51 protein-coding genes and 1 pseudogene (2 of these 52 cut by a window edge) are annotated in these 56,822 nt (G+C 60.8%); 16 read left to right on the top strand and 36 right to left on the bottom strand.

Features of this window, described 5'->3' with window-relative positions; translation table 11 throughout:
* Positions 1-451, bottom strand: partial view of a chemotaxis protein CheB gene (locus ACNJX8_RS18675; RefSeq protein ID WP_128941282.1) — the start only. Its footprint begins 557 nt before the window's first position; the window shows 451 of its 1,008 coding nt (coding positions 1-451); its start codon is at positions 449-451; the stop codon falls past the left edge of the window.
* 87 nt (positions 452-538) lie between these two features.
* Between ACNJX8_RS18675 and ACNJX8_RS18670 the strand changes: the two genes are divergently transcribed.
* The gene (locus tag ACNJX8_RS18670) at positions 539-943 is read left to right on the top strand and encodes a response regulator (RefSeq protein ID WP_439361635.1); all 405 of its coding nucleotides are present in this window, start codon (positions 539-541) and stop codon (positions 941-943) included.
* Positions 944-997: 54 nt separating this feature from the next.
* Positions 998-1,282: a hypothetical protein gene (locus tag ACNJX8_RS18665; protein WP_128955648.1), complete on the top strand. Its 285-nt coding sequence runs from the start codon at positions 998-1,000 to the stop codon at positions 1,280-1,282.
* A 229-nt stretch (positions 1,283-1,511) separates the two neighbouring features.
* Here the strand turns inward: ACNJX8_RS18665 and ACNJX8_RS18660 are convergent, their stop codons facing one another.
* Positions 1,512-2,120: a cysteine hydrolase family protein gene (locus tag ACNJX8_RS18660; protein WP_439361634.1), complete on the bottom strand. Its 609-nt coding sequence runs from the start codon at positions 2,118-2,120 to the stop codon at positions 1,512-1,514.
* Between the two features lie 475 nt (positions 2,121-2,595).
* Between ACNJX8_RS18660 and ACNJX8_RS18655 the strand changes: the two are divergent.
* A pseudogene (locus ACNJX8_RS18655) lies at positions 2,596-2,880 on the top strand (chromate transporter); the annotation flags it as partial.
* A 13-nt stretch (positions 2,881-2,893) separates the two neighbouring features.
* Here the strand turns inward: ACNJX8_RS18655 and ACNJX8_RS18650 are convergent.
* From ACNJX8_RS18650 to ACNJX8_RS18635, 4 genes are all read right to left on the bottom strand, one after another.
* Complete coding sequence (locus ACNJX8_RS18650) at positions 2,894-4,798, bottom strand: sensor domain-containing diguanylate cyclase (RefSeq protein WP_439361633.1); 1,905 nt, start codon at positions 4,796-4,798, stop codon at positions 2,894-2,896.
* A 209-nt stretch (positions 4,799-5,007) separates the two neighbouring features.
* On the bottom strand, positions 5,008-7,149 hold the full coding sequence (locus ACNJX8_RS18645; protein WP_439361935.1) for a glycosyltransferase: 2,142 nt from the start codon (positions 7,147-7,149) through the stop codon (positions 5,008-5,010).
* Between the two features lie 21 nt (positions 7,150-7,170).
* Positions 7,171-8,451: an HlyD family secretion protein gene (locus ACNJX8_RS18640; RefSeq protein WP_439361632.1), complete on the bottom strand. Its 1,281-nt coding sequence runs from the start codon at positions 8,449-8,451 to the stop codon at positions 7,171-7,173.
* 530 nt (positions 8,452-8,981) lie between these two features.
* Positions 8,982-10,349, bottom strand: a complete 1,368-nt coding sequence (locus ACNJX8_RS18635; protein ID WP_439361631.1) for a phenylacetate--CoA ligase family protein — start codon at positions 10,347-10,349, stop codon at positions 8,982-8,984.
* Positions 10,350-11,184: 835 nt separating this feature from the next.
* On the opposite strand from ACNJX8_RS18635, the gene ACNJX8_RS18630 reads away from it, so the two are divergent.
* Complete coding sequence (locus ACNJX8_RS18630) at positions 11,185-11,481, top strand: hypothetical protein (RefSeq protein WP_128943328.1); 297 nt, start codon at positions 11,185-11,187, stop codon at positions 11,479-11,481.
* Positions 11,482-11,687: 206 nt separating this feature from the next.
* Here the strand turns inward: ACNJX8_RS18630 and ACNJX8_RS18625 are convergent, their stop codons facing one another.
* Complete coding sequence (locus tag ACNJX8_RS18625) at positions 11,688-12,788, bottom strand: cytochrome-c peroxidase (RefSeq protein ID WP_439361630.1); 1,101 nt, start codon at positions 12,786-12,788, stop codon at positions 11,688-11,690.
* Between the two features lie 280 nt (positions 12,789-13,068).
* Here ACNJX8_RS18625 and ACNJX8_RS18620 point away from each other — a divergent pair, with 280 nt between their 5' ends.
* The gene (locus ACNJX8_RS18620; protein ID WP_439410347.1) at positions 13,069-14,133 is read left to right on the top strand and encodes a glutamate-cysteine ligase family protein; all 1,065 of its coding nucleotides are present in this window, start codon (positions 13,069-13,071) and stop codon (positions 14,131-14,133) included.
* A 1-nt stretch (position 14,134) separates the two neighbouring features.
* On the opposite strand, the gene ACNJX8_RS18615 is transcribed toward ACNJX8_RS18620, so the two are convergent.
* Both ACNJX8_RS18615 and ACNJX8_RS18610 read right to left on the bottom strand, forming a co-directional pair.
* Positions 14,135-14,941 carry an ABC transporter permease gene (locus tag ACNJX8_RS18615; RefSeq protein WP_128941274.1) on the bottom strand — a complete coding sequence of 269 codons (807 nt, stop codon included), beginning with the start codon at positions 14,939-14,941 and terminating at the stop codon, positions 14,135-14,137.
* Positions 14,938-15,534 carry an ABC transporter ATP-binding protein gene (locus ACNJX8_RS18610; protein WP_128943326.1) on the bottom strand — a complete coding sequence of 199 codons (597 nt, stop codon included), beginning with the start codon at positions 15,532-15,534 and terminating at the stop codon, positions 14,938-14,940. The genes ACNJX8_RS18615 and ACNJX8_RS18610 overlap by 4 nt, the downstream gene beginning before the upstream one ends.
* A 123-nt stretch (positions 15,535-15,657) precedes the next feature.
* On the opposite strand from ACNJX8_RS18610, the gene ACNJX8_RS18605 reads away from it, so the two are divergent.
* Positions 15,658-16,854 (top strand): DUF3182 family protein, encoded by a 1,197-nt coding sequence (locus tag ACNJX8_RS18605; protein WP_439361628.1) that lies wholly within the window; start codon positions 15,658-15,660, stop codon positions 16,852-16,854.
* 88 nt (positions 16,855-16,942) lie between these two features.
* Here ACNJX8_RS18605 and ACNJX8_RS18600 read toward each other — a convergent pair whose 3' ends face one another.
* Positions 16,943-18,220: an APC family permease gene (locus ACNJX8_RS18600; RefSeq protein ID WP_439361627.1), complete on the bottom strand. Its 1,278-nt coding sequence runs from the start codon at positions 18,218-18,220 to the stop codon at positions 16,943-16,945.
* A gap of 353 nt (positions 18,221-18,573) precedes the next feature.
* A complete protein-coding gene (locus ACNJX8_RS18595; RefSeq protein ID WP_128933251.1) occupies positions 18,574-18,831 on the bottom strand; it encodes a hypothetical protein in 258 nt (85 codons plus the stop codon).
* A gap of 698 nt (positions 18,832-19,529) precedes the next feature.
* Between ACNJX8_RS18595 and ACNJX8_RS18590 the strand changes: the two genes are divergently transcribed.
* Positions 19,530-19,670, top strand: coding sequence for a hypothetical protein (locus ACNJX8_RS18590; RefSeq protein ID WP_370985775.1), 141 nt, complete (start codon positions 19,530-19,532; stop codon positions 19,668-19,670).
* An 8-nt stretch (positions 19,671-19,678) separates the two neighbouring features.
* On the opposite strand, the gene ACNJX8_RS18585 is transcribed toward ACNJX8_RS18590, so the two are convergent.
* The 7 genes from ACNJX8_RS18585 to ACNJX8_RS18555 all read right to left on the bottom strand — a co-directional run bounded on the left by ACNJX8_RS18585 (position 19,679) and on the right by ACNJX8_RS18555 (position 28,874).
* Positions 19,679-20,269, bottom strand: coding sequence for a superoxide dismutase (locus ACNJX8_RS18585; protein WP_128933248.1), 591 nt, complete (start codon positions 20,267-20,269; stop codon positions 19,679-19,681).
* Positions 20,270-20,676: 407 nt separating this feature from the next.
* A complete protein-coding gene (locus tag ACNJX8_RS18580; RefSeq protein ID WP_249756454.1) occupies positions 20,677-21,405 on the bottom strand; it encodes a hypothetical protein in 729 nt (242 codons plus the stop codon).
* On the bottom strand, positions 21,402-22,778 hold the full coding sequence (locus ACNJX8_RS18575; RefSeq protein ID WP_439361626.1) for an ABC transporter permease: 1,377 nt from the start codon (positions 22,776-22,778) through the stop codon (positions 21,402-21,404). Before ACNJX8_RS18575 ends, ACNJX8_RS18580 begins: the two co-directional genes overlap by 4 nt.
* Entirely contained in the window at positions 22,765-23,511 is a 747-nt protein-coding gene (locus tag ACNJX8_RS18570; protein WP_439361625.1) for an ABC transporter ATP-binding protein, read from the bottom strand. The genes ACNJX8_RS18575 and ACNJX8_RS18570 overlap by 14 nt, the downstream gene beginning before the upstream one ends.
* Positions 23,512-24,104: 593 nt before the next feature.
* Positions 24,105-27,344, bottom strand: a complete 3,240-nt coding sequence (locus tag ACNJX8_RS18565; protein WP_439361624.1) for an efflux RND transporter permease subunit — start codon at positions 27,342-27,344, stop codon at positions 24,105-24,107.
* 3 nt (positions 27,345-27,347) lie between these two features.
* The gene (locus ACNJX8_RS18560) at positions 27,348-28,556 is read right to left on the bottom strand and encodes an efflux RND transporter periplasmic adaptor subunit (RefSeq protein ID WP_439361623.1); all 1,209 of its coding nucleotides are present in this window, start codon (positions 28,554-28,556) and stop codon (positions 27,348-27,350) included.
* A gap of 36 nt (positions 28,557-28,592) precedes the next feature.
* A complete protein-coding gene (locus tag ACNJX8_RS18555; RefSeq protein WP_091889643.1) occupies positions 28,593-28,874 on the bottom strand; it encodes a metal-sensing transcriptional repressor in 282 nt (93 codons plus the stop codon).
* Positions 28,875-29,072: 198 nt separating this feature from the next.
* On the opposite strand from ACNJX8_RS18555, the gene ACNJX8_RS18550 reads away from it, so the two are divergent.
* From ACNJX8_RS18550 to ACNJX8_RS18540, 3 genes are all read left to right on the top strand, one after another.
* Positions 29,073-29,840, top strand: coding sequence for a sulfite exporter TauE/SafE family protein (locus ACNJX8_RS18550; RefSeq protein ID WP_245473318.1), 768 nt, complete (start codon positions 29,073-29,075; stop codon positions 29,838-29,840).
* Between the two features lie 78 nt (positions 29,841-29,918).
* Entirely contained in the window at positions 29,919-30,956 is a 1,038-nt protein-coding gene (locus ACNJX8_RS18545; protein WP_439361622.1) for a Cj0069 family protein, read from the top strand.
* 564 nt (positions 30,957-31,520) lie between these two features.
* Positions 31,521-33,923: a family 16 glycoside hydrolase gene (locus tag ACNJX8_RS18540; RefSeq protein WP_439361621.1), complete on the top strand. Its 2,403-nt coding sequence runs from the start codon at positions 31,521-31,523 to the stop codon at positions 33,921-33,923.
* Positions 33,924-34,084: 161 nt separating this feature from the next.
* On the opposite strand, the gene ACNJX8_RS18535 is transcribed toward ACNJX8_RS18540, so the two are convergent.
* On the bottom strand, positions 34,085-35,974 hold the full coding sequence (locus ACNJX8_RS18535; protein WP_439361620.1) for an FTR1 family protein: 1,890 nt from the start codon (positions 35,972-35,974) through the stop codon (positions 34,085-34,087).
* Positions 35,975-36,331: 357 nt separating this feature from the next.
* On the opposite strand from ACNJX8_RS18535, the gene ACNJX8_RS18530 reads away from it, so the two are divergent.
* Positions 36,332-36,820, top strand: coding sequence for a Vgb family protein (locus tag ACNJX8_RS18530; protein WP_439361619.1), 489 nt, complete (start codon positions 36,332-36,334; stop codon positions 36,818-36,820).
* 53 nt (positions 36,821-36,873) lie between these two features.
* Here ACNJX8_RS18530 and copD read toward each other — a convergent pair whose 3' ends face one another.
* Together copD and copC are read right to left on the bottom strand one after the other, a co-directional pair.
* A complete protein-coding gene (copD, locus tag ACNJX8_RS18525) occupies positions 36,874-37,806 on the bottom strand; it encodes a copper homeostasis membrane protein CopD (RefSeq protein WP_439361618.1) in 933 nt (310 codons plus the stop codon).
* The gene (copC, locus tag ACNJX8_RS18520; RefSeq protein ID WP_128955636.1) at positions 37,803-38,165 is read right to left on the bottom strand and encodes a copper homeostasis periplasmic binding protein CopC; all 363 of its coding nucleotides are present in this window, start codon (positions 38,163-38,165) and stop codon (positions 37,803-37,805) included. The genes copD and copC overlap by 4 nt, the downstream gene beginning before the upstream one ends.
* Positions 38,166-38,975: 810 nt before the next feature.
* Here copC and ACNJX8_RS18515 point away from each other — a divergent pair.
* Positions 38,976-39,536 (top strand): hypothetical protein, encoded by a 561-nt coding sequence (locus ACNJX8_RS18515; RefSeq protein ID WP_439361617.1) that lies wholly within the window; start codon positions 38,976-38,978, stop codon positions 39,534-39,536.
* A 654-nt stretch (positions 39,537-40,190) separates the two neighbouring features.
* On the opposite strand, the gene ACNJX8_RS18510 is transcribed toward ACNJX8_RS18515, so the two are convergent.
* The 9 genes from ACNJX8_RS18510 to ACNJX8_RS18470 all read right to left on the bottom strand — a co-directional run bounded on the left by ACNJX8_RS18510 (position 40,191) and on the right by ACNJX8_RS18470 (position 45,449).
* Complete coding sequence (locus tag ACNJX8_RS18510) at positions 40,191-40,700, bottom strand: copper chaperone PCu(A)C (protein ID WP_439361616.1); 510 nt, start codon at positions 40,698-40,700, stop codon at positions 40,191-40,193.
* A gap of 8 nt (positions 40,701-40,708) precedes the next feature.
* Positions 40,709-41,158 carry an SCO family protein gene (locus tag ACNJX8_RS18505; RefSeq protein WP_439361615.1) on the bottom strand — a complete coding sequence of 150 codons (450 nt, stop codon included), beginning with the start codon at positions 41,156-41,158 and terminating at the stop codon, positions 40,709-40,711.
* On the bottom strand, positions 41,155-41,325 hold the full coding sequence (locus tag ACNJX8_RS18500) for a hypothetical protein (RefSeq protein WP_439361614.1): 171 nt from the start codon (positions 41,323-41,325) through the stop codon (positions 41,155-41,157). The genes ACNJX8_RS18505 and ACNJX8_RS18500 overlap by 4 nt, the downstream gene beginning before the upstream one ends.
* Positions 41,326-41,331: 6 nt before the next feature.
* Positions 41,332-41,595 carry a hypothetical protein gene (locus ACNJX8_RS18495; RefSeq protein ID WP_439361613.1) on the bottom strand — a complete coding sequence of 88 codons (264 nt, stop codon included), beginning with the start codon at positions 41,593-41,595 and terminating at the stop codon, positions 41,332-41,334.
* A gap of 393 nt (positions 41,596-41,988) precedes the next feature.
* A complete protein-coding gene (locus tag ACNJX8_RS18490) occupies positions 41,989-42,687 on the bottom strand; it encodes a TlpA family protein disulfide reductase (RefSeq protein WP_439361612.1) in 699 nt (232 codons plus the stop codon).
* Positions 42,688-42,802: 115 nt separating this feature from the next.
* On the bottom strand, positions 42,803-43,246 hold the full coding sequence (locus ACNJX8_RS18485) for a DUF411 domain-containing protein (RefSeq protein ID WP_128941254.1): 444 nt from the start codon (positions 43,244-43,246) through the stop codon (positions 42,803-42,805).
* Between the two features lie 29 nt (positions 43,247-43,275).
* Positions 43,276-44,700 carry a multicopper oxidase family protein gene (locus ACNJX8_RS18480; RefSeq protein WP_439410346.1) on the bottom strand — a complete coding sequence of 475 codons (1,425 nt, stop codon included), beginning with the start codon at positions 44,698-44,700 and terminating at the stop codon, positions 43,276-43,278.
* 124 nt (positions 44,701-44,824) lie between these two features.
* The gene (locus tag ACNJX8_RS18475; protein ID WP_128941252.1) at positions 44,825-45,148 is read right to left on the bottom strand and encodes a hypothetical protein; all 324 of its coding nucleotides are present in this window, start codon (positions 45,146-45,148) and stop codon (positions 44,825-44,827) included.
* Positions 45,149-45,323: 175 nt separating this feature from the next.
* Positions 45,324-45,449, bottom strand: a complete 126-nt coding sequence (locus tag ACNJX8_RS18470) for a hypothetical protein (protein ID WP_256477618.1) — start codon at positions 45,447-45,449, stop codon at positions 45,324-45,326.
* An 878-nt stretch (positions 45,450-46,327) separates the two neighbouring features.
* Between ACNJX8_RS18470 and ACNJX8_RS18465 the strand changes: the two genes are divergently transcribed.
* The gene (locus ACNJX8_RS18465) at positions 46,328-46,939 is read left to right on the top strand and encodes a DoxX family protein (RefSeq protein WP_245473306.1); all 612 of its coding nucleotides are present in this window, start codon (positions 46,328-46,330) and stop codon (positions 46,937-46,939) included.
* Positions 46,940-47,015: 76 nt separating this feature from the next.
* A complete protein-coding gene (locus tag ACNJX8_RS18460) occupies positions 47,016-47,774 on the top strand; it encodes a class I SAM-dependent methyltransferase (protein ID WP_128955748.1) in 759 nt (252 codons plus the stop codon).
* Here ACNJX8_RS18460 and ACNJX8_RS18455 read toward each other — a convergent pair whose 3' ends face one another.
* Genes ACNJX8_RS18455 through ACNJX8_RS18440 form a run of 4 tightly spaced genes read right to left on the bottom strand, consistent with a single transcriptional unit; the run spans position 47,775 to position 51,722 of the window.
* Positions 47,775-48,557: a glycosyltransferase family 2 protein gene (locus tag ACNJX8_RS18455; protein ID WP_206734265.1), complete on the bottom strand. Its 783-nt coding sequence runs from the start codon at positions 48,555-48,557 to the stop codon at positions 47,775-47,777.
* Positions 48,521-49,600 (bottom strand): radical SAM/SPASM domain-containing protein, encoded by a 1,080-nt coding sequence (locus ACNJX8_RS18450; RefSeq protein ID WP_091889672.1) that lies wholly within the window; start codon positions 49,598-49,600, stop codon positions 48,521-48,523. Before ACNJX8_RS18450 ends, ACNJX8_RS18455 begins: the two co-directional genes overlap by 37 nt.
* On the bottom strand, positions 49,597-50,970 hold the full coding sequence (locus ACNJX8_RS18445) for a hypothetical protein (RefSeq protein WP_439361611.1): 1,374 nt from the start codon (positions 50,968-50,970) through the stop codon (positions 49,597-49,599). The genes ACNJX8_RS18450 and ACNJX8_RS18445 overlap by 4 nt, the downstream gene beginning before the upstream one ends.
* Complete coding sequence (locus ACNJX8_RS18440) at positions 50,967-51,722, bottom strand: TIGR04282 family arsenosugar biosynthesis glycosyltransferase (protein WP_439361610.1); 756 nt, start codon at positions 51,720-51,722, stop codon at positions 50,967-50,969. Before ACNJX8_RS18440 ends, ACNJX8_RS18445 begins: the two co-directional genes overlap by 4 nt.
* Before the next feature lie 333 nt (positions 51,723-52,055).
* Between ACNJX8_RS18440 and ACNJX8_RS18435 the strand changes: the two genes are divergently transcribed.
* Positions 52,056-53,201 (top strand): acyl-CoA dehydrogenase family protein, encoded by a 1,146-nt coding sequence (locus tag ACNJX8_RS18435; protein WP_439361609.1) that lies wholly within the window; start codon positions 52,056-52,058, stop codon positions 53,199-53,201.
* A gap of 82 nt (positions 53,202-53,283) precedes the next feature.
* Positions 53,284-54,129, top strand: a complete 846-nt coding sequence (locus tag ACNJX8_RS18430) for a phosphate/phosphite/phosphonate ABC transporter substrate-binding protein (protein WP_439361608.1) — start codon at positions 53,284-53,286, stop codon at positions 54,127-54,129.
* 21 nt (positions 54,130-54,150) lie between these two features.
* Here ACNJX8_RS18430 and ACNJX8_RS18425 read toward each other — a convergent pair whose 3' ends face one another.
* Together ACNJX8_RS18425 and ACNJX8_RS18420 are read right to left on the bottom strand one after the other, a co-directional pair.
* Positions 54,151-55,182, bottom strand: a complete 1,032-nt coding sequence (locus tag ACNJX8_RS18425) for an Rv1681 family radical SAM protein (protein WP_439361607.1) — start codon at positions 55,180-55,182, stop codon at positions 54,151-54,153.
* 1,266 nt (positions 55,183-56,448) lie between these two features.
* Positions 56,449-56,822: the end of a Ku protein gene (locus tag ACNJX8_RS18420; protein ID WP_439361606.1), read on the bottom strand. It continues 550 nt past the right edge of the window; the window shows 374 of its 924 coding nt (coding positions 551-924); its start codon lies beyond the right edge, outside the window — the gene reads right to left on this strand; it ends in the stop codon at positions 56,449-56,451.

Genomic DNA, 56,822 nt, shown 5'->3' with positions numbered 1-56,822 from the left:
GGTCCTGCACCACCGTCATCCCGCCGCAGCGCTTGATGGCGTTGAGGCCGGCGGCGCCGTCCGACAAGAGGCCGCTCAGGAGCACGCCGATCACGCGCGGGCCGTGATAGAGGGCGGCGGAGCGGAACAGGGCATCGATCGCCGGCCGCACCAGGTTCTCGCGCGGCCCCCGCCCAAGGAAAATGTGATCCCCGGACAGCAGCAGGTGGTGGTCGGGCGCGGCGAGATAAATCTGGCCGGGCTCGATCTTCATGCCGTTTTTGGCCTGTCGCACCGGAAGCGGGCCGGCATTGCTGGCGACCGTGGATAGGATCCCGATGCCCTGCGCAGGAATGTGCAGGACGACAAAGATCGCGGCCGGCAAGTCTGCCGGCAGGCGGCCCAGAATCTGCTTCAAGGGCTGGGTGGCTCCGGCCGAGCCCCCGATGACAATGATGTCGCGGTTGCTCATGGAACTCGCCTCCGATTGCGTCGTTTGGACCAAGGCGGCCCTTGGCCTTATGTTCCAATCGCATCGATGGGCTCCCGGGAGGGGATCATGTCAGCTTCGCCCGCGTCGTCTCTTGCAGATACGCCGCTGACGGGGCGCCGCATCCTGGTGGTCGAGGACGAATATTTCCTCGCCGACGACATCGGCAATGCCCTGCGCAAGCTCGGCGCAGAGATTGCCGGTCCCGTCGGTCACATCGAGGATGCAGTCGCGATGCTGCACAATGGCGGCGTTCTGGATGCCGCGGTGCTCGACGTAAACATCCGGACCCAGATGATCTTTCCGATCGCCAGGGAGCTCAGGGCGCGCGATGTGCCCTTCGTGTTCACGACGGGGTACGAGAAGATCAGCATCGAGCCGGAATTCCAGGACGTGCCGCTCTGGGAGAAGCCGATCGATATCGTGGCCATGGCACGGAATCTGGCTAGGCTCGTTGGCGACCGGCGAGCATGACACCAGCGCGGCGCGTCTTCCTAACCACTTCTTCGCAACAGAGAGTGACGTTCAATGATCTACGCACCCGATCCCGCCGTCGACAGGCAACTCCTGAGCCATTCGCAGGAGCTGGTGCGCGAGGCCATGGCGCTGCTGCGCAGCAGCGATCATCTCGTGAGCGCTCAGCGCCTGCGCGAGGAGCTGGAGCAAGAGCGCCGCAACCCGCCCCACCGGGACAGGCAGCATCCGGACAAGACCGCTGCCTCGGAAGATCGCAGCCGACAACGATCAGAACAAATGCGCGAAGGCGATCCAGACGGTCACCGCCAGGCACAGGATAACTGCGGCGTAAGGTAGCGCGACGCGCAAGACAGGACCCTTCCCGGCCGTTAGTCCATCATCATCCAGATGATCGCTCCCATCATCACCAGGAAACCCGTAATCGCGGTCGCGACAAAGGCTTGTTCAATGCGATCCATCGTCATCGCAGCCCCCTTTCCAGCCGGCATAGTCTGGCCGCTCCGGATGACCCGTGCATTAGGCTATGTGAATCGGCCGACGCGCTGCGTCGGAATGTCCAGCGAATCTACTCCCGCCAGAATTCCGCCAGCTCCTCCGCGGTGACGAGGTCGACCTGGCCGTGAAAGCGAGTGCGGTACATCGTCATGAGCGCATCGTGCCCGACGTCGGACGAGCTGCACAGCGCGTCCTCGACGATGACGACCCTGAAGCCGAGATCGACGGCGCTCAGGACCGTCGACAGCACGCAAACATCCGTCTCGGCCCCGGTGATCACCAACGTGCCGACGTTCTTTCCGATCAACAGGCTTGCAAGACCGGGATTGCTGAATGCGGAATAGGCCGGCTTGTCGATGACGGCCGCCGGCGGAACGAACCCGGCCAAGGCCGGCACCAGTTCGAGACCGGATGGCGGAAGATGTCTTCGGGTCGCCTGGTGCCAGCGCTGGAAATAGCTCTGCCACTGGCCCGGACGGTCTTCCGGATCCTGCGGCGTGATGAAGCGTGTGAAGATCGTTCTGGCCGGATAGCGCGCCGCAATCGAGGCGATCGTCGGCAGGACGCGGTCCATCCACGGCGTCGCCCAGAGCCCGCCAGGAGCGAAAATGTTCTGCATGTCGATGCAGAGATGAACGCCATCCCTGATCTCGGCAGTCTCCGACGTACTGTCCCTCATCGTCCTCCACCGTCAGGCGCTCGGCCACACGCCGCCAGTCGGGCATTTCCGCGGCGAGTTCAGCGACGGCAATGCGAACGCAAAGGCTTTGGTTCCGCGACTATGCCGCCGTCGACCTTTGTAGGTGATATCGCCGAATAGGCGACGCCTGGCGTCGTCACGAAAGACGACACGACATTTTGCGAGTTAGTGAATCGGTTCAGAGGTGGCGTGACCTCCTCATCCTTCTTTCCTGTAATCGCTTTCCTTCAGCTTCTCGCCGACGCCCTTCATTGGCGGAGGCTCGCTTGGCGAGACCGGCGGGCGCTGCAACGGCCGCCAACGTCCCTCCGAGCAGAAGCAAACGGCGCTTGCTTGGCATGACTGGTCCCAACCACTGCCGATCAGCGTCATGCCTTCTCGTTCTTACAGTGTGCAGCCGGAATCGGATCAAACGTCCGTGACCAATCTGAATTCATCAACCGATACCTCTACCGGCATCTTCCTGCCCGGGATACTAGTGCTGCTCGGAGCCTTGCCGTTCTGGGATTCGTTCCGCAAGCGCGCTGGCGCCCAGGCCATGATGCGGGGTGTCAACGCCGCGGTCGTCGGCGTATTGGGGGCGGCACTCTACGATCCGGTATGGACCGCGACCGTGCATTCGCCACGGGACTTCGGCATCGCGCTCGCTGGCTTCGTCCTGCTGGTCGCCTGGCGCGCTCCTCCGCTCATCGTCGTCGCGTTCAGCGCCGCGGCGGGTGCAGCGATGGCGCAGGTCTGATTGCTGCCCCCTTTCAAGCCCGTATCGAGCCGGGCCACGCGATAATTTGCCCTGACATCACGAGGCCGTTGCGTCCGCTCTCCTTGGCGACATAGAGCGCCTTGTCCGCAGCCGCTATCAGTGACGCGCAATCCGCTTTGTCGGTCAGCGCCACGTGCGTTGCGCCGCCAATGCTCACAGTGACCTGCTTGGACGGCGGGTTGAACGCGTGCAGGATGCCGAGTTCCTGGATCGCTTGCCGAATTTGCTCGCCGACCTGCTCGCACCCTCCTGCATCAGTATTCGGTAACAGCAAGGCGAATTCCTCGCCACCGTAGCGGGCTGCCACGTCTGCCGGACGTCTGGCCTGCTCCGCCAGAACCCTGGCGATTGAGCGAAGACACGCATCACCGGCCTGATGCCCGTACTGATCGTTGAAGCTCTTGAAATGATCGACGTCGATCAGCAACAGCGATAAAGGCGCTCCTTCACGCCTGGCCCGATCCCATTCCGCCGCCAGCCGCTCGTCGAAGTGCCTGCGGTTTGCCAATGACGTCAGGCCATCCGAAATCGCGAGAGCCGACAGCTTATCCTCAAGATCCTTACGTTCGGTCATGTCGCGCGAGATCGCCACCACGCCGTTGATGTCTCCGCTCTGCACACTCCTGGTGACGCGCAGCGCAGTTTCGATCCAGACCTCGTTTTTTTCGCGATGACGGGTGCGATATGCAATTCTCGCCTCTTCGGCTTCGCCGTCCATCAACGCGGAGATGGTTTGCTCGACCCGTGCCAAGTCCGCGGGATTTATCCCGGCGAGAGCTGACGTATTCACCAACTCGTTCGGAGCCCAGCCAAGAATCTGGGCGCTGGACGGCGACGCATAGAGGATCTGCCTATCGATCGCGATGCGCATCACCATATCGCCCGACTGCTCCGCGAGGAGGCGAAAATCCGCCTCCTTGGCGACCAGAGCTGCGGCCATCTTTTGCCGCTGGTGCAGCTGATGCACCAGCAAGAGCCCCGCAACCGCCAGCCCTCCTGCCAGTCCCAGGACTGCAGCCATGCGCCCCAGAGCGGCTCTGCGCCAGGGGGCCAAGACATCGTCTTCCGATTCGGTGGCAACCACGAGAACAGGATAGCGACTGCTCCGTTGATAAAAGCTCAGACGCCGAACCCCGTCGAGAGGCGACGTGAAGTAGTAGGCGCCCGCAACCGGCCGCTCGCGGAGATTCCTAAAAAGCGGGGCGCCAGACAGATCGCGGCCTGTGTATCCGTTGTCCGGGCTACGTGCGAGGACAATGCCGTCTGCGGCCGCCAGCGCAACTGAACCATTCTGGCCAACGTCGAACCCGCTATAAAACTGCAGGAAGTAATCAACGTTGATTGTGGTGAGGGCGACGCCGGCAAAACTGCCGTCAGAATGATTGAAGCGTCTCGACGCTGTGATGATCCATTGCCCGCCTGATCGACTCCTCACCGGATGTCCAATGAAGGTTCCCCGGTCAGCCACGGCACGATGATGCTGAAAATACTCGCGGTCGCTGTTGTTGAGGCCGGCGAACTCCACGGGCTCGCTGGTAGCGAGCCAGCGTCCGGTCTCGTCATAGATGAACACCGCCCGGATTCGATTCGCGGCCTTGCGCCGGGAAAGAAAGGTCTGAATCTTGGCAATTGCCGCAGGGCCAGTTCCCTCCAGTTCGAGCTGGCCGACCAGCACATTGAGAACAGTGTCGGTAAGCTCGAAGGTGTCGTCCGCGTGCTGCGTCAGCGATCGGGCCAGATTGGCCATGTCGGTCTCGGAGCTCTTCAACGTCGCCTGTCGCGACGACCACTCCCGCCAGCCGCTCACTGCGACAATCGCCACGCAGGCGACCGCCACAAATACGGATGCCCAGAACGTCAGACGCCCTTGGCGAAAATCGCTGCGATGATCGGACAAGAGACGTTCCCTCTACCCTGACACCCCAGGACGATTCGGGGTTATGACAGGCTTGACCATTTCCGGTTGAGGTTTGTGGCAGAACATGGAAGTCGGCTGACCGCATCGAGAGCCGGTTTGTGCGATCGACAGCTCGCGGAGGTCGATGAGCACAGGGATCAACATCATCAGCTCAGCCGATGGCTTGGAGTACCGAGCCGCCGACCCGGCTAAGGAAAGGTTCTGGTGAAACTCGTCGGATGCAGGCTTCGAGCTCCGGCGAGATGTGCCAAATCGCCGATCCGCGGTTGAGGCCGGATGACCAGGCTCTCGGCCGGCAGACGCTCAGCCGGCGAAGGCGCCGCGGGTTTCGCGCCACTTGTCTCAAGCTGAGGCAACGGCGCGGCCATTGACCAGATGCTCTTGAGCATCGTTCTGTTCACCGACCATGCGATAACACTGTTCTCCTTCAAGCGGGCGACGGTAAAAAGCTTGCGGATCAACAGGTCTCGTTCGAGCGACTGCGGCAATTTGAACTGCACCCCCACGAGCTGACCTCTTTGCTGCGCGATCATCGCGTCGACCCAGCCCACCTGCATGATGTGTACGCGCAGCGGTTCTCCGCTACGAGGACAGTCGATGCCGGAATCGAGCAGGACGCCGGCGCCGGAAAGAGAGATGTTGCTCATGCGCCCGGAAAGCAGCTCACCGGTCTCAGTATGGATCAAGACTGATTCGTCGACATCGAAGCGTTCCTCGGAACGTCCCATCCGCGCCTGTAGCGAGGTCATGCAGACGAAGAACAGCACGACGATGTTCACGACCGACCAGAAGGCGACCATCGGTAAAGCGGCGGGATGATCGATGATCCGCCATTCCGGGATGGTGTTCAGAACGAGGCCGACAACCGTCAACGCCATCAGGGCCGCCGACGGCCAGAATATCTCCGTGGCATAGCTTGTGCACCGCGCGGCGGCTCCCTTGGGCGTCACCCTGAACGCATGTCCCTTCGGCTTGACGAGAGTCCCGAGCACCGTCGGTAGAATCTTGAAGCTCTGGATGGTCGCCGACACCTGGGCAGCCAGTGGAAAATGCGCGTGCGGCGCGAACCAGGAGATACCACCGTTGAGCGCCAGGATCGCGGGGAACAAGTAATAGAAGACCGACTCAGGGGTGACGTCGACCACAGGCGCGAGGCCGGTCCACATGAACACGATCGGAACCACCACGACCATGAGCGCCCGCAAGCCCAATGAGAGCCAATGCGTCGGAAAGAAGAGGAGCCGATGCATCAAGCTCAGTCCGGGGCCGAGCGGGCCGGCGGCGAGATACAGGGTCTGGATCGCGCCACGCGCCCAGCGTTGCCGTTGCACGAAAAAGGCGCCAAGGCTTTCCGGTGCCAATCCAATTGCCAGCGGTTCGCAAAGATAGCGGGTGACGTATCCTTTGCGCAGCAGGACCAGCGTCAGCAGGATGTCTTCCGTAATGGACTGGGTCGGCAAGGAATCGCCTACCGCGCGGAGCGCTGCACGACGCGTGACGGAGTTGGATCCACAACAAAACGCACCATCCCAACCATCGCGCGCGGGCATGATGCTATCGAAGAAGAACCGTTGTTCGTCCGGCAGTCCCCTGTGCAGGCCGAGATTCGCCTGCATCGGGTCCTCGTTGTAGAAAGCGTGCGGGATCTGAACGATTCCGATCTTTGGATCGGCGAAGAAGCCCATTGTGCGCATCAGGAAATTGCGCTGCGGCACGAAGTCCGCGTCAAAGATCGCGAAGAACTCGCCATGCGTCATCGTCAGCGCATGATTGATATTGCCTGCTTTCGCATTCACATTGTCGGAACGGGTGAGATACCCGGCACCCTTGCGCTCGCAGAGTTCCTTCAGCCAGGGCCTGCGACCATCATCCAGGACCCAGACCTGGAAGTTTGGATAGTCCAGACATAGTGCGCCCGTGATCGTCTTTTCCAGCACCTCGAACGGCTCGTCATAGGTTGGAATGAAGACGTCGACCGAGGCCAACTCATCATCCGGCAGGCAGCGAAGCCGACGTTCGTGCTGATCTGCCTCGCTGCGGCGATCGGTCCTGCGAAGGAAGGTCAGATAGAGAATGAACTGATCCGTGAAGGTCAGGAGCTCGACGAAGAGACAGAGCCAGATCCAGCCGACCTGATACCAGGTCCCGCTTGCCGGCAGCACTGTGGTGAAGATGCGCCATTCGAGATAGCGGGCAACGACAAGCCAAACCGCGACAAAAATCGCGATACGCGCCCAAAGGCGCGTGACTGCAAAGGTTGGCGCCAACAGGTACATCGCCGCAAAGACGCCCAACATCGGCGCGAACAGCTGAGCGAAAGACAGAGTCATGACCTGCACGGAATTTCTCGCTCACAGGGACGACTGGTCGAGATCCAGCCGAGCGGTCAGCCATTTCAGCTTCGAGCTGACCAATCGAAGCAGGCCGTCGGAGCTGCGCTCGAAGCGCACTTCGGCCAACCGTCCGATATCGCAGGAGCCGTTGTGGTCGGCCGCCGTCTCGTTAGGCGGCAACGAGATCTCAACAGTAATGTTACCCGGATCAGGTCGCGGCACCCGAGCCGCGAGCAGTCGATCATCGGCGTACGCGGCCGAGCCGCGAACTTGCCGGATCTGGCCGGTCTTCCACTCGCGACTCCCGATCAGGCGGACAGTAGCAGGATCTCCAGGCTTGATCTTCTCGAAATCGCGCTCGGGCAGTTCAACGACGATGAATCGGCGTTCGCAATCTGCAAAATCAAAGACCGATTGCCCTTCCGTGACCATCGAGCCCGGGCTGGCCGCGACCGACCAGACCACATGGGCTGCAGGCAACGATAGATCGTAGTGTTGAAGGCGATCAAGTCGAGCGCGCTCCTCTGTGATTTCCGCGGCCAGCTGCGCGGAACGTGAGCTGTTTTGCAACAGGTCCGTCTCGAGCTCCTGGCGACGGAGAACAAGTCGCTCGCGCTGTTGCTGAGAATAGGGCACGTCATTGGCATCGCCACGAAGATAAATGCCCTTCTCAGCCGCCGCCAACTCCGTCTTGAACCGCTGCAGGCGTTCATCGGCCATCTGGCACCGCGTTGCGGTTGCCTCCTGGGAAGCCTGGGCTTCGGAAGAACGGATCTGTGAACTGATGCCGAGCTTGACGAGCTTCTCCATCCGGCCCGCGACATCGTTCCGCTGCCGCGCCTCGGCGAGACAGCCGCCTCGTTCGGCCTCCGTTTCTCCGATCTCGTGGCTCAGGCGTGCGACCGCTCCCAAACGATAGTCCTCGCTGCGCTCGCGGAGCTTGCGATCGAGCTCGGCGATTTCCTCAAGTTGCCGACGTGCGAGCTCTGCGCGCTTGCTGGACACGGCAAGCTGCTGATCGAGGTCCATGAGGTGCCGGCGATCCGGCGAACGCGCCTCGACCAGCGACACCACCCGGTTGCGCTGGAAATATTCACCTTTGCGTGGAAGATCAGGCGCGAGCTGACCCGCGATCGGTGCAGTCACGCGCATGAGCTCGGCGTTGACGAAGGCGGACGGAGCGATTCTGTAGGTCACATACGGCAACAGGGCCCATCCGCTCAGAGCGATGATGCCGAGCGCCAGGGATCGTCGGACAGTTCGGCTACGAATGAAGCGTTCGACATGCAAGCGGACCACGACTGGATCTCCAATGGGCTTTGGTCGCTGCGCCTGCCTCAGCAAAGGCAGGCCAATCGACGCGGCCCGCCCAGCATTGTCATGAAGTCTGCGTGTGAGAGGCACTGAGCATTCCGGCAGCATTGCTGCCAGCCGAAGTCAGATTCATCGCAATCGCAGACTCGTCTTCGCAACCAAGAGAAGTGTATCTAGCTTTCACCACACCAGGTTAATTTATGTCAAAACCGGAAGACTACGGCCCGAACCGAAATCAAGATGCGGCTTGAAGTCGGCGCCATTGGCGGCGAGCTCGTTCGCTTGAACGCGCGAAGCTGTCTTGCCGAGATGGGCAAAAGATTAGGTGCAGTTCGGGGCCTATAGGTGCTTTTCAAGCCGGATGCCAGCGCACCGTAATTCCCGGTTCACGCCGGCCTGCCCTGACAAGGCCATCGCCAACCGTTCACCTACAGCGGGCAGTTCGTTGCTTCGCGTCAATGGAAACGCGGGTGTAGGGCAGCAGCAGCGCGATCCGCCCGAAGCTCTCATGATTTTCAAGCGCTCAGAACCAGTGGGATGACGGTGCGGTATTTTCCGGCGGAAGATGCGACTGGTGGTTCGGGGGCCAACTCAACAGACACCTGACCAAGCCCATGCTCGTTCAATAGCTTGGTCAGTTCGGAATGCACCGCCCGCCAAACCCGGTTTGGGTCAGCGTCGGCTGCGGGATGGAGCCGAACGCGCAATTGTGTTGGCGCAGTCTGCACGATCTGAAGCAACTCCACGCCAGGTACATGATCTATCTCAAGCGCGAGCGATGGCACTGCGACTTTCTCGCCGCGTTCGGTCGGAAACGTGAGGATGTCGGCAGCGCGGCCCCGCACGCGGATCGCCGGAAGCGGGTTGCCGCAAGGACAGGGATCAGGTCGTTGCAGGATGCGGTCGCCGAGATCGTAGCGGAGGATCGGCTGCACGCGATTGGCGAGGTTGCTCACGAGGACCGTATGCGACTCCTCACCGGGCGGCACCGGCCGATAGCTCGCATCGACGGGTTCGAGGATCGCCCAATCGCTGTTGACGTGATGCCAACCGTGTTCACAGCCGATCGCCATGAACAGGCATTCCGTCGCGACGTAAATAGTCCGGACCTTGGCGTGGAATGCCCTTGCGATCCGGTCGTATCCGTCCGGCGAAAGCCCTTCCGAAGTCGGAAGAACCAGCGCCGGCCGAATATGTAGGCGACCGGCATCCTGCTCGGCGGCCAAGAGTGCCATGACGCTGGCGTATCCGATGAGCAGAGCCGGGCAGAACCGATTGAGCTCGGCGACCAGATTCTGCAACGGCGCCTGTGCCGGGAGCGCCCGGAATCGTCGGGCCGACGATTTTGTGTGGATTGCAGCAAAGCTGGTTGCGCCGATGTAATGCCCCCCCATCGCAAGCACCGACGCCGCGCGGCCGCCGCCGACGAGGAGACGAAATATCTCGCTGGCGCTAAGCGCGCCGATCATCATGCGCAGCGAAAAAGCGAGTGTGACCGTCCAATTGTGCTCGTCCAACAGGAATATTCCAGGTGTCCCGGTGGTGCCCGAAGTGGTTGCCACTGAATATTTGCCAAGGAGGCGTTGCCCGATCAGCTCGGGGTTATCGACGAACGCTCGCACTGCCGCGAAACTAACCTCACGATCGGTGACCCAGTCGTCAAAATGACGCATCAGCTCTTGCTTATGAGCCACCGGCAGCACGGACGAACTCTCAATCCGCTCCGGTAGACCCTGATAGAGTTCGCGATAATAGGGCGAGTTGGCGCGAGCGAAGGCGACGGCCTCGCCAAGCCGAGCGCGTTGTCGCTGCGCGATGGCATTGAGACCTTGCCTTCTTGCGCGGTGCGCATCGAGCAATACCGATGAGATGATTTCGCTCATGATAGGCTCACATTGGCATGGTGCACGCGGCTCAAGCGCAATCGCGTCGCACCACCGCGCAAGAGGCTCGCGAAGGGTTATAGGATCATCAGACGAAAACGGCCTATCAACCAACCGCGCCCGAGCCGCGGACGCAAGCGCTTGCGCCGCGTGGGGCGCGGAGGTTGATGCTCGCTTTCTCTGGCCGCAAGGACGCTGGCACTGTCGGCGCTGGCCCCGTCGGGCACTGGCACTGTCGGCCTGCTCCTGTAGCGCTCGTGGTGCGAGAGACCGTCTCGATCAACCCACCCTTGATGTAGACCCGCGCAGACAGCGGACCCAACTCACGACTAGGTGAAGGGCGACTCTGGATGGGGCGTGGCCCGCCCGACCGGACAACGGGCGCCGCGCCCTATCGCGTCCGGACGGACGGGACGCCAGGCGGCCGCCCGGATGACGCCAATGTGCATTCGTTGGATGCGCGTGCGGATCAGGCGTGCGCCTTCCCAAAGCTCGACGTCATGATCATCGGCGAGCTGCTTGGCTCGTTCACTTGCCGTTCTTTCGTCGGCGCAATGGAGTTCGACGCGAAGCTGAATGTGGCCGTCCGCCCCCCAGGATATAGGCGCGATAATCTCCTCCAAAACGTCAGTTCCGAAGCTGAAACTCGAAGGAACTTACAACAATATCAGTGCAGTGCACTGTCCGTTTGATTAGGACAATACTCCCATTCTGCCGAGCCGAGGCGCTGGCGTCACTCGCGGATGCGCGGCTCTTTAAATTCACCCGGGGTCGGAACGCGCTGAGCAGGCGCACGTTCGCACTGACACAATCCTTTCGTAAGGAGGTAAGCGCCATGAAGTTGCTTATAAGTGCCGTCGCCCTTCTGCTGACGGTTCTGTCTTCAGCGGTGTTGGCGCAGACGACCAAACCCGACGTCTCCGGTGCTCCGAGCGCACAGAGCTCCGGCGCAGGAATACCGGGTCAACCGGGAAACAAGAGCGGTCCTGCCGTCAAGCCTGGAGAGACCGTTGGTTCTAGCTCGACGACGAACCAGGAGAACCCGACGGTTCGGATGCAGGACCCGTCGAACATTAAGGGACTGCCGGGCAATAAGAGCGGCCCGCCTGCTAAGCAGCCCTCGCGCCAGTGAATGGAAAGATCGGACTATCGCAAGCAGCATTGAGGCTCGTACCGAAAGACCGCGGGCCGGCGTTGATCAGGCCGCAGCATGGGCGCACCCTGGTTCTCGCCGGGTTCCAGTTTGAAGAGAAGTGATCGTGAGACGGCGACGTCAGCTGGTGAGAGCTCCGCCAGTTACCTGCTCAATCCACCGTTGGTCCGCGGTCTGGCTGACGTTCACCGGCCCTCCCCAGTTGCTTGATCCCCTGCAGCTTCGAAGGCGTTGGGGGGCAGCACTGGGGCGTTGCGAAAATGATCCGGCAACTCTCCGGTTAGACTTCCCAGGAAAGCTACGATGTCCGCGACATCTTGCTCCGCAAGATCCTTGCCCAACTGTACCTTCGCCATAATCCGCACCGCTTCAGGTAGCGCGTTGACCGATCCGTCGTGGAAGTAAGGCGGCGTCACGGCCACGTTGCGCAGAACAGGCACTTTGAAGACGTACATGTCGGCTTCGTCATGGGTCACATCGAAGCGGCCCTTGTCGATCTCGGCGCTCTTCGTCTCATTCCAGTAATCTTCGACAGCTCCGAATTTCTGGAAGCTGCCTCCTCCGACACCAGGGCCATTGTGGCAGGCTGTACAGCCGGTCTCGAGGAAGGTTCTCAAGCCGCGCTGTTCTGTAGCTGAAAGGGCCCGAGCATCCCCAGAAAGATATTGGTCGAAGCGAGACGGCGTGACCAGCGCGCGCTCGTAGCTGCCGATTGCCTTGCCCCAATTGTCCGGCGTTACAGAATCTGTTTCTCCCGGAAATGCCCTTTCGAACATCCCCAGATAACCGGGAATACCCTTAATTCTGCTCATTGCGGACGCATAGTCGAGGTTGCCAAAGCTTGTCGGGCCGACCAACGCCTGTGTCGCTTGATCCTCGACGTTCTTCCTGTCGCCGCGCCAATGTGCATTGAGCTGCAGGGCGGCATTGAGAATGGTCGGCGCGTTGCGTGGATTGATCTTGTCGTGTGTGCCGTGCGGTTTAGCCAAGCCATCCGTTCCGTAAAGGGAAGGCTGATGACAGCGAGCGCAGCTCGTGGTGCCGTCCACCGAGACGCGGGGATCAAAAAACAACGTGCGACCGAGTTCAACACGCTCGGGCGTGATCGGGAACTCCGGTGTCGCCATATCCTTGGGCAGTGGCTGGAAGACTTGCTGCGCTTGGGCCAACAAGTCATCCGTGGCACCCCTTACGTCAAAGGTCGCCGCGACGAGGCCGACCACCGCAACGGCTGCAATTAGCGCAGCCAGGCGGAAACGAGAGCACCACATTGAACTTGCTCCCATCGTACCTCTCCCACTCTGCCAAAACTCCAATGCGCCGTTCCGATGGCGGTTCCCCGTCCTCGTAATCCAGGTCATGTAATTCCGAAGGCCTAATCGAATGACCGGGGTAGTGCCGAAAATTCCCTCATGCAGGTGCGAGCATTCCGAAAGGGCCCTCACCCTTCACAACGAGTTGATCGCGGCATGCGGAAGGCCGGCCTGTAACGACCGTTATCGAACAGCAGGCTCCGCAGGAGTGGCTCCGGCATCGATGGTTTGTGATGGCTTCAGTCAAGAGCAAATGACCCGCCACCGTTCAGGTTTTCACTTTGGCTTGGAAACGGAGTTCCTTCTGGTGGATGCATCATGCCGTCCGCTATGGCATCCCACACTTCGTTTTGAAGAACTCAATGCAATTCTGGAGACAATCGAAGTCCGAGACTTTGATCAAAATGGACTTGATCTCATCCCCCTTCACCGCAAGAGAATGCCATTCGTTGTCGAGGGCTATCAGCTTCCCGGGCCGAATTTGGTGCCCACGGCATTGTTGCCGAAGGGGCTCGAGATTCGTACTCCGGTGTGCAATTCAATCGAAGAGTGCATCGACGCATTCGTTACGCTTCACGGCCGGATGCAGCGGTCACTGTCCGAGCATGGATACCGTGCGGCAATCCTCTCCTTCCATCCGATTGAGGACCATTTTGAAGGGCCGCAGAACAAGCGGCGATACGATCATTGGCAGTGGGCCATGGAGGCAATGACCACGTACGGGCCGGATATCAATGTCAGCGTGCCCTCCGACGTGGCGGAACGATTGGACCTGCACGAGCTGCATGGCAAGGTGAATTATTACGCCCCTGCCCTCACCGCCCTCACCGTTGCCTCGCCGTTATATCGCGGTGACCTTTGGCGGATGCGCGGTAAGGTCGGAAAATCTGTGCGCACCTATCACCGCAGCACCATTGCACCGGCTATTTCTATTCATCCAAAGGAAAACCTGCGCCTCGAACTCAAGCCACTCGAAATGACTCCATATCGCATCGACTATCACGGGTATTTTCTGCTGTGGCTTGCACTGATTCTTGATGAGAGCTTGCTGGGACGGGCGACGGAGCAAACGCGAATCTACGACATGGGACAGGTTGCCCGCTTTGGCCTTCATGCCGAAAGTGCTCGCGAGCGCGCTCATGAAGTCTTGTCGAACGCACCGAGCGCGCTCGGCCACTGGGGCTTTGATTGTCAGGCCCTGGATCATTTTCATGCTCGGCTGGAGACCCGCCGAGTCCCCGCCGACGACATCATCGATCTGTTCGAATGTGAGCAATCCATCCCGAACGTGTTACGCCATCTCATTGATTTGCGATGACTTACGGCAATTTTTCGCTGGCGATCCGATCCAGGCGCAATCGGTGTCGATGATCAGTTAGCAAACGTCCGCCGCCGATGACTGCCGCAAGCGTGCCCAAACCTGTTCCGCCTGCAATCAGAAACATGATCAATAGCTGGTATTTGACGGCATCGACGGGCTCGACGCCCGCGAGGATCTGGCCGGTCATCATCCCTGGTAGAGAGACCAGGCCAATTGCAGCCATGCCGTTGATGGTCGGCATGAAGCCGCTTCGCAGCGCATCGCGGATCACCGGGAGGAGCGCCTGATAGCGGGTACCTCCCAAGGCGAGGCACGATTCCACCGCAGCTCGTTCGCGCACCACGCCATTGACGAGCACATCCAGACCCAGGCTCACTCCAGTCATGGTGTTGCCCAGGATCATTCCCAACAGCGGCAGCGCGTAGCGCGGATGATACCAGGGCTCAGGACGGAGTTGCGAGAGCAGCGAAAACGTCGTGACGGTGCCGGCGGCGAGCAAGGTGCAGCCTGCCCCCAAGCCGTAGGTCCAAAGACCCTCCAGCCGTCGCTTCTGACGGGCGACGATTTCTCGCGATGCGAACAAGACCATGATGAAGGCGGCGAGTGCCGTCCAGAACGGAGAGACCACGGCAAACAGAAACGTCAGCACATATCCAACGAGTACGAGCTGGATCACCATTCGCATGCTCGCAAGGGCAAGCTGTCGTTCAAGCTTCAGGTGCAGCGCGAGCGAGAGCGCGCCATTCATGACAACAAGGAGCGCAGGCAATATGAGGTCGCTGTAAGCCAGCTGGATGTAACTCAAAGCGAGTGCTCCTCGAGGTGGCCGCCGCTCGCCATCACGAACAGACGAGATCCGACGCGACGAGCCTGGCCACTGTTGTGAGTGCTCCATAGGACGCTTGTTCCGGCCGAGACACGCGCGGCAACCAGGGCTTCCACGGATGCGGTCGATGCCGCGTCAAGCGCCGACGTGGGCTCGTCCAACAGAAGCACCCGCGAATGCAGCAACAGAGCCCGTACGAGGCCAAGGCGCTGCTTTTCGCCGGTAGAAAGTCTCCGGATTGGCCAGGTTCCGCAACTCGCTGGCAGCCCCAACTGATCCACCAACGGAGTGGCCAGATCCCAGTCGGTAAAGTGCTCCTGCACCGTGTCAGCCCACCAGCCAGGTTCGGCAGCTACATAGGTCACCTGCCTGCGCCAAACAGGGGCCGACATCGTTTCCCGCGACACCCCGTCCAGCTCGACGGAGCCCTCATTCGGATCGAGATCGGCAATGGCGCGGAGCAGCAAACTCTTGCCGACGCCCGACGGGCCCTGCAGCGCAATACATTCTCCATCCGCGAGTTCGAACGAGACCACGATATGCAAGCGCTTCAGCGCGCTGACAGTGAGCATATTACCTTTTACCCTTGGCACATCTTGCAGTGATCTACGTTATCTGAATGGGGATGTGCAGTCTCCCCATCAGACGGTTCCGTCCAAGCACTGGCCAATGCTCGGTTGTCTAGGTGGTTGCGCATGGACCGACCCACATTCCCTCATCTGCTTCAGCATCGATCGCGCCAAACGCGGCCATCCGCGGTTCGTGAGATTGCGCGCGAACAGCACGGAATCCGCGCGGTCGCCTGCCTCTTCCCTCGTCTGGGCGCGCCGATGTACACCCACGAGAAGGTCACGCTTTCCGTGGTGGCTAAGAGCATCGCGCGCCTTAAAGGCTGTCGATTTGTAGGCGAATACGGCCCGAAGACGCATGTGGCCGCTGGTCTTTTCTTCGTTCCCAGCGACACGCTCATGCTCGACGAGGCGCGAGATCTCGGAATTCAGTCTCCGCATCAGCTCTACGGCGCCGTGGTGCCATATTCCTTCGTCAAGACGAAGGCCATCACGCATCCCCTTGTCGCAAAGCACGCGGCCCGGCCGCGCGGCTGGTCATTTGCCTTCGGAGACAGTGTCCGTGATGCGGTTCTGCCGGGCTACACCGCATTTGACGTCGGCGGTGCAAGGCTGGCGGTCAAGCGGCTATTGGCACTAGGGCCGGTTCGCGTGAAGGAGCCGCTGGGCGACGGAGGTCATGGACAGACGGTCATCACGAACATTGATGAACTGGAAGCTTACCTGGAGAAATTCCCGACAGATAAACTGGCATCTCACGGCCTGTCGCTCGAGGTCAACCTGCGTCAAGTCGTAACCCGAAGCGTTGGTTGCACGATGATCGGCGACCGGTCGATCGCCTATCACGGCACGCAACGGTCGGTTACCAATAATCATGGACTTCGGGTCTATGGCGGCTCGCACATCATTTGCGTTCGCGGCGACTGGTCGGCGCTCGACAGTCTTCCCATGGAGATGGAGGCGAGGCTGGCTGTAGATCAAGCTCGAATATACGATCGGAACGCCGCCAGATATCGGGGCTTCCTGGCCTCACGCCGAAATTATGATGTTGGACAAGGCATTGATGGAACCGGAAAATGGCGATCTGGAGTGTTCGAGGCGTCCTGGCGCTCCGGCGGCGCGAGCACTGCCGAACTCGCCGCTCTGACCGCGTTCGCAGAGGATTCCAGCTTACACGTGGTCGAGACGGCGTCCGTGAAGGATTATGGGAAGCTACGCAGAACCCCGGCTGGCGCAGCCATCCATTTCGATGATGATGATCCTGAAGAGGGTCCATTGATCAGATACACGACTGCCGCGCGAGCCGTGCGCCAACTGGCGTAAGCTGTGGAAGGCTCGCTTCTGCCATCGCGACAGGTGGCCCTATCCGAGCACATGACGCCAGAAGACCTTGCGTCTCAGCCGACGACGATCAGGCAGACCGCCATTGCGGGTGCAGACGATGAAGCGCCAGACGGGCCAACGTTAATATGGTCAGGGTCCCTACCGCAGCGAGGACTGCGGCGTGAGGCATCGCTATGGTCAATCCGATGCAGCCCACGATGCCGTACCACGAGAAGATCGCCGGATAGTGGCGCTTCCGGACCGGCAGATTCAGCGCAGCATAGTGCGTGATGAAATACCAGACGAGCATAAAGGAGCCACCAACTTCGATGAGTGGCCGAAGATCAAAGATGAGAGCGGCGCTTGCACTGAGCAGGCCAAGGCCGATGACTGCACGACGAGGCGTCCGTGAACGCTGGTGAATTTTGCCCAGCCAGCTCGGGAGCTCGTGGGCCTCTGCCATCGGCAGAACGACACGCGAAGCACTCAGCATATCGCCCAGGATCTCCGCAAGCGCAGCGACGATCGCGCCGGCCAGGATGACCCATTTGCCCCACGGGCCGATTGCCTTCAAGGCGGCACCAAGCAGAGGGGTATCCTGCGCGCCGACCTCATCTGCCCCGAGCACGCCGAGAGTGACTGCTGCCGCGCCGACAAACATGACTGCCGCGATTGCCACACCTCCAATGATGGCGATTGGAATGGTACGACGTGGTTCCTTGACCTCCCCGGCCATGATGGCCATCCGCATAAACCCATCCCAGGTCCAAAAAAAGATAGCCGCGCCACTGGCGACGCCCATAAGTCCATTAGCACCTAAGACTGGCACAAAATGGCCCTGCTCGATTGCGTGGAGCGAGAACGCTCCGTAGATCGAGAGCACAGCGATGACCAAGAGCAGAAGGCTGATGAGCACCCGCGACGTCAGCTGGATTCCAAACAGGTTCAGAATGGTGATGGCCACCACCCCAGCAGCCGCGACGAAGTGAACAGGAATCCCCGGAATGACCTGTCCCAGGTACGTGGCGAAGGCAAGCGCGATCACACTCATCGAGATGAGGTTCTTCCCGAGATACCCGCAGCCTGCGATGAAGCCAAGCGTAGGCTGGTGGACATCGCGCGCCCATGTGAAAGCGCCCCCTTCAGTCGGATTGTTCACACCCAATTGTGTGGCGCTGATACCGGTGGCAAGGGCAACGCTGCCACCGAGGAGTATGGCAATCGGGATGCCGCTCCCTGCGGCTGCCGTGGCAGCACCGATCGTGGCAAAGATACCGATGCCAACCATCATGCCGGCGGTGAAGAGGGTTGCCGTTATCGGCCCGAGCTCCCGTCTTAAGCTCTGTTGTTGTCCATTCTTCGCCATCCGAGCGCACTCACGGCTCAATGCGAGAGGTTGTGTACCGCAGAGCGAACTTAGTTTTGTCCGGGCGGCTGCCTACCGCTTCAATCCTTTGCGCTTGCCATTCGATTCGCACCTGTCGGTCAGATTGTCTCAGAGTGTAAAGACATGGCTGCCTGTTAGTTCCACTTTGCCTTACATTGATCGAGGTGCCCCCCTGCACGTTGGCATTTCCACGATGCCGAGCGCAACCGGACCGCCGAAGCCAAGAAAGCCGAGACGCAGGAAGTGGAGTGTAAGCTCCGCCATACGGCCACGCTCGGGGATAGTGGTTGTTGTCATTTCAAATCCTTCGAAGAAATCGCTATTGGTGACCACTACTTCGGATCGGAGATCGCCTGGACAATGCCGTCCGACGGCGAGCCAAGTCCTTTCGGCGTCAGGACGACGTTCTTTCCCGCCGCGGTCACCTCGAAACAGCCGCCGTCGGGCTCCGGAAGATCGATGCAAAGGTCATCCCCTTGAATGGTCCACTTGCCGCGCTTCTTGCTGCCCATCGAATAGCTTCGGAGGGTCCCGTCGTGTTCATAGACATCACGATAATGGACCTCGTCGGTCACTTCCTTGCCCGACAATTTTGCTCGTATTTGCGCGCCAGATAATTTCTTGAGATTTTCCGCGGCAACAAATCCGGCATCGAGAGCAACGAGGCTCCCAATGCCGGCAAGTACCGCGATGAAGCTCCTTGTATGTAAGCTGCGCAACTTAAGCCTCGTTCACTTCTTGCAGGCCTTAAGGCACATTTGGTACTCGGTTTTGCAGGCCGGTCCGGCGTAGTTCTTCATGCACGCCTTTTGCTGCTCCGCGCATACCTTGCAGGATGTCTGAGCCTGCGCCGTCGCGTTCAGCGCAAAGAGACCAGCCAATATAGACAATATAAGAGGCACATTTCGCATTCGATCTTCCTTCCTGAGGGCACGATCACGTGGGCCAACCGTCTGGCCGATGGGATCGATCAGTTCTGCGATTCCTTGGTGCTGGCCGTCATGTCTAAGGCAGCTCGAAGACCCTTTGCCAGCTTCAGAGCATCGCGAGTCCGCACTGTTCATTGCTTGGCTTGGTGCGCCATAACCCTTGCGTCGAATGTCTCCTCATCCTTGTTGGCGCGCATCCTGATGTACGCCCCTGACATCCAGACTTCATTGCACACGAGCGATGGGCTGCTTGGCGTCGTCATACACAGCTTGTCGTTCCGAATTTTCCAGTTCCCGGTCCAAGAGCTTCCCGATTCTGAACCGACGAGAGCGCCATCCAGCCGGAGATACATGAACCAATGGGCCCCATCCGTGATGTCCTGGCCGACAACGCGAGCGCGGATTTGCTTTCCGTCCAGCATCTTGAACTGATCTTCGGCGCGAGCGTCAGCTATGAAAGCCAGCGCGGCCGAACAGAGAATCCACCGAACGCATCGTAGGCCGTGCCTCATTTCTGTATCCCGTCAAAAGCACGTTGCACGGCCGGCCAATTAATCGCCGCCATGAACACGTCCACGTAGTTCGCGGCCTTGGCGCCGTAGTCGATGTGGTACGAGTGTTCGTACATATCGAGCGCGAGTATCGGCGTGCCACCGGCCAGCGTGTGGCAGTGATCCGACGCCCACTGATTCACGAGCTTGCGGTCGCGGGGTGACCAAGTCAGCAGCACCCACCCGGAGCCACCGCCAAGTGCCTTGCCCATGGCAATGAATTCGGCCCGCCACCGGTCATACGAACCGAAGTCGCGAGCAAGGTCTTCCTTCAGATTTGCGCCCGGTTCGCTCTCATCGCCAAGACCATCAAAGAACACTTCATGCAGGATCATCGAGTTGGTCGCGATAAGCTGCTCGCGCTTCAACCCATTGATCAGGAAGCCCGGCGCGCTCGCGTAGTCGAGTTCAGCAAGCTTTTCGTCGATCAGATTCAACCGTTTGACCGCGCCGCCATAGTTGTTCTCGTAATGGCTGATAATCATCCGCTCCGACATCCCACGGATGCGGCTCGGGTCGCAGGACAACGGCTTCACGACATAGGTCATGGCAACCTCCCGACGCATGGCCTGGGTGGCATCCGGGCGCACAGAGTGCCAACCGGCGGCAGCGCGCTAGTAAGATCTGGGAATTTGTTGGATGTGATTGGGATAACGGCAGACATGATGCGCCCTTGGTGAAATCGGACGCGATTCTTGGGCATGTCGCCTCATGGGGAGATCGCTTCCCCATACCCAAAAAATAGAGCCGGCTGCGACAACTTGTCAATGCCGATAAACATTCATTTCGAAGCAGCGGAATCGCTCGCAGGGGAGCTGCGGACGCAACGCCTCAACGTCGCGCGGAGGGGGCGCACGCGAAACCAGCCCGCCCCGAACAGCGCGCCGCTGCCTGCCAGAATCCATTTCCTGTTCATCCATCTCCTTTTCTGACGAATCTCCCCGTTGTCATCCTTTCAGTTGCCGCCGGCAGCTACTGTGTAGTCCGCGAAATACATGTGGCTATCGGCCTTCGACCAGAGCCCGATCCGGCCCGAGACCGGTTGGGTCAGCGTGTGCTCCAGATAGAGCTTGCCATCGAGATAGCCTTCCACCTTCGTGCCTTTGACGCGGACCTTGAGGTCATGCCACTGCCGTGTCGCGGTCGGCGTATTGCGTACCCATTTGACGGAAGAGCGCTTGCCGTTCTCGAACTTCCACAGCACGATGTTATTCTCCAGACAGTTCGCGCGGACTGTCAGGTAGTCCCCGTTTGGCTTGAGATTGAATAGGATGCCGGCGCCCTGGTCGATACGACCGGACAACCCTTCAAAGCGCACCGAAATCTCGCCATCGCTGAAATTTTCGATTTTTGGCGCGACCGCGTAGGGATAGTAGGCGTAGGCCTGCACGCGATCGAGAAACTCAGCGTAGCGTTCACCGTAGAGAGCCCGTGCCTTGTCGGCGATACCTGCCGACGATTGCCCCTCCTTCCACTGCCGACCATCGACAGTGAGCACCTTCTTGCCGCCGTCCTGCTCGATCCTCCAGAAGCCCACCACTGGCACCAGCGACTTTGGTTCCCCACCGACCGTTTCATTCGAGAGGTCAATCTTGATTGGCTCCGCGGCTAAACAGGGCAATGCCGGCACCGCAAAGCCGATTGCCGCGAGGATGATCATTCCGAGTTTCTTGCAGGATCTCATGGCTTAACTCCTTGATGAACGAGAGAGCCTTTGTCTGGAGGGAGCCGGCGAACCCATCGCCACGCGAGCACGATCAGGAGCGGCAATCCGCCGAAGAACCACAGCAGCACCGCGTCTGCGCTGACGACCAGGGGATAACCGGGGTACTCTTCGCCGACGCTAGGCGCCGGCGGCTGCGTGCCCGCGAGCGCATATAGTAGCGGCAGTATCTCCCGCGAACTGGTGGAGCGGCTTACGTCGGTCCGATCACCGTAGACATATTCGATCTGACCATAGGCGTCTGATGGATTGGCAACGCTCGACCGCTCGCTTGCGAGAACAACGGTGACGTCAGGCATGGCGCGCTCGAGCTTCGCGAGGACGTTGCGTCGAAGATCGATATAGCGGGGGTCCTCGGCAGCGAGATTGACCTTGATGACCAAGGGCCGCCGAAGCGATGCGAGCAAACGTTCGTCTGCAGATGAAAAGGAGTTGCGACGATCTTCGCTCAGATCCCCGGATGCCCTGATCTGCGCCGCGACGGTGAGCGCAACGGCAATCACAAGCACACAAGACACAGAGCGAATGACTTTCGTCCGCACCGGTGTACCAGGAGGGAGCCAGACAACTGTCAGCGCAGCGAGCCCGCCAATGACGGCCGCTATGCCTAGCACGAGGCCGGCCGAAAGAAGCCCCTGCTCAAAGGGACGCAGCGTTTGGGTTAGCGACAATTGCAAAAGCCAGGCCGACAGACCAGAGCGGCCCGCGAGCGTGAAATCCAACACCCATGATCCTATCGTGACGGCGAGCGCGATGATGGCTGCAGTAGCCGAATTGTCGGCGATAACCGCGGCGAGCAGCCCGATGGCGCCGGCTAGCAGACCGTAGAGCAAATGACCCAATATAAGATTCAGCGTCTCGGGCGCAGCCAGATGGCCACCCAACATAGCCCACACGGCCAGCGCGGAAAGCGCAGGAATGCTCACCATGAACCAGGCTGCCAGTACGGCGCAGAATTTTGCGGCGATCAGCGTCGAGGGTCGGTACGGCAATTGGACCAGCAGGCGCAAAGCGCCACTTTCCTTCTCCTGGCCCAGCACGCGGATCGCCACGAAAGGGAATAGCAACGTCACAGCCACATAGAATGAGCCGAATGTCGGAACGAGGATTCCATCGAGGGGAGACAGGCTCCTCGCCAGGACTGGCGACTGGAGTGCCGCGGCGCTTGACTCGCTGTAGAGCGAGACTGCCTGGACGAAAGAGTATCCGACGAGCGGACAGACCAGCAGCAACATGGTCCAAATTGCCCGCCCGGCCGTGACCTCGCGGAGCTCCTTTGCGAGCAGCGGAACGATCGGTGCGGTCGGCCGCAGGTATGCCTCACGTGAGTGCAAGGAAGATATCCTCCAGTGAGCCGTTCGGCAGTCCAGTCTGCGCACGCAATTGAGCAAGTCCTCCAGATCCGCGCACCTGCCCTGCCGAGAGTAGGATGAAACGGTCACAGACCCGTTCCGCGTCCGGCAATTGATGGATGGAGAGGATCAGCGTGCGTCCGCGCGCCGTCTGGTCACGCAATAGACCCATGACGTGGCGCGTTTGCCGCAGGTCAAATCCGTCAAATGGTTCGTCCATCAGTAACAGGTCATGCGGCGCGAGCAGTCCGATGGTCAACATCAGCCGTCGGGCATAGCCCTTTGACAGAGCGTGGACGCGCTTTCGAAGCACCGGCTGTAACCCGAGCGCTTCGATGGTCGACTTGATGTCTGCTTCTGACCGTCGAAAGACGCTGCCGACAAACCACACGACCTGCAGGGCCGATTGGTCCTGGTACGGACGGACGCCATCAGGCAGGTAGAACAGGACGTCGCGTCGACGGCCCACGTGCAGCGGCTCTCCGCGCCAAAAGACGTCGCCTGAATTCACCGGTAGAAGTCCGGCAACGGCTTCCAGCAACGTCGTCTTGCCGGCGCCATTTGGACCGATGATGCCGAGGATTTCGCCCGCGATAGCAGAGAACGTCACACCGTCGATCGCGGTGCCATCGCTTCCATAGCGCTTGGTCAGGTTTCTCACGCCCAGCAGAGGCGCTGAACGGTCTGGCGAAAACCCGTCGTTGACGGTTGACATGCAGCGTCCTTCTCAGAAATCCGGACGCGATGCTTGGGCATGTCGCCTCATGGGGAGATCGCCGTCCCCATAGCGGCGACCTTGCCAAAGCGGAATTGCTTGTCAATTAGGAACCAGCGGAAGCGAGGCTCGCCAACTTGCCGGTTTGTTCACTTCAGCTTGATCGGGTTCCCGCTCACAGCTCTCTGTAGCGGCAACATGCGGCCAATCACGTTTCGCTCTCACAGCCAGCCTGATTTCAGCGCTTCTCATCACGCTCAGGATGCGCTCGCCAATCACGACCTACTGTTTGACGATCCTCGTCGGTCTTGCCAGCAGATCCATCGCCAGCACTTCGGTTGGCATTTTCCTGAGCCTTCCAGTCGCGCTCGATCTGAACACTCTCACCGCGCGCTCGCTCTTGGTCGCGAGATTGGTCCGATTGCTGGGGCGTGCGAGCTGGCTGCACCGGAACCGATTGCTCCTGCTTATATGTCTTGGATAACCCGGACTCCTCCGCATATCCGGGAGCGAGACTGCAGGACAGTAGTATTGCCGTTGTCATCGCGATAGGTTCGGTTGGCAAGGACTGAAAGCACGATAGGCCCTCTGGTCTATTCGGCTGCGCGTCGCGAGAGGAACTGATCGGATCTCTTCAATCGCAACGGCCGCTGCGCGAAATAGGCATAGAGAGCTGGTAAGACGACGAGGGTCAGCAGCGTCGCCGTGAGCAATCCACCGATCACCACGGTGGCCAGCGGCCGCTGCACCTCGGCACCCGTTCCCGTGGCGAGCGCCATGGGGACGAAGCCGAGCGAAGCGACCAAAGCAGTCATGATCACCGGTCGGAAGCGTATCAAGGCCCCCTCTTCGATCGCGGACCGGAGTTCGGCGCCGTCCTCGACCAGTTTGCGGATCTGGCTCAACATCACGAGCCCGTTCAGGACGGCGACACCCGACAACGCGATGAAGCCAACCGCAGCCGAGATCGAGAACGGCATGCCACGCAGCCATAGCGTGACAATACCGCCGGTCAGAGCGAGCGGCACGGCGCTGAAGACCAGAAGCGCATCGCGCGCGGAACCCAAGGCGCCGAACAGCAACAGGAAGATGAGAAGGAAGCAGCCGGGCACCACGACCATCAGCCGCTGCCGCGCGACGGAGAAGTTCTCGAACTGTCCTCCCCAGGCCAGATAAGTCCCAGGGGGAAGCTTGACCTGTTCTGCGACCTTGGCCTGTGCTTCGGCGACGAGCGAACCGATGTCCCGGCCGCGAACCTCAGCCGTCGTCACCACCCGGCGCTTGCCGTTTTCGCGGCTGATCTGGTTGGGCCCCTCGGTCTGCTCGAAGGATGCCAGTGTGCGCAGCGGAACGGAGGGGGCCGGCGCATTCGGATCGGCGTGCGGTAACGGCACTGGAAGCGCCTCCAGAGCGGTAATGTCGGAACGCAGCTTGTCGTCGAGCCGAACCACAATCTGGAAGCGGCGGTCGCCTTCGAAGACAAGCCCGGCCACTCGGCCTCCAATGGCCGTCTCGATCAAGTCCTGGATGGTTGCGAGGTTAAGCCCGCGGCGGGCGATTTCGGCCTTGTCGATGCGGATTTCAAGGAATGGAAGGCCAGTCGTTTCCTCGACCTTGACACTTTCGGCGCCCTCGATACGACGCAGCACATTGGCGATCTCCTGCGCGGTCCGCTGCATTTCGCTGAAATCGTCGCCGAACACCTTGACGGCAAGATCTTCCCGGACGCCCGCGATCAGCTCGTTGAACCGCATTTCGATGGGTTGGGAGAAGCCGACCTTGTTGCCCGGCAACTTGGTCGCTTCTGCCTCGATCTGCCGAATCAGGTCGTCCTTCGACAGCGACGGATCCGGCCATTCGCTCTGCGGCTTGACGATGATGTAGGTGTCGGAGGCGCTCGGGGGCATCGGATCGGCAGCGAGATCGGGCGTTCCCGTGCGCGAGAACACGAAGGAGACCTGCGGAAATTTGCTGATCGTCCGCTCGATCATGAGCTGCATCGCTTGAGCCTGCGACAGCGCCGTGCTGGGCACGCGCTTGACCTCCATGACGATGTTCTTTTCGTCAAGCGTCGGCGTGAACTCTTGACCAAGTCGACCAAAGAGGATCACCGCACCGACGAAGAGAACCACCGCCGTGGCCATGATCGGCCGCGGCGACACCACTGCCTTCGCCAGGACAGGCGCATAGATTTGCTTAAGCCAATGGACAATTGCGTTTTCCTGTTCGCGCACCGGCTTGGTCATCGCGATCGCAATCGCCGCAGGCACGAAGGTCAGTGACAGAACGAAGGCCGCAACAAGCGCGATCATCACAGTCAACGCCATCGGCTCGAACGTCTTGCCTTCGACGCCAGTGAAGGTCAGTAGCGGCACATAGACCAGGATGATGATGAGCTGGCCGTAGACCGTGGGTCTGATCATCTCGATTGCCGATACCGTCACGGTGTTGAGGCGCTCGGCAGGCCTAAGGGTCCGGCCGAGCTTGCGCTGGTGTTCTGCCAGATGGCGCAGGCTGTTCTCCGTGATGATGACGGCACCATCGACGATCAGGCCGAAGTCGAGCGCGCCAAGGCTCATCAGGTTCGCGCTGAGCTTGGTTCCCAACATGCCTGTTACCGTCAACAGCATCGTGACTGGGATGACGCCAGCGGTAATCAGCGCCGCACGGAAATTGCCGAGCATCAGGAAGAGCACTGCGATCACCAGCAGCGCACCTTCGGCGAGGTTGGTTGCAACAGTCCGAATGGTGGCGTCAACCAACTGCGTGCGATTAAGCACGGTCCGCGCCTTGATGCCCGGCGGCAGCGTGCGGCTAATCTGCTTGATCTTGGCGTCGGCAGCGGCTGCCACCGTGCGGCTATTGCCACCGATCAGCATAAGCGCTGTTCCGAGCACGACTTCTTGCCCATCGACGCTGGCACTGCCGGTCCGCAGCTCGCGCCCGATCTCGACATCGGCGAGGTCCTGGATGCGCACGGGAATTCCTCCCCGCGTCGTCACGACAATCTGCCTGATGTCCTCGAGATTCTCGACCCGGCCGCTGGCGCGGACCACGACGCCCTCGCCGTTCTGCTCGATGAAGTTGGCGCCGCGGCTAACATTGTTGGCCTCGATCGCGGCGATCACCTGGCCGAACGATAGCCCATAGGCGTTCAGCCTGAGCGGATCGGGGTGCGCCTGAAACTGTTTAACGAACCCGCCGATCGCATCCGCTCCGGCCACGCCGGGCACTGTCTTCATTTGCGGGCGGATGATCCAGTCCTGCACCGTACGGAGATAGACGGTACGCTGAAAGTCATCCGTCAACCGCTCGCCTTCGGGCGTGAGATAGCTGCCATCGCTCTGCCACCCGGGCTTGCCGTCCTCGATTGGTCCCATCTCGCCCGGCTTGGCATACTCGACCGCCCACCAGTAGATCTCACCAAGGCCGGTGGAGATCGGCCCCATGCGAACGTCGACAGCGGGAGGAAGATTGCTTTTCGCTTCGTTCAGCCGTTCGGAAACCTGCTGACGCGCGAAGTAGATATCGGTGCGATCGGCGAATACGGCCGTGATCTGCGCAAAGCCGTTGCGCGAGAAGGATCGCGTCGATTCCAGGCCTGGCGTGCCCGCCAGCGCCGTCTCGAGCGCGACTGTCACCTGCTTTTCGATTTCGGCTGGCGTCAAGGCCGGGGCGGTCGCGTTGACCTGGACCTGCACGTTCGTGACGTCGGGGACGGCATCGATCGGCAGTTTCGTCATCGACCAGAAGCCGGCGCCGGCGGCAACCAGCGTCACCAGCACCACGAGCCAGCGCCGACGAACTGAGAAGTCGACAATCCAGGCGATCATTGCTCAGTCCTCGTCGCGGGGCTTGGACAGCTCTGCCTTCAGCGAGAACGTGTTCGACACGGCGATGGTCTCACCAGCAGCAAGACCAGAGGCGATCTCAATGACCTCACCGTCGCGCTCGCCGGGCATCACGCCGCGCACTTCGAACCCATCCTTGCTGCGAATGAAGACCACCCTCCGTCCATTCACCGTCTGAAGCGCGCCGATCGGTACCACGACATCTGCCCGGTGATCATTCAGCGCAATCGCCGCAGTAACGAAGGACCCTGGCCGCCAGCGGCCGTCCGGATTGTCCAGCGCCGCGACGACGCGCGCGCTGCGGGTCTCCTTCTCAAGCAGCGGCGACACGAACACGATTTTGCCAAAAGCGGTTTCCGGCATTCCCCGCCCCGTGATCCGGACAGTTTGGCCCTCTTTCACCAATGGCAGGTCGCTGGACGAGACAGCCAGTTCGACCCATACGCGGCTCAGATCGACAATGACAAAGAGCTCGGTTTCAAGATTGTCGCGGCCGACTGCCGTTCCGAGCTCGACTCTGCGCGCGGCAACCCGGCCCGAGATCGGCGCGCGAACGTTTTGGCTCCGCAGCGAGATTTCTGGCGCCTGCGGCAGCCCCGCAATTTCATTTTCCTGCACGCCCAACGCCAGCAGCTTTTGGCGGGCGATGTCCAGGCGCATGGCGGTCTGCGCTGCCGCATTGCGGGAACGAATATATTGCAGCTCCGGCGCTGCGCGGCCTTCCCACAATAGCTTGTCTCGTCCTGCGAGATCTTGTTGCAGTTCGTTCGCAAGTCGAGCGGCCAGATATTCGCTCTTGGCGTCCGCAACTTCGCGGCTCTCAAGCGAAGCCAGAATTTCGCCCTGTGCGACGATATCGCCGATGTTCTTGCGAAGCGCGGCAACGGTGCCGGACAGCTTCACCGAGACGTGCGCAACCCGGTCCGCGTCTGGAGCAACGGTTCCGGGCACCAAAAGTCGCCTGGCGATGCTGCCCGGTCCCACCTGCACCTGCTCGATTTTGGCGAGAGCAATTCGCTCGTCGTCCATCCGGACGACAGGCTGACGTTCGGCCTCGGGTGTTTTGGCCTCCTGCCGCGGCTGCTCGGCGGCAACTCCCACGGCTTTCCGCAGGGCCGGCATGCCTGGTGCCCAAAGGGCAGATGCGACGCCCGCTGCGAACACCGCGACCAGGATAAACGGTCGGAAGGACATACGTTTCTCTTCAATACCGGCGCGGCGCGCCGCCGCTCAGAGGTAACGCGAGATCGCCTTGAATTCGGCGAGCACGGTCTTCGTGGATTTCGACGAGCCGCCGTTCGCTGCCGCGTCGAGGCAATTGTCCACGTGATCGTGGATGAGCGCCCTCTTCGCCTCGCCGATGGCCTTCTCAACCGCATGAAGCTGCTGAGCGAGATCTAGACAGCCGCGCCCCTCGCCGAACATCTCGATGACTCTGTGGAGGTGCCCCTCGGCGCGCTTCAGCCGCTTGACGATCTCCGGATGACTTTCGTGAACGTGTTCTTTCGCCATGCACATATCCTATCCCCCCTGAGGGGATATGTCGAGCGTTGCTCTCTGATGCCATCTTGTAGGCAGATCAACTAATCCACCCTTCAGGGACAAAAGGTCGCTCACCGCGCACATTGAAAACGTCAATTGAGCTTTCTCGGCGTTCGGACTAGTGTGCCTCTGGGGATGTAGCAGCCTCCCCGTCAAGTGGGTCATCCCATGCAAGAGCTGTTCGCTTTGTTTTGGAGCGAACACATGGATGGGATGTCTTTTGAACTTCCGCTTTTCATCGTTGCGACCTTCGCCGGTGCGCTCGTTGCCGGCCTTTCCGGGTTTGCATTTGGCCTGATCGCCGCCTCGATCTGGCTCTATATCCTTACTCCCGTGCAAACCGCCAGCTTGATCATCGCCTTTGGGCTGATCGTGCAGGGATACTCCGTATGGAAATTACGTGGTGCTCTGGACTGGAGACGGCTCTGGCCGTTCATCCTTGGTGCAGCACCCGGCGTGCCGGTTGGGGTAACAATGTTGACCTGGGGCGATCCTGGCCACGTCCGCGCGGGTGTCGGCGTGTTTCTCGTTCTCTATAGCCTTTATGCCCTGTTTCGTCCTGCGATCGAGCCCTTGAAATCGCCGGGCACCGCAGTCGATGCCGTTGTCGGATTCCTCAACGGGGCGCTGGGCGGCATTACTGGGCTCGCCGGAATCCTCGTCACAATCTGGTGCGGACTGCGCGGGTGGCCCAAGGATGTGCAGCGTGCGGTGTTTCAACCCGTTGCGGTGGCGACGTTCCTACTGAGTGCGCTTTGGATCGGCGCCAAAGGTGCGTTGAGCGCGGAGACGATCAAGCTCTTTCTGATCGGACTGCCGGCCCTGTTCGCCGGCACTTGGCTTGGTCTCAAGTTGTTCGGCCGTGTCAGCGAGGCCGCATTCCGCAAGATTGTATTGGTGCTGCTGTTGGCTTCGGGCGCGGTCCTAGTCGTCTAGCGTCGCGCTGGCCTAGCCCTTGTCCTGTGCAGAACCAACACACAATCATATGGATCAATGAATCAGGAGCCGCTTTCCATGCTTGAACCCACAGCTTGCCTTGGCCGCATCGCCATCCTGTGGCGCGGAGATGAAGCGGCGCGCCGCAGTGCCTCGCCAGAGACCAGCCGGTTCAGTGCCGTATTCGCGGCGCTCGCCGATGTCGGCGTTGATGCGAAACCGGTGGTCTATGAGGACGATGTCCTCGACGCCGTCCGAACACAGCTCGCCACGTTCGATGGCGTGCTCGTGTGGGTCAATCCGATTCACGAGGGGCGCAACCGCGCCAATCTTGACGCGCTGCTGCGCGAGGTCGCGGCGCGCGGCATCTGGGTGAGCGCCCATCCCGATGTCATCCTCAAAATGGGCACCAAAGATGTGCTCCATCGCACCCGCATGATGAGCTGGGGCTGTGACACGGCCCTCTATCGAACGCTCGAGCAGATGAGTGTGGAATTGCCCTTGCGACTCGCCGCAGGTCCGCGCGTGATCAAGCGCAACCGCGGTAATGGCGGCCAGGGTGTCTGGAAAGTCGAGGCGCTGGCAGGTCCACCCGACGGGCTGATGGTACGCGTGCTTGATGCCACCAAGGAAGGATCGGAGGACATCGCATTGGACGAGTTTCTTAAGCGGTGCATCGAGTATTTCGAAGACGGTCCTGTGATCGATCAGCCGTTCCAGCCACGCCTGAGCGAAGGGGTGGTCCGCTGTTATATGGCAGGCGATCGCTGCGCGGGCTTCGGCTATCATAAGGTCAAGGCCCTGGTTGACGAACCGACCGCGCGCGCGAAAGCCGGACCGCGGCTCTATGCCAACAAGGCCGACCCGCGCTTCCAGGGCCTGCGCCGGTTGATGGAAGACGAGTGGACGCCGCAGCTGACTTCCTTGCTGGACATCCCGAGGAGCGATCTCCCGATGATCTGGGATGCAGACTTCATGCTGGGCCCGCCTTGCTCCAACGGGAGCGACAGTTACGTGCTCGGCGAGATCAACGTCAGTTCAGTCTTCCCGATCCCGGATGACGCGCCGGCAGAGATCGCCCGCCGCGTCGCGGATAGACTGCAGGCGAAGCTCTGAATGTCGACTGTGTCATAGCTTCGGAAGCTGACCACATCGCGCTGCTCGGCTCCGGCGTGCAGCCAGCGCAGGCGCTGAGTGTCTCTTTCGCTCGCGCTGACGATGCGATCGAGCGGCAACACATTTCGGTCTGGCTCTTGGTTGACCGGCGGCTCACTCACAAGGCCACTATGCGCCCAAGCGGCCCTCCCGGCCAAGTCGCAGTTTCACCCGCAGGCGACTGGCAGCATTTCTGTCGTTCTGGCGCTTAGGTCTGCTTCTGTGGAGCAGCTCACTGCAACCGCCGCGAAGTCTATCAGCCCTGCGAGATCACCCGCGGGGTCACGGAGCTGAAATCGCACTCATGTGTGAACCGGCTCACCAATCGTGCCGGCAATTTGTCGTATCATTTCTCTCCGATCGCGCTCCAAGCGTGTGGCAGGTCTTCGTCGCGTGTCTCGCTTGACCCCTGAGGCGCCTCCTCTGCCTTGCTGCGGAGGCGCGGCCTAACGATCGAAAGCGACACGGCCGGACCAAACCGTCTCGCGCACCGCGGCGATCTCAACGCTTCGAAAGGAACCCTCCATGCTCACCTTTCTGCGGCAAGACGCTTCCATTCCGGTCGATATTCAAGACACCGAGTTCACGCGGGATCTGCTCGGCCGATACGTGTGCAGCACCTATGACGAAGCAGCGAATAACGGCGGCAAGCCGTTTGATGTAGTTGTCATCGGCGCAGGCATGTTCGGCGCCTATGTCGCCGACAAGATCTATCGCGGCAGCGCCGACCAGAACCTCCGGGTGCTCCTGCTCGACGCGGGAGGCTATTTTGCTTCAACGCACGTGCAGAACATGCCGCATCTCGGGCTGAATGCGCCGGACACCGCGCTGGTCACGCGTAACGATCAAGATCCGGGTGGGCGCAATGGCGTCTGGGGCATTCCTTGGCACAGCAACGAGCCGTTCACCGGGCTAGCCTACTGCCCGGGAGGCCGATCGCTGTTCTGGGGAGGCTGGTCGCCGCGGCTCACGCCGGCTGATCTGGCTGCGTGGCCCAAAGGCGCGCGAGATTTTCTGACAGCGAACTACCCGGACGTCGAGTTCGAAATCGGCGTTCAGGACAAGGCGGACTACCTCTCGGGTCCGCTCAATGCGGCGGTCAATGCAGCGCTCCAAAGCGTAGCGAGCGGCGCGAACATTCCCAATGTGACCGTCGATGTCGTCGAAGAGGCCCCGATCGCGGTGCAGGCAGGCTCACCGGGGCCCGGCCTCTTTTCCTTCGACAAATTCAGCAGCGGACCCATGCTGCTGGAGAGCATCCGCGACGATATCGCGAAACGTTGGACGTTGAACGATAATTCGCGGCGGCGATTCTTCCTCGTTCCGCGGTGCCACGTGATCCGGCTACAGAACAGCGGGGGCAAGGTCACGGGCATCGATCTCACCTACAATGGTCAGTTTCGATCGCTCTCCGTTCCGACAAACCTCAGTCCCGATTGCCAGGTCATTCTGGCGGCGGGGACGATCGAGTCGACACGGCTGGCGATCGAGTCGTTCCCGATCAATCGTGGTGCGTACAGCATGGGCGCCAACTTCATGGCGCATCTGCGCACGAATCTGACCGTGCGCGTCAAGCGCAGCGCGCTCGGGCTCGGAGCGGTCACCACACTTGAGCAGGGCGGAGCCATCGTGCGCGGCGAGATCACGAATCCGGACGGCAGCAAACGCCGCTATCATTTCCAGGTGCTCGCATCGGCCGAGAAAGGACAGAACCCGGAAGCAACGATGTGGACTATGGTGCCCGACATCGACCTGTTGCGGAACCTGCTTTCGAACGAGGACCCGGATTGGGTGGCGATCGTTTTTCGCGGTCTCGGTGAAATGGACGGCGACAAGAGCGCAGGCCCGGGCGGCGTCACGAGCTTCGTGAACCTCACCAATGCGGCCGATCCGCTTCAAAACGACGGCATGAGCGCGCGCGCGTGGGTCAATTTCACGCCGACGCCAAACGACTACGCGGCCTGGAGCAAACTCGCCAGCGCGGCGGTCAGCCTGGCCGGACGCCTCGGCAAGAACGCCGGCGACGTTCAGTACCTGTACAATGGCGGCTGGCAAAGCGCCCCGCCCGCCGATCCGTTTGGTGCCACCAAGGACCAGTTGGGCAATACGCATCACGAAGCGGGCACGTTGTGGATGGGCGAGGATCCGGCCACATCGATCACCGACTCCAACGGACGATTCCATCACATCTCCAACGCCTATGTTGCTGGCCCTGCTGTGTTCCCCACCGTCGGCTCGGCGAATCCGTCTTTGACCGGCCTTACGCTCGCGCGTCGGACGAGCGCCGCCGTCGTTGCGGCATCGACGCCGACGCCTTTGGCGCGTTTCAAGCCGCTCTACGCAGGAAGCTTGGCAGACTGGCAGATGTCGGGGTCCGGAAGCTTCCTGCAGGTGTTCGACATTCTCGAGTCCGTCGGCGGGCCCGGATTGCTCTGGTACACGCGCGAGAGCTTCTCCGACTTCGTGCTCGAGCTGGAATGGCAATACGCCAACCGCACGGACAACTCCGGCGTTTTCATCCGCGTGCCCAACTTGAACAGTTCGAATCCGAACGATTGGACGGCCGCAATCGACCAAAGCTACGAGATCCAAATCGATCCCCGTGGATACAACTCCGAAAAGAATATGGAGAACGATCCGCTGCGAAGCACGGGCGCCATTTACAACATCAGTGCCGCGACCCGCAGCGATGTTGCGAAAGGCCCGTGGCAATGGAACAGGTTCCTGATTGAGGCGGTCGGAAACCGCATCAAAGTGACTCTTAACGATGTGCTCGTGAACGACTTCACGGATCCCACGTCCCGGTCTCTTCGCGGCCACATCGCGCTACAAAACCATCACGATGGATCGAAGGTGCAATTCCGCAACATCCGCATCAAGACGGTGTTGCCGGGAGTCACCGAGCTGCCTGTCCCAAGGGTCGCCTAGTCTTCGCCGTTCTGCACAAGATGGGGCGCTCCGCCGGAGCGCCCTTGGCAGTTGCGCGATCTGCGTCGGAGGGCGGTCGCATTTGCTGTGATTTCAACGGCTTATCGAAATGGGCAAAACCGACTTCGTCATCCTGGTCACTGCCACCGCCAGGCCTCATCCTATGCGACCTTTCGACGATTGAGGCCGAAGCCTATCGCCAGAGCCGCAATCATGAGTAGCTGGGCCGCGACCGTTTGCGTGGTTGGGAACAGACCAACCAACGAGATGCGTGGCACCAAGCGTAACGGCGCGATGCTAACGATGCCGGCCTCTTGCAGGGCTGCGATGCCCTTGCCAGCCAGCACGACCGTCAGAACCGCCATGAGCCACGAACTGTAGGTGAAGAACTTGCCGATTGGCAGCCGGCGACTATAGCGCAGCATCGCCCACGCGATAAGCGCCAGCGCCGCGCACGCGCTCAGCGCGCCTGCGAGTATCACGCCGCCGTTTCCCTGGGTCCATAGCGCCGCGTAGAAGAGGATCGTCTCGAATACCTCGCGGTAAACCACGATGAAAGCGAGCCCGAACAGAAACCAGGCCGAACCACCGGACAACGCCTTTGCCATCCTTTCGCGAATGTAGCGCCGCCATTGATCGGCTTGTGCCTTGCCGTGCATCCAGATGCCAACCGATAGCAGAACGACGGCGGCGATTACCGACCCGAATCCCTCCGTCAGCTCCCGGCTCGCGCCGCTGATTCCGATCACCCAGGTCGCAACGACCCAGGTCAAGAAGCCGGCGACGAGCGCGCCTACCCAACCCGCATGGACGTAGGGCATGACCTCCATCCGCTCGGCCTTGCGGAGGAAGGCGATCATCGCAACGACGATCAGCAGCGCTTCCAGTCCTTCGCGCAGCAGGATCGTTGCCGCTCCGAGAAACGTTGAGAGGCCGCTTGCCGCATTGGGGGAAAGCGACGCCTCTGCATCATCGAAAAGATCGTCGAGGACCTGTACGCGATCGGCGAGCGCATCGGCATTTTCTCCGCTCTGGATGGCGGCACGGTAGTCGCCCATCGCGCCCTCGATCCGCTCCAGAAGCGCACGATTGCGCGCCCCCAGCGCCGGTTCGACCGGCTCAAACCCATCGAGATAGGCAGACAAAGCCAGCTCGCCCGCATGCTGGCGGTCCCCCGCACGATAGGCGGCAAGGCTCTCGGTCAAGCGGCCGCGCACCCGCGACAGGGATCCGGTCTGCTGCTGCGTGACCGTTTCTGGATGGCGACGCAAATAGGCCATGAGAGCGTCGGCCTTGTCCTGTCCGATCTTGCTCGCCAGCGCTGCGGGCGTCGTTCCGACGAGCGTCTTCAGATCGGGAACGAGCCTATGAAGCGAGGCGTCCTGCTTCCACAGCCGCTCGCCTTCGGCCGCAGCGGCATCGACGAAGGCGAAATGACTGGCGTAGAGGGCCAGCGCCCAACGGTCATCGGTCGGAAGGCCGTCGAAGCTCGGCATCGCCGTACCATCAAGTCCCTGGGTGATCACCTGATAGAGGGCGAACACGCTGCGCTGGCGAGCACGCTCGGCGTCCGTGAACGCTATGGGCGGCGTATCAAGCTTGACGGCATCTGGTCCATGGCCGTCGCCCGCGTCTCCATGGCAGGCGGCGCAGTTCTGACCGAACAACGCTGCGCCGCGTGCGAAGTCCGGAACCTTGTTCGGCGCCAGCGGCACGGGGTAGGTCGCCAGCAACGCAGCCGCCAGGCCATGCGCTATAGCTGCTACTTGCTCGGCGTCAGACTTGTCTGCGATGGCGCGCTGCAGGCGGGCAGCTTCCGTCGCAAGCGCTTGCCGTTCCGGCTTAGGTGGGAGTGCAGCGATCTTTGCGGCAACGGTCGCCGCGAACTCATTCTGCTCGGCATATTCGGAAGGGCTTAAGACCGAGCCATGTGATACGGCGCCGGCGTAATCCACCGCAATGTAATCCAACAGTCGCCACGTGGTTTCGACATCGCTCGTCTCGGCCCTCGCTGCGCCGCAGAATACCAGAGCGACCAGCGTGGCAAGCACTGCGAGACGCGGCGGTAAAGATAGCATGCTCACCGGGATGCCAAATTGAAGGTTGGGTCCGAGGACGGTCGTACCGCCGGTTTCGGATCGGTGCAATTTGAGACGTTCTAATTCAGCTCCAGGTCAACTTCTTTTGAGGCATGTGCGCCGGCCTTCTCGCCGCGGTAAGCGCTCCCGCTAACCGCGCCGGGCGAGTAGCGGCGACGACAGCAAGCGTCGCCTTTGCGCCATCGGCTCCGCCCTTCTCCGGCGCGCCAGCAATTAACGCGATACGGCGTCCGAAAGACTGCTAGACTTAAGTTTCGGAGTTCGTGAGATCGTGCTTCGGCGCAAGGCCCACCCTACGTGGAGAAGGCCATGAGATTTGCGGTCGCTTCATTGTTGCTGGCAATTGCGCTCGGATTGGGTGCGGCCGTGGGAATTATGCCTGCTGCTGCCCAGACCTTCACTGAATTCATGCTACCTCCCGTCAGCCGTCCGTCCGCAATCACCACTGGACCAGACGGTGCGCTCTGGTTCACCGAGGCAGCGGGCAAGATCGGGCGAATGACCATCGATGGCAACATCACCGAATTCCCGATCAAGGGCGGCGGTGTTTTGCATTCCATCACGACGGGGCCTGACGGCGCGCTGTGGTTCACCGAGTTCACGGCGAAGAAGATCGGGCGCATTCCGCGCTGCATCGTTGGCAACAGAATCGGTCGGATCACGACCAGCGGTTCAGTCACCGAGTTCGCGATTCCTTCGGACGGTAGCGAAACCCACAGCATCACGACCGGGCCGGATGGCGCGCTGTGGTTCACTGAGTATTATGGGAGCAGAATCGGACGCTTGGTGCTTCCTTGATCGTCAACGGTTCGTTGCGATTGCACGATCGGCGTCCCCACGATGCATTAACTTCACGAACCATGCATGGCGGGGTCTAATGTCCCCAACACGCTGACGACGCCCACGACGACTAGGCCCACCACCTGCTCCCCAAGAACGTGACCGCGAAGCTTTGCCAGCATGCTTTCGGACCCGTTCGCAGTCGGCGATTGGGCCATAGCCGGAACAAGCCAGAACCGGTTGGCGGCAGCCAACAGCACCATTAGAACGAACAGCCCCGATTTCACCAACAGCAGCTGACCGTAAGTCGTAGAGATCAAGTGCGGCAGAGAGCCGACGAGGAACCAACTATTGATCGAACCGGAGGCAAGGAGGACCGCTACCGCAGCGTAGCCCATTCCTGAGAAGCGCGACAAGACGCGCACCACTCCTCTATTCGGTACCCTAACCTTCTGATTGGAAGCGAGAAAGAGACTTAGAGGTAAAAGACCGCCCAGCCAAGCGCCGGCCGCAAGCAGGTGCGCTACGTCGCTAGTGACGTGAATGCGTGCCGAGGTCCCTTCGTTGACCTGGGTGTGCCCAATTCCGGCCAATGACACGAGGAGGATCGCTGCGAGAAACGTCACAATTGCGATCGCACGACGGTTCAAGTGAGATACGCCAGGCAACTGGATCGCCGCAACGAGGAGAATCATAAGCGGTGCGCGCACCGCCCATACGTGACCGAAATCGGTGTCCCATAGCACTGATGCCAACGTGTCACGATCCACGGCGTCTGCAAGCTCCCCGGACATGTTCGCCACGGTCAAGCCGAACCAGGCAAGGCCGCTTAAGAGCGCGCCAAGCGCGGCCGTGATCAGGATAGGATTCAGTTGGCGCCCAAGTCGCTCTGAGCTGTCGGCGCTCAGGCACGAATAGAGCGGGAAGAGTGCAGCACCGAAGGAAATAATGACGCAGGCCAGATGAACGAAGCGGGCGGCAACGAGGCCCGCCTCCAGCATCATTGCGAAACCTTGAACGAGAAGTGGCCCTTCACCTTGTGGGTATCGGCTGAAACAGCATGCCACTCGACGTCGTAAATTCCGGCAGACAGCGACTTGACGATCGGAACGACAAGCTGTCGCTTATCATTCGGATCGATGGATGGACTTTCCGTCTGGATGAGAGCGCCCCTGCTGTCCTTGATTGTCAGCCCTGAGAATTTAGGGATGACATTCTCGCTGAAGGTCAATCGAACCTCCTTCGGAGGCGGTACCGTGGCATCCTGTCCGGGATTGCTGGCTTGGAGGGCCGGGTGAGCGTAGGCCGATCCGGCCATGAGACCACTCACAAGAATAGCCAAGCTCGCGACAACACGTAGCATCGTCTCTCCTACCTAATTCGCACTCGTTCGGCCTAATTCGCGCACGTTTGGATATCGCCTTATGTCCAAATCCGGTCGCCGTATCAGCCTTTTTCGCTGGGCACAATCCATTTGCGGCGCAAGACGCCTGCGGATCATGTCCTAGTCATCGTGATCGCCACCATTCCAGTCATGGTGCGGGCCACGGTGCCAATCGTCATGGCGCCCCTCGTGCGGGCCGTTGTGCCTGCCATAGTGCCAGCCATAGTAGGATCCCAATGGAACCCGCTGTGCTGACCATAATGCGGTCCGGAGTGCCAATCGTGGTGCCAGCCGGAGTGCCAATCGTGTTCGCGGGGTCGGTACCAGCCTTCCTCATCATGGGCACTCGCGGCGTGCGTCAACGTCACAAGTAGCGCGGCTGCGCTGAGGAGGCACAACACCGGTCTTAGGCTCTTCTTTTGAAGCTCGTTCGCGTCCATCATCGTCCTCCGCAAGCGTGAACTGACTCGTAACCGTAAGAGATCCCATCCGATGGACATTTTCGAAGAGGCGAGCTGAACGAGATCGGAACGGCAAGTTTAATCTTGGTTCATCGGCCCCTGCCCGTCCGGCACGATTGGACCGACGGACTTCACCTCCGGATTGCCGCCTCCATTTGGTGCAGCGCGTTGCAGCAATTGCGGTCGCGTCCCTGAAACTATGGAGCGGCATCTGCATAAGCATTCCGCTCGCGCTTCGCGCGGGTGTAAAATGTCAGCAGAATGTGCGTCCCGTAGTCGGATTATTGGTCGAGATCAGGCAGGCCCTCAACAACCAGGAGTAACGACCATGAAAACCACCACTAATTTGTGCTTGGGGGCGACGTTGGTTCTCTGCATCGCAACCTCAAGCTCAACTCTCGCCATGGCTCAAGGAATGCAAGGCATGGGTGCCGACATGATGCAAGAAGGCAGCGCGTCCAGGGCTACAACTTCCAACATGCCCGAGCATGGGATGAGACAAGGCATGATGGATTCCGGGATGATGCGACGCGGCATGGAGCAAGGCATGATGTGTCCTATGATGGGCGGCATGATGCAGGGCGGCATGGGCCAAGGGATGATGGGGTCCAACATGATGGGGCAAGGAATGATGGGCTCCGACACGACGCGCGGCGGCACAGGCGGAATGTTTGGATCGCACGTGACCCCGATGATGAACCTGTCCGTCGAGGACGTGCGAAGCTATCTCGGCGTGCAGCTCGAGCGGCTCAACAATAAGCGGCTGAAGATTGGTAACGTCAGTGCCGACGGCGGGAGTATTAGTGCCGCGATCGTTACTGTCGACAATTCACTTGTGCAAAACCTGAAAGTCGACCGCCACACAGGGACCATTGAGTACGAAAACTGAAGCAATTTCTCGCCGGATGAGAGTTGGATGCAATCTGTCCCGCTGTGCCGATTGCGATAAGCCCCCGCTGGGTGGCCTGTCTGAGAAATGCGAGGAGATCAGCGCGTTGCTGATCATTCTTGATCCCTACGAACGTCATCTCATTGCCGGGTACGAAATGTTGCGGGTCCTTAAGCCACTGGTCGAGGGTGCCGATCGTTCCAGAGCACTCCCGAACTCTTCAGGGCGGAAGAGTAACGTGGGAAGCTTGCCAAGGCTCCTGCCTTGCGATTCCAAAGCTCCGCCAGACTTGGCCCGTCATATTTCGGTTTGGCTCGAGCGAATGGCAGGCGGCGCACGCGGTAAATACGTGCTGGCCGCACGTCGCATCTGCTTCGCCCGGCCGCGCTCGCGAACATCGTGATGAGCGCACATCATTGCCTCCCTCGGATCCAGGCGCTTATCGTGGTCGCGCGCTGCCCTCGTACATGAATGTCATCGGCTTCGGGCCGCGCATGTATCCGGTCTCGAGTCGATCGAACTGGAAACCGGCGCCCTCGATCGGCACTCCATAGCGACATCGCGGTCGTCCTGAAGACGCTATTTCACTGATCCTTGGGCGACAGATTGCCAGTTCGCTGGAGGCCGCATCATCAGGCTCAAGCTCAACCAACCTCATTCTTTCATCGTGTCGTCGTGATGATGCATCATGGGAGCCATGTCACTGGGCCGCATGGCGCCGACCTTCGCGACCGGAACCGTGACGTCGACTTTGCCCGCCTTGGCAAACGTCAAACTTAGAGAGAAAGTCTGACCTTCTTTGAGCGGCTGCTTCAAGTCGACGAGCATAATGTGCATGCCGCCCGGATCGAATGTGGTCTTTGCATGAGGTACCAGATCGACGACAGGCATTTCGCGCATACGGGACATGCCATTCTCTTCTGTGGTGCTGTGAAACTGAACCTTGTCTGCGACCGGCGTCGTCGCGCCCAACAACTGGTCTCCGGCTTCGCCGTTATTGATCAATATCAAGTAGGCTGCGCCGGTCTTCGCTCCTCCGGGCGTTGCTCGCGCCCATGGGCGCTCGACTACGACTGAACTCGCGCTTGAGGTCTGCGCGTTAACCTGAGCGCCGGCTATCAAAGCCAATGCGATGCTCAAGATCAGCTTGAATGGTCGTTTCATCAATCGTCCTATCCGTTCTTGTGGGTCATTTGCTTGCGCAGCCAGGCAGCAATCTCTTCGCCGCCTTCGCTGCTCTGGATCACATTCGCGAATCGCCCCTGTGGATCCATCAGATAGAGGTACGCGCTGTGCGAGACCGGATAATCGGCGTTATCCACTTCGGATTTCTGCGCTTCGGCGTACACGCGATATGCCTTCAGCACGCCGTCGATCTGCGCCTGGTTTCCAGTCAGGCCGACGATGCGAGAATCAAAGGACTTCAGGTAATCAGTCATGACGACAGGGGTGTCGCGCTGGGGGTCGACCGTGATAAAGAGCGGTTGGAGCTCGCTGGCATTTGGGCCAAGCTTTTCCAAGGCCGCGCTCATGTTGGTGAGCGCGGTCGGACACGCATCCGGGCAGAAGGTGTAGCCGAAGTAGATCAGAAGCCACTTGCCGCGGTAGGTCTCATCGCTCACGTCTTGCCGTCGGTCGTTACCAGCGTGAACGGCCCGCCAATCGCTGCCGTGCCAGACGTGACGACCTTCGGATACGGAGTCGCCACAAACCATGCCTCAGCCAGCGCGATCGCGCCGGCGGCCGCAACGAGAGCTATGATGGTCAGGCGTCTGGTTCGTGTCTTCATCGACAGCTACTGTTTGGCCTTGGCATCCGGCGATCGAGGAGCGCGCCACTGGTCGTTGGGTCGGCCACCGCTGTCATCTCTGTCCATCATCGCGCCGCAATGGTTCATCATCCCTATCCGTTCCATCATTCCGCTCCCCCGACTCATCATTCCGACCATCGTCGTGGAGCTGGACGAGGCGTGATCGTCGGCATAGAGAGCCGGAGCCATGGTCACTGCGGCGACCGAGAACGCGGCGAATACAAGCAGAGTTCTAGCGGTTGATTGCATGTTCGGTCTCCTTTCGTCGGTTTCCGATTTCCACAGGCTCGCCGCGCGTTCTTTCGGCGGCGTCCCAGGATTTCGGTCTGGACCCCGACCCTGAGCGACATCTGCCGTTGCCTGGTCAAGGACCGGAGAATTCGTTGCTGCCAGCCGACATTCGCTGCGCTTTGTGATGTGGAGGTTGCGCAAGAGCGGCCGATCAGGCGGTTCATGCACAGACCGAGCCCGCACATCACCAAGCATGGCAGTACGCTCAGCAGGACGGGCGCAATACCGGCAGCCACGAGCCAGTTCCATCCGAACGCGGTGCCGGCGATCACGGCGATAACCGCGAGGATAACCAGTGCGCGCCGCTCCCCAAGATAACGCCAGGGCCGCCACGCGCGTACAGCAGAGAAATCATCTGCTCTTATTTTCGTCTGAGGAGTCATCAGCTGTTTCTCTATCGAGGATCACTTCGTTAATGGGCGACATCAGCCAGTCGAACACACGCCGGAGCAGGCCGAGCGACGCGTGCAATCGATCAGGGTCTTGCCGCTGAGCGAAGCGATCGCTGGTCATGACGGCTCGGAGCGTGCCGGCGATTTCTGGGGAATCCCACTCGGCCGGGCCAAGCGCGCGCCCGACTTCCTGGCCAGCGCGATCGATAATGAGCGTCGTCGGCAAGCCGATCGCGCCTACAGCACGCAACGTCTGCCCGGAAGGGTCGGTGTAAACGGCAAGGTTGCGAATGGTGACCTCGGAGTAGAACTTGCGGACGGCTTCGTGCCCGCCGCGATCCACCGAGAGAGGTACAACTTCGAGCTCGGCCCCGCCCAAGGCCGCTTGCAGCCGATCGAGCGCGGGCATTTCCTTTCGGCAGGGCACGCACCAGGTGGCCCAGAGATTGAGGACCACGACCTTTCCTTTGAAGTCAGCCAGACTTCGCGGTCGGCCTTCCTCATCACTGAACTGAACAGCGGCGACAGGTCTTGGGCTGTTATGCAGGACCACCTTTTTCGCTGGCTCCTGAGCAACGGCCAATTGAGTGGCCGCTGCGAGTGCGATTGCGACAGCGATCGCGGACTGAATCCGGCCGATACAGGGGACAAGCATCATTGCTGCTCAACCTTTCCGATCGATGGCAGGATCGCATCCACAAGCCGTTTGGGGACGATCGTTGGCCAACGTGCTTGTGGGGCGATGCGGGCCGACCTCGCCCGCTACCGACTGGCTACACGGTGGCGTAGACGGTCGGTGCCTTGCCATCCTTGGTCACGGCGTAGATGACGAATTTCTGCGTCTTGGGGCCGGTCATGCCGGGGGAGCCGGTCGGCATCCCTGGAAGGGTGATCCCCGCAATCGGCGGCCGCTCGGACAGAAGCTTACGGACCACCTCCACCGGGACATGCCCATCGACCACGTAGTTGCCAACGAACATCGTGTGACAGCCCTGATACTTCGCTGGCACGCCGGCGTTCTCGCTGATCTCGGCGAGGTCGTTAGTGGGCTTCACATCAACGGTAAAGCCGTTCTGCCGCAGGTATGCGGCATACCCCTCGCAGCAACTGCATTGCGGGTTCTTGTACAAGGTCGCTGGGGTTGGCGCGGCAAGCACCGGCAGCGGCGGCAGGAGCGTCGTTAGCGCAGTACCAAGGAAGAATGTCCGCCTGTTCATGTAGTTTCTCCTTCGCAAGAGCGGGTTGGTTATGCAACGCGCAGCACCGTCATCATTCCCGACACCTGGTGGTCGGTGACATGGCAATGCAGCATCCAGTCGCCGGGATTGTCGGCGACAAAAGCGATCTCGATCGTCTCTTTCGGTCGCACGAGAACGGTATCGGCCCATTGCCGGTACGGCACCGGTGCACCGTTGCGGCTCAGGACGCGGAAGCTGTGGCCGTGGAGATGCATAGGATGCCACCAGGCGGTCTCGTTGCGCATCGACACGCAGCTTCGTCCGCGCCGCAGCGTAAGCAGCGGCGGCATCCCAGCGTGACCGTCGCCTGTCATGGAATGACCGTTGATGGCCCAGCTGGCTTGGTTGCCCATGCCCATCATTCCGCCCATCCCCATCATGCCTCCGCCACCCATCATGCCGCCCTGCAGCCGGAGTTCGCGCAGTTCGGCGTTGGTTAGGTCCGGCTCTGGCAACGGATTGCGCGGCAAACGGAGCGGTGAATCGAGTGGATGCGCGCGGAGCGGCGGCTCGTCTTTGTAAGCGAGTTGAGTGAGCCAATAGGACAGGTCGTCGTAGAAATCGTCGACCACGCGGTATCGCCGTCCCGGTTCACCCTGCATATCGAGGATAAGGTCGACGCGCATTGCGGGAGCAAGAAGCAGACGCCCATTGTCCGGCTCATGCGGTTCGCAGGGCTGGCCGTCGATCGCGACGATTGTCGGACGGTGGCCCTCGAACCGTAGGGCCATGATGCGCGCGAGCGAGGTGTTGACGAGGCGGAGGCGAACGCGTTCCCCTGCCCGTACCGGCTCCTCTTCCGAGACGACGCCGTTTACCGTGACCGTGTTGCCGACGCGCCCGGACATGGCGGCTTCCATGCCGTTGCCGAATCCGGGCGCGATCTGCGCGTTGGATCTAAGCCGCCAGTCGCTCAACACCCAAACAAGGTCGCGGTCGACCGGAACGGGTTCCGGCTCTTCAATAATCAGAGCACCGGCCAGGCCACGGCCGAGTTGCTGCAGGCTGTCGGCATGCGGGTGATACCAGAACGTGCCGGCGTCGGGCGGCGTGAATTCGTAGGTGAAGGCTTCGCCAGGCTTGATCGGCGGCTGCGTGAGGCCGGGAACGCCGTCCATGGCATTCGGCAGACGTATGCCGTGCCAGTGGACGGTCGTATCTTCCGGTAACTGGTTTCGCACCACCAACCGAACGGGCTCGCCTTGGCGGAGCCGGATGTCGGGACCAGGGATGCGATTCCCGTAGCACCAGACATTTGTTTCCGTGTCAGGCGAGCCAACGAGGGACACGCGACCGGGCGCCGCGGAGAGCTCAATAACCTTGGGTTCTACCGGTGCGGCTCGCGGTATTCCCGGGAACAGGGCGGAGGCCGCAACTGCGGTACCGCCTAGCAGCAGTGCGCGACTGATCGTCGGACTCAAATCGGAATGCATGAAAGCCGATCCTGGACGTTGATCCGATGCCCGTGGCCAAGAGCCCACGTGCGTCATCACGATGCGCTGTCGATGCGGTGGGCATCGCGCGCCAAAGGTCAACATCGCGACCAGCGATGCGCCTTTAGTTCAGTACGGCAGGTCTGGGAGGATACGGGTCAGGCGGGATCGTATGCCCCGCAAGAATTGGGCTGAAGCAATCTCGCGCCGTCTCGACCGAGGACAGCTCAAACAGCGGTCCAAAGACGGGCAAGGCCACGAAACTTCCGCAAAAGGCGGAGCATGCCGCGGCCGTCATGGCCTTCTGATCGTCGCCGCAGCCGTGACATTTGCCTTTCATCGGCATGTCGGTCGCGGCAGCCATGACCATGCTCACGTCAGCATGCGCAGCACGTATGCCATGCGGAACCAGCCCCACGATGAACGTGAGCGCCAGCAGCAATCTCATGGCGCGGCCGAGCTTCTCCAACATACGACTAAGATAACGGCCAGCGCCGAGAATAGCTAGGCCATCGGCAGGAGCCGCAAGATCAACCGGCGCTGCGGTTCACGGGTTTGTGAGCCCGATATTCTGCCAGTAACAGGGCTGGCTTTCGATCCCCATCTGCGCCCGGTGGCACTGCTTACGGTCCCGAGAGGTATTTAACGAGCGCCGCAATGCCGAGAATGAGAAGGATGAGGATGAGTACTCCGATCAGACCCATCCCCCAACCCATGCCACCCATCATGTTCATCATGCCATCCATCATGCCTCACACTCCCTAAGTAGCCCGATGGCTTGGCTCGTTCATCATGCGCAGCATTGCCGGACCGCCGGTCCTTAGAAATCTCCAGACAAGCGCAGTTGCTAGCGCGAGAACGGCGATATTCAACACGGTGGTGTAGATGAGTGCGATCGATGCTTCAGTCGTGGCGGGCCACACCGCGGCCCAGTCCATCACAAAATAGTGGCTGATCGCGAAAGATCCGGTCGGAAACCCATTTTCAAGTAAATAATGCTGATGCCGGCATGCCGCGCTGCAGCCAAGACGCGAGCTGTGGGCGCAATGGCGTTCCGGATGCCGGAAATGTCGACGCCCGCAAGCGCGAACATCCCGCCCTCAGAGCCAAGTCATTCTGCATATCGACAACGATGACGGCGCTCTGTGGGTTGATGGAAAGAGCCTCAGGCTTCGCTTCGATAACGATCTGCCCGGATGATCGCATTTCGTCGTCCCCTTGAACGAGCACTGAGGGTACGCCTGGAGCATCGCGCCGACAATCCACATAGCGCGTCGCGAAACGCCACTGATACAACGTCCGCACCTGGACCTGGCCCCAACTTGGACCTCTGGCGCGGTCCGCTATCGTGCCCACTATCAGGAGTACGCCGAACCTCATATGCGCCTTGATCTCCGGCTGGAAGCTGACTACGCGGATCGCCACCCTTGGTCTCGGCTTCGCGGATGAGGCGTTTCAGGCGCTGGCTACAGCCAGTTGCTCCGACGGACAGAGCGCAGCGAAGTGAACCCGCGCACGCCGAGACGGAGTTGCGGACGCGGACACTGTGGAGTTACTGTGCACTGCTCCGGAGCATGCGCCTATGCCCACAAATCCCTTCATCGATATCGGTCATTTCCTGAGTGCGATGACGGGCGACTATCTCAGTCTCGGAAACTGGCGCTATCTGATCCTGGCGCTGTTCTGGGCACTGCTATTCGCCAGCATTGCAGTGGCCTTGCGGAATTGGCAGGAGGATTCGGAGCAGCGTACCGGCCGACATCTCGGAATCTGGCTGGTTCGGGTGCTGGTCGGCTGTATGTGGTTTCAGGGCATGTTATGGAAGCTGCCGCTACCTCTGTCGGGCGGTCTGCAATACTGGACCGAACAGGAATCGACCAACGCGGCGTTCGAGTTTCACCGCAGCTTCATGAAGGATGTCGTGCTCCCGAACATGTCCATCTTTGGGCCAATCGTCTTTGTTGCCGAGCTGGCATTCGCTGGGTCGATGATGCTCGGGCTTGCGGTGCGATTGCTGGGCGTGCTGGCCATCGCCTATGTGCTGCAGCTCTGGCTCGGCCTGTATGGCAATTCGTCCGAGTGGCCGTGGACGTACATGTTTTTGGCCATGCTGATGTTCCTGTTCACACTCGATGGCGCCGGCCGCAGTCTCGGCCTTGATGCCTGGTTGCGCCGCCAAATCCCTGCGGTGCGCGACGGGAAGGGATTAATCGGCAGGTTTTTCCACATGGCGGGGTAGTTGCGATCGTGTGAGTGAGAGAGTGACGACGTTGAGCCAACCTCGTGAACTCACAAGAGCCGAATGGCCGCACGAGATGCATGGCGGGCATTTGATCGCTCTATTTCGCGCAGCCTTGCTTCTTGCGGTGCTGGGCCCAACTTGCGCGTACGCGGCCGATATCGGTTATCTGGCCCCATCAGGGGTCTCGGCATCGGAGTTCCCCTCGCCCCAGCGCCCGGTTGCGCCGATTGTCAGCCCAGGCCGCTCCGACGAGAGGCACCGTGACTCCCTGGATGAGACCGGCGAGATTGCTCGGCGTCTTGTGTTGAAGCCCGGCATGACGGTCGGTGATATCGGCGCCGGCCGTGGCTACCACACGGTTCGGCTCTCGCCCCTCCTCGCCTCCAAAGGCTCCGTCATTGCTGAGGACGTCACCCGAGATTACCTCATCGAGCTCGCCAAGCGCGTCGAGCGTCTTCGACTGACAAACGTCACATTAGCGCTGGGCGAACCGCACGACCCACGCCTGCCCGCCTCCTCGCTGGATGCCGCCATCCTCGTGCACATGTATCACGAGATCGCCCAACCCTATGCCTTTCTCTATAATCTCGCGCCTGCCTTGAAACCGGGCGCGCGGATCGGAATTGTCGACCTTGAGCGTCCGACCTCCGAACATGGCACGCCAATTGAGCAGTTGCGTTGCGAAGCGAGCGCCGTCGGTTATCGCGAGATCGCCACATATCAGCTCGCAGGCGATGGCGGATACCTCGCTGTCTTCTCCCCGCCGAATAAGGAAAATCGAAAGTCTCCCCGGGATATCGTTGCCTGTGAAGATCGCGCCGGCACGCACTGACTAGCTCCTCTTGCCGTGGTCTCGCAGCTCGAACGCGAGACGAACAAACGTCGCCGAAATCGACCAGGCTGCCTTGATGCCGGCGATGAGATTGCCGGAGACCTTCGACACTCCGCCGATTCGGCGCCGCTGTCCGACAGCGATCTCAAGCATCGGTACACGCGCCGCGGCGACCCGCATCAACATCTCCAGATTCCAGCCAAATGTCTCTTCCTTCATATTGAGACGTATGAGCGCATCCCGCCGGATAGCGCGAAACGGCGACAGATCCGTGAAGTTTGCGCCATAGACGAAGCGCAGTAGAAGCCTGCCGACGTGGGCAGCGATGACCTGCTGTGGTGCCAGGCTGCCGGGCTCACGTGGGCCGCGAACACGCGAGCCGAGTACGAAGTCGGCTTGCCCAGCAATGATCGGCGACACCAGATCAGGAATGAATTCCGCAGGATCGCTGCCGTCGCCGTCGAGGAAAACCAGAATGTCGGCGTTATCACGCACAGCGGCGATGCCAGCCTGGATCGCGCGCCCGTAGCCGCGCCGCGGCTCGACAATTACGCGCGCTCCGGCGGCCTCAGCGCGCTCGACCGTACGATCTCGCGAGACCCCGTCGACCACGATGACCTCGCTTACATTCTGGCCGAGCACCGCCGTCACGACCCCGCCGATGGCCGCTTCCTCATCAATGCAGGGAATGATCGCCGAAACCACCGGCCGGCGCTCGCTCTGTTCGCTCTCCTTGATCACCTGGCTCACAGGCTCCAGCGCAGGCCGCAATTGGCGCAGCACTTGGGTGGCTCGTCTGACAAGAGCGCTGCCCGAAAGTGCTGGTAGGCGGGCCCATTCCAGATGTCCCGCAGGGCCTGCTGCCGGGCATGACCGAGGGTGTAGTTGTCATAGCCATGCTGCGAGAACGGCGCGATACAGCATGGCAGCGCACGGCCATTGGCCGTAAAGTACATCAGCGACCATGGCCGCCGGCAGAGCGACCATGGCGAAAGGTCTCCGCCACCCTTGAGGCTTAAGCTGGGCTCGCTCGTTGCGCCTGATGCGCTGAAGGTCATGCCAAGGGAGCGCGCGAGCTCCTCAGCCTGCTTCAGGTACGCCGCTTCCTCCTCCGTCAGGCGCTCGAACAGCGCCTGATCCGGCCGCGCCTTGCCAATGGCGGATTCATCGAAGAATACGAGCCGTTGCAGATAGACTTCCTTGACGCTGATCTCCGCCGCAATTTGCACAAAGGCCGGAAGCTGCTCGACAGTCTCTCTCAGACCGGTCAGCCAGAAGGATACCAGCGGCTTAGAGTGGCCCTCCCGCTCCTGTAGTTCGCGAAATGCTCGCACGTTGCGGATGATGCGGCCGAAATAATCTCTGCCGCGGATCGCCTTGAAGCTCTCGCGATTTGACGCGTCGAGAGAGACGCGCAGTTCATCAAGGCAGGCGTCGATCAGCGCACGGCCGTTGCGCTCACTGAGAACCGTTCCATTTGTGTTGAAGACGACATAAACGCCACGATCCTTCAGGTATCCGACCATGCGGGGCAGATCAGCGACCAGCATCGGCTCGCCGACGCCGTGCAGAACCGCCCGCGCAAGACCGGGGACCTGATCGACAATCGATACGAACAAGTCCCAGCTCATGTCCGCCGGCGGCTCGAGCTGCTCGTAGGTGCGCGGGCAAGTGGTGCACAAAAGATTGCAGCGGTTCGTCACCTCCAGATAAAGGCAGACTGGCGGGCGCTGGGCGACCTCGGTGCGCTCGCCCGCGACCGACTCGTGGTAGCGGCGCGGGTCGAACGGCGCGTGAGGGTTTTGCGCTTCGCGGGAAAGGCTCATTGCAACAGCCTTGCCTCTATGGTCCGCGGCATGCGGGTCCTCCAGACGACGAAGGCCCAAGCCAGCAAAAGACCTCCAAACAGGATTGATTTGCTTACCACCCTTGGAATGTAGAAGTCCCAGTCGAGTTGTTCGGATAGCAACAGCGCTCCGATCGAAACGACCCAGGTGGGCGCGGAGCCGCACAAGGCGGCAAACGGCGCAACAATCAGAAAATACCAGGGGTAGTTGGGCGACCACAACAGGAAAGCAAGAAGCAACAGCATGTTAATGTCGGCAACACGCGACGCGATGCTGTGATCAGAGCTGCGGGCAACCGTGAGCCCCTTGAGCATGAGGACTAGCCCGGCCAGTGCCACGTAGACGGCAACGTCGCGCTCATGCTCGCCGAACACAAGCCGCCAGAGCGACAACAGCCAGATATCGTTGCCGGCAACGATCCCCTCTTGGTTGAAATAGCCCTTGGTCAGGAACCCGAGAACGCCCCAGCCGACCGACAGATAAGGAAGGTAACAAAGCGCGATGACGGCGATCACAACGAGCGGCATTTTAGGGTCCCACGGCCGCCAGATCCCGGCGAGCACCGGCGCCGCATACGGTTTCACCAGCGTCGATAACGCGATCACGGCGGCCCCGCGCAGAGCGGAGCCGGTCAGGGCAATCCATAGGCCCAGCAGCACCAGCGCGACCATGAGCGCGTCGACGTGGCCGCTGTTGGCGATCTCCCACAGCGGCAGCGGATGCCAGAGATAGGCGATCACGAGCGTCACCGGGCGGTGCATGCGCCGCAGCAGCAGCATGATCATCGTGACGGTGACGGCCTCGCACCCCAACAGTGCGAGGCGCATCGTCGTCACGCTTTCACCAATCCGCGTGACAACGAGGAAGAAAAACTGCGCGACGGGAGGATAGATGGTGACGGCAGAGTCGGCCCGGTTGATGTGCGGCAAGATCGCCCCGTCGCGCAGCGATGCCAATGCCTCATGAGCCGGGAAATAGCGGTACGGATTGATACCTGCGGCCTGAACCCTGCCATCCCAGACATAGCGATAGATGTCATTGGACAGAAGGGGATCGAACGCCAGCACATAGGCTCTCAGAACGATCGCCAATCCAAAAATGAGCCATAGCGCGCGATCGGGTGGAGCCTGTTCGGCCATACTTGTCGCGAAGATCGTCAGCAGACCTGCAAGAATGGTCAGAGCAATGAAGGCATTATCACCGGCTGCCTCGAAGGCAAAGGGGGTCACCAGAGTGAGACCAAGCAGGATAACGCCAATACCGGCCAGCCGATGAAGCGGAGGCATTGTGGTGACCGAGCGCGCCAGTCCACCGAATTGACTCGCAATGGTTCCCGCAATTGGCTTCATGGGTCTATCCGCTGCGCAGCCTTGAGAAAAACTCGGCTCGCCCGCGCCAGACCACCGCCGCGAAAGCGCGCCGAATTGCCGGCCAATTCGTCCTTAAGCCAAGTTAGCCCTTCAATGTCGTCGATATCGTACCATTCCGGCAGCAGTATCGTGGCAAGTCCGATCTCGGCGGCGCGATCGCATGTGCTGCGAGCTACAGTCTCCGTCCCCCATGCGATGCGCGTGAATAGCTGCCGATGTGGGCGCTTTAACCCAATGAGGTAATAACCGCCATCGCTTGCTGGCCCGAGCACCATTCTGTCGCCGGGCTCGCGAAGAGCTTCGATAGCCCGGACCAGGAAACGGGCAGGAAGGGTTGGGCTGTCGCCATTGACGAGCAAAACGCAGTCGTGTCCGTCGAGGAGATCGCGCGCGGCACCGAACAGCACATCTCCGAGATCGTCACCGACTTGCAGCAGAAGCCCGAACGTTGCGGGAAGCAGCTCCCGCATGATGTGCTCGACCCCCGCGGGCGCATAGACACCATAGCCGCGCCTGCCGAGGCTCTCCGGGACCGTGTCGATGGCGTCGGCGACGTCACGCAGAAAGCAAGCCGAGAGCTCCGAGGCGGCAACCGCGCCAATAGCCGTCGCAAGCCTGGTCTTTGCGCGGCCAGGCTGCGGCGCCTTACAGATGATCCCAATCGCCGCAACGCTCATAGCAGGAGCCGGGGCCGCGGGCGATCGGCCGGGATTGCGATCAATTGCCGCCACGCCAGGCAAACCTCCTTACGCAATCGCCGGTCGCTCGCAGCGCTTTTCGCGACAGCGGACCAGCGCCGCCCCCTGCTGCGATGATTGTCTCCGCCGGCCGCAGCCGGAACAAGCAAAAGGTGCGACCGACGTCTAAAAAATATCCTCCGGGTGACGTAACCAGATCGCTTTGAGCGGCGTAATAATTTGGGGGTACTTTGGCGGAGAAACCACAGCGAGTATACGGAAGCGGTTGTGCCGCACGCTGAGCGTTCCGACCCAACAACATCCGCTGCAGTGCAATACAGCCGCCTGCAGCTAGTTCAATTCGACCGAGCACGACGGAGGGCTGTTATGGACCACGAGACTGCAGTTTCGCAGGCCAGGGAGATCGCCGACCGCATACTGGCGCCGGCGGCACGACAAAACGACAAGGATGCTCGATTTTCGTCGGAGGCAGTCGCGGCGCTCGGCTCGGCCGGACTGCTGGGGATGATGCTGCCCACCGAAGTCGGCGGCTCGGCTCTCGGACCAAGGACCCTCGCTGCCATCATTGCGACGCTTGCGGAAGCGGACGCGTCGGCCGCGATGGTCTATTTGATGCACATGTGCGCCACCGCGACGATCGCCGCGGCCCGTCCCGGTGCAGCCGTCGTGCAGACGTTGAAAGATATTGCAGCCGGTCAGCACCTCACCACGCTGGCATTCAGCGAAGCCGGATCCCGCAGCCACTTCTGGGCGCCTGTGTCGCGAGCGATCCGTAGTGGCACCAATGTGCGCATCACGGCCAAGAAATCGTGGGTGACGAGCGCCGGTCACGCGCAAAGCTATGTTGTCTCGGCGCTGGCTCCTGAAGGGAAGAGTCCGACCGATTCAACCCTTTACCTTTTCGCCGCTGGTGCGCCTGGACTGTCGGTCGCCGGCCCTTGGGATGGTCTCGGGATGCGCGCCAACGCTTCCGCGCCGATGATCCTTGAGGACGCCGAGGTCGGATCGAGTCTTCAGCTGACCGACGACGGAGCGGGCTTCAAGGCGATGCTGGAAATCGTGCTTCCGCTGTTCAACCTCGGGACATCGGCAGTCGCGCTAGGCCTTTGCCGGGCCGCCGTGGCGGGGACCACAGCTCACCTCAAGAGCGCTCGCTTCGAGCATCTGGGCCAGACCCTCGGCGAGAGCCTGCCGACGCTTCGCGCGCAACTTGCGACAATGCAAATCGACACTGATGGGCTCGCCGCGCGCGTCGACGATCTCGTCGGTCACCTCGAGCGCCCCCGAGATACCACCATGCTGCGCGTGCTCGAGTGCAAAGCGTCGGCGGCTGATGTTGCTATCGGCGTCACTTCGGCGGCGATGCGGGTGTGCGGAGGTGCTGCGTTTTCCAAGCATCTGGCCATCGAGCGATTGTTCCGCGATGCCCATGCAGGCGCGGTCATGGCGCCGACGGGCGATGTTCTGCGTGAATTCATCGGCAAGGCCGTGTTGGGAATACCGCTGTTCTGAGCGCAGCAGGGTTGCCCTGCTGGCCGCGCTCGGATCGCGATTGATCGCATTTGAAATCAGGCGTGACAGGCGAGGAGTAATCATGAGCCAGACGATCTGGATAGGTGCCGTCGCATACGATCCGAAGGTGGTCAGTATCTGGGAGGGCATGCGACGCTACTTTCACGAGGAGGCGCATCTCGCCGTCGAGGTCGTATTGTTTCAGAGCTACGAGGCCCAGGTCGCAGCGCTGCTGGCTTTGCCGGGCGAGCGGCTGCCGCGGATCGACATCGCATGGAACACGAACCTCGCCTATATCCAGGCCGATGCCTGGAGCGACAAGCGCTGCCGCCCGATCGCGATGCGCGACACCGACGTCGGCTGGATGACCAAGATCGTTGCGGTCACCGGTGGGCCGGTCGCTACGCTTGGCGATCTCAAGAACCGGACCCTGGCGCTCGGCAGCCGCGACAGCGGCCATGCGGCAATCCTCCCGGTTTATTTTCTAGAGCGCGAGGGACTGATTGAGGGGGAAGACTACCGAACGCTGCGCTTCAACACGGACCTCGGTAAGCACGGTGACACGGGGACGAGCGAGTCCAACGTCGTTCGCGCGGTGCTCGACGGCCGCGCCGATGCCGGCGCAATCGGCAGCCCATTCTGGAACGCGGTGCGTACAGAGCGTCTGGTGCCGGAAGGTGCGCTGACCGAAATCTGGACCTCGCCGCCATATAATCACTGCATGTTCACTGCCCGATCCGATCTGGACCCCGCGTTGGAGCAGCACTTTGCCAAAGCACTATTCGCCATGAGCTACGAAAACCCGACGCATCGCGCTGTGCTCGAGGCCGAAGGGCTGCGCCAGTGGATAGCGCCGCAGCTTGCAGCCTACGCCGAATTGCGGGAAGCATCGGCGCAACAAGGCTTCTTAACGCGCCCCTCGGCTTAGCGATAGAGAGCTCCGCCCCTATCAGGCGCAATTGAAGATCATTGCCAACCGGCGCTGATGCTCATTTTCGCGATCAAAGGCACGGCGCACGGCTGCAAAGGATTCGGCGAGCGGAAAGATGTCGTGGCTGACCAGCAGGTCCTTATCCTCTGCGCCGACCGGATGCCAAAACACGCCTTCGGCGGTAATCGTTACTTCAGGAACCAGATCCGCCCTAGCCAACGCAATGCCCTGTGTGGCGGAGCCTCGCAGGACAATCCGCCGGATTACGCGATTCTCCTCGCTGACGTGATGGGCATCCAGGAAGCTGCGGAATTCCTCGGCTTCCGCGTCACTTGACACCGTCGCCGCCAATCGCACCCGGAATCCTTCGGCGCACGCCAGCTCAACTCCTCTCAAGGCGCGTGCCCAGGTTCCCTTTCCACGGTGGCCGTCGTGGCGCTCCGGCGTCGGACTATCCAGGCTGATCTGAAATGTTACGCGCTCGCGCGGCAATGAGCGCAGCGTTGCGAGCCGACGTCCGGCAAACAGCATGCCGTTGGTGAGGACCGTGGTCGGCGCCGCCGCCGCGCATGCGGCAAGGATCTCGCCGATATCTGGCAACATGAATGGCTCGCCGCCGGTCACAAAGATTTCCCCCACACTGAGCTCGGCCGCCTCGACAGCGATACGTCGCACGCGCTCGATACCAAGAGCCCGCCGCGGAGCTTTGGGTGAGGAGCGCACGCAGCAGTAATCGCAGCTTAGGTTGCAGTCGAAGTTCGTATAAAGCCATAGACGAGAGCCGACTGGCCGATCTTCGACGCTTTGAGGAGCCTCTCCGTACCGAACTACCCAGCGGGTGCGACCTTGTTCGACCGCCACGTCAACCAAACTGTTACGGGTGAAGCGACACCATGCCTCAAGGTCGGGGCCGATGCTTGGATCGCCGCTGATCAAGGCCACCAGGTCGCCCTTACGGCTGCGGCGCAGCGCGTCTATCAAATCAGCCAGGAGGCCCGAGGCAAATGTCTTGGTGCCGGCATCGAGTTCGAGCTTAGCGGCCGTTCTCATAAGGCGATAATATAGGTTTTGCCCAAGGAAATCCAAAGCGGTGTTGGATGGTCGATCAGACGTTCGCGTCTACAGCAAGGGTGTCGCACCAAAACCGATTTCATCAGAAGGCAATGAACAAGGACAATCCAGAGCGCAAGCTTGCTGCGCCGATCGGCTGGGATGTCTTTCCGCCCACAGGCATTCTGGCTTCTCATCCTCTACCAACTGCTCGACCGAGTCTGAGTAGCTGTTTTGGAATATCCGGCCAGGACGTGGCATCTCGAGATGACCACCGTTTCTTTCTTGCGAGCACGGATGGCGTCCAGGCTTGACCGTCGTCGCACTCCTGTGATGGAGGCGAAGCCACTCCGTTCAATGATAACGGAATACGGATTTGCCCCTCACCGTCGATCACCACCTCCGCTGCGCCAGCTTCCTTGGCGGCGCGGATCACGCGAGCAATTTCACCTTGAGTGATCTTGGCAGGACGACGCGGCATGGAGCGCACTAGAATCCCAGTGCTCGTCAGAACAGTGATGAAATGGGCCAGACGGATTTAGCTGGCTGACCGCAACTAGAGGGCTGGACACCATAGCGCGAAAAAGATGCGGCCTTCAGGCTGCGTGCGGTTATCTCTTTAGGGCGGCGCACCACTTTCCAGTAGGTTACGACGGCGAATAAGTGCTCTTCGAGTAGCTTCAAAAAGAAACTATCATATACTTCAATGACTTACGCGCTTGGTGCGCTCGGAGGGCGCTCGCATTTGCTGTTATTTCAATAACTTATCGCAGTCGTCGAGACGAAAGGTCCAGATCAACTGCTAAAGGAGCCTTTCAGCTCTGCCGTACGGACCAACACTTCGGTGGACATGGCACCCTCGTCTTCAGCTTGGAAGTCTTCGAATTTCTGCTGCGGTCTCAACAGGTATTCCGACAATTAGCAGCCTTTTAGCTTCTGAGATCACTACAGAATTCGCTCTTGTCGGAATGATGTTCGAGCTGGCTGCCGACTGGCGGCACGGCACTCGGACTGCCCCTTGGCTCGACAGCCATCACACCTCAGGTTTTCAAGCGTCGATTGAGGTTCCACACGTCGAAACGAACACTGGCCGCGATCATAAGCTTGGAGAAGCGGTACGCCTGTCAGCTCCTCAGTTGCGCGATGAGGTTATCCTGAAATGCGGGATCGGCCGCCTCGCGAGCCGGATGAGGCCGCCATGGAGAGGCGACTGGGCCGCTGCGCGACCGAGTCCGTCGGTGCCGCCGGTGATGAATACGATGGCCATTAGGCCGACTTTTGCTGCGGCCGAGCCGCCGCCTTCTTCGCCGCTGCCTCCTTCGGCTTCTTGCCTTCGATCGGCATTAGCATTTCCTTTTGCCCGGCGGAGGCCTTCTTCGGCTTCTTGGCCGGCTTGGGCGCCTTCGCCGGCGGGCCCTCCTTGCCAACGGATCGACGGAGAGCTTCCATGAGATCGACGACGTTCGTCGCCGTCGGCTTGGACTTCGGCGTGATCGGCTTGCCGGCGCGCTTCTGGTTGATGAGATCGATCAGCTCGGTCTCGTAGTGATCCTCGAATTTCTCAGGCTCAAACCGCCCGGCTTTCTGGTTCACGATGTGCTTGGCGAGATCGAGCATGTCCTTGGTAACCTTCACGTCCT

The sequence above is a fragment of the Bradyrhizobium sp. SPXBL-04 genome (assembly GCF_051853035.1).
Taxonomy (GTDB): domain Bacteria; phylum Pseudomonadota; class Alphaproteobacteria; order Rhizobiales; family Xanthobacteraceae; genus Bradyrhizobium; species Bradyrhizobium zhanjiangense.
This window is presented reverse-complemented; position numbering and strand designations above follow the sequence as displayed.

Excerpts from the sequence above, each read along its gene's own strand:
- ACNJX8_RS18590 (WP_370985775.1), top strand. The coding sequence starts at position 19,530 with ATGGGCCCCATCCGTGATGTCCTGGCCGACAACGCGAGCGCGGATTTG.
- ACNJX8_RS18490 (WP_439361612.1), bottom strand. The coding sequence starts at position 42,687 with ATGATGCTTGTCCCCTGTATCGGCCGGATTCAGTCCGCGATCGCTGTC.
- ACNJX8_RS18585 (WP_128933248.1), bottom strand. The coding sequence starts at position 20,269 with ATGACCTATGTCGTGAAGCCGTTGTCCTGCGACCCGAGCCGCATCCGT.
- ACNJX8_RS18565 (WP_439361624.1), bottom strand. The coding sequence starts at position 27,344 with ATGATCGCCTGGATTGTCGACTTCTCAGTTCGTCGGCGCTGGCTCGTG.
- ACNJX8_RS18500 (WP_439361614.1), bottom strand. The coding sequence starts at position 41,325 with ATGAAGACACGAACCAGACGCCTGACCATCATAGCTCTCGTTGCGGCC.
- ACNJX8_RS18530 (WP_439361619.1), top strand. The coding sequence starts at position 36,332 with ATGAGATTTGCGGTCGCTTCATTGTTGCTGGCAATTGCGCTCGGATTG.
- ACNJX8_RS18600 (WP_439361627.1), bottom strand. The coding sequence starts at position 18,220 with ATGGCGAAGAATGGACAACAACAGAGCTTAAGACGGGAGCTCGGGCCG.
- ACNJX8_RS18580 (WP_249756454.1), bottom strand. The coding sequence starts at position 21,405 with ATGAGATCCTGCAAGAAACTCGGAATGATCATCCTCGCGGCAATCGGC.
- ACNJX8_RS18480 (WP_439410346.1), bottom strand. The coding sequence starts at position 44,700 with ATGCATTCCGATTTGAGTCCGACGATCAGTCGCGCACTGCTGCTAGGC.
- ACNJX8_RS18605 (WP_439361628.1), top strand. The coding sequence starts at position 15,658 with ATGGACCGACCCACATTCCCTCATCTGCTTCAGCATCGATCGCGCCAA.
- ACNJX8_RS18660 (WP_439361634.1), bottom strand. The coding sequence starts at position 2,120 with ATGAGGGACAGTACGTCGGAGACTGCCGAGATCAGGGATGGCGTTCAT.
- ACNJX8_RS18620 (WP_439410347.1), top strand. The coding sequence starts at position 13,069 with ATGACCCGCCACCGTTCAGGTTTTCACTTTGGCTTGGAAACGGAGTTC.
- ACNJX8_RS18645 (WP_439361935.1), bottom strand. The coding sequence starts at position 7,149 with ATGACTCTGTCTTTCGCTCAGCTGTTCGCGCCGATGTTGGGCGTCTTT.
- ACNJX8_RS18475 (WP_128941252.1), bottom strand. The coding sequence starts at position 45,148 with ATGAGATTGCTGCTGGCGCTCACGTTCATCGTGGGGCTGGTTCCGCAT.
- ACNJX8_RS18425 (WP_439361607.1), bottom strand. The coding sequence starts at position 55,182 with ATGAGAACGGCCGCTAAGCTCGAACTCGATGCCGGCACCAAGACATTT.
- ACNJX8_RS18495 (WP_439361613.1), bottom strand. The coding sequence starts at position 41,595 with ATGCAATCAACCGCTAGAACTCTGCTTGTATTCGCCGCGTTCTCGGTC.
- ACNJX8_RS18515 (WP_439361617.1), top strand. The coding sequence starts at position 38,976 with ATGAAAACCACCACTAATTTGTGCTTGGGGGCGACGTTGGTTCTCTGC.
- ACNJX8_RS18450 (WP_091889672.1), bottom strand. The coding sequence starts at position 49,600 with ATGAGCCTTTCCCGCGAAGCGCAAAACCCTCACGCGCCGTTCGACCCG.
- ACNJX8_RS18635 (WP_439361631.1), bottom strand. The coding sequence starts at position 10,349 with ATGAGCGAAATCATCTCATCGGTATTGCTCGATGCGCACCGCGCAAGA.
- ACNJX8_RS18670 (WP_439361635.1), top strand. The coding sequence starts at position 539 with ATGTCAGCTTCGCCCGCGTCGTCTCTTGCAGATACGCCGCTGACGGGG.
- ACNJX8_RS18550 (WP_245473318.1), top strand. The coding sequence starts at position 29,073 with ATGCAAGAGCTGTTCGCTTTGTTTTGGAGCGAACACATGGATGGGATG.
- ACNJX8_RS18665 (WP_128955648.1), top strand. The coding sequence starts at position 998 with ATGATCTACGCACCCGATCCCGCCGTCGACAGGCAACTCCTGAGCCAT.
- ACNJX8_RS18460 (WP_128955748.1), top strand. The coding sequence starts at position 47,016 with ATGCATGGCGGGCATTTGATCGCTCTATTTCGCGCAGCCTTGCTTCTT.
- ACNJX8_RS18435 (WP_439361609.1), top strand. The coding sequence starts at position 52,056 with ATGGACCACGAGACTGCAGTTTCGCAGGCCAGGGAGATCGCCGACCGC.
- ACNJX8_RS18555 (WP_091889643.1), bottom strand. The coding sequence starts at position 28,874 with ATGGCGAAAGAACACGTTCACGAAAGTCATCCGGAGATCGTCAAGCGG.
- copC (WP_128955636.1), bottom strand. The coding sequence starts at position 38,165 with ATGCTACGTGTTGTCGCGAGCTTGGCTATTCTTGTGAGTGGTCTCATG.
- ACNJX8_RS18445 (WP_439361611.1), bottom strand. The coding sequence starts at position 50,970 with ATGAAGCCAATTGCGGGAACCATTGCGAGTCAATTCGGTGGACTGGCG.
- ACNJX8_RS18470 (WP_256477618.1), bottom strand. The coding sequence starts at position 45,449 with ATGATGGATGGCATGATGAACATGATGGGTGGCATGGGTTGGGGGATG.
- ACNJX8_RS18465 (WP_245473306.1), top strand. The coding sequence starts at position 46,328 with ATGACGGGCGACTATCTCAGTCTCGGAAACTGGCGCTATCTGATCCTG.
- ACNJX8_RS18485 (WP_128941254.1), bottom strand. The coding sequence starts at position 43,246 with ATGAACAGGCGGACATTCTTCCTTGGTACTGCGCTAACGACGCTCCTG.
- ACNJX8_RS18560 (WP_439361623.1), bottom strand. The coding sequence starts at position 28,556 with ATGTCCTTCCGACCGTTTATCCTGGTCGCGGTGTTCGCAGCGGGCGTC.
- ACNJX8_RS18625 (WP_439361630.1), bottom strand. The coding sequence starts at position 12,788 with ATGGGAGCAAGTTCAATGTGGTGCTCTCGTTTCCGCCTGGCTGCGCTA.
- ACNJX8_RS18510 (WP_439361616.1), bottom strand. The coding sequence starts at position 40,700 with ATGAAACGACCATTCAAGCTGATCTTGAGCATCGCATTGGCTTTGATA.
- ACNJX8_RS18610 (WP_128943326.1), bottom strand. The coding sequence starts at position 15,534 with ATGCTCACTGTCAGCGCGCTGAAGCGCTTGCATATCGTGGTCTCGTTC.
- ACNJX8_RS18545 (WP_439361622.1), top strand. The coding sequence starts at position 29,919 with ATGCTTGAACCCACAGCTTGCCTTGGCCGCATCGCCATCCTGTGGCGC.
- ACNJX8_RS18540 (WP_439361621.1), top strand. The coding sequence starts at position 31,521 with ATGCTCACCTTTCTGCGGCAAGACGCTTCCATTCCGGTCGATATTCAA.
- copD (WP_439361618.1), bottom strand. The coding sequence starts at position 37,806 with ATGATGCTGGAGGCGGGCCTCGTTGCCGCCCGCTTCGTTCATCTGGCC.
- ACNJX8_RS18570 (WP_439361625.1), bottom strand. The coding sequence starts at position 23,511 with ATGTCAACCGTCAACGACGGGTTTTCGCCAGACCGTTCAGCGCCTCTG.
- ACNJX8_RS18430 (WP_439361608.1), top strand. The coding sequence starts at position 53,284 with ATGAGCCAGACGATCTGGATAGGTGCCGTCGCATACGATCCGAAGGTG.
- ACNJX8_RS18630 (WP_128943328.1), top strand. The coding sequence starts at position 11,185 with ATGAAGTTGCTTATAAGTGCCGTCGCCCTTCTGCTGACGGTTCTGTCT.